At 72.5% G+C, this 57,671-nt stretch carries 34 protein-coding genes and 1 pseudogene (1 of these 35 only partly in view); 24 read left to right on the forward strand and 11 right to left on the reverse strand.

Annotated elements, in window-relative coordinates; genetic code table 11:
* The 9 genes from ABZV77_RS38945 to ABZV77_RS38985 form a co-directional block, all read left to right on the forward strand.
* A protein-coding gene (locus ABZV77_RS38945) for a sugar ABC transporter permease (RefSeq protein WP_356267574.1) crosses the window boundary here: on the forward strand, window positions 1-824 show its 3' portion. 457 nt of this gene lie to the left of the window's left edge; only the last 824 of its 1,281 coding nucleotides appear in the window; its start codon lies beyond the left edge, outside the window; the stop codon is at window positions 822-824.
* Window positions 821-1,702 (forward strand): carbohydrate ABC transporter permease, encoded by an 882-nt coding sequence (locus ABZV77_RS38950; RefSeq protein WP_356267474.1) that lies wholly within the window; start codon window positions 821-823, stop codon window positions 1,700-1,702. Before ABZV77_RS38945 ends, ABZV77_RS38950 begins: the two co-directional genes overlap by 4 nt.
* A gap of 199 nt (window positions 1,703-1,901) precedes the next feature.
* A complete protein-coding gene (locus tag ABZV77_RS38955) occupies window positions 1,902-4,160 on the forward strand; it encodes a bifunctional glycosyltransferase family 2 protein/CDP-glycerol:glycerophosphate glycerophosphotransferase (protein WP_356267476.1) in 2,259 nt (752 codons plus the stop codon).
* A gap of 36 nt (window positions 4,161-4,196) precedes the next feature.
* The gene (locus ABZV77_RS38960; protein WP_356267478.1) at window positions 4,197-6,443 is read left to right on the forward strand and encodes a CDP-glycerol:glycerophosphate glycerophosphotransferase; all 2,247 of its coding nucleotides are present in this window, start codon (window positions 4,197-4,199) and stop codon (window positions 6,441-6,443) included.
* A gap of 57 nt (window positions 6,444-6,500) precedes the next feature.
* Entirely contained in the window at window positions 6,501-8,744 is a 2,244-nt protein-coding gene (locus ABZV77_RS38965) for a bifunctional glycosyltransferase family 2 protein/CDP-glycerol:glycerophosphate glycerophosphotransferase (protein ID WP_356267480.1), read from the forward strand.
* Window positions 8,741-10,501 (forward strand): hypothetical protein, encoded by a 1,761-nt coding sequence (locus ABZV77_RS38970; RefSeq protein WP_356267482.1) that lies wholly within the window; start codon window positions 8,741-8,743, stop codon window positions 10,499-10,501. Before ABZV77_RS38965 ends, ABZV77_RS38970 begins: the two co-directional genes overlap by 4 nt.
* Window positions 10,502-10,514: 13 nt before the next feature.
* A complete protein-coding gene (locus tag ABZV77_RS38975; RefSeq protein ID WP_356267484.1) occupies window positions 10,515-11,465 on the forward strand; it encodes a class I SAM-dependent methyltransferase in 951 nt (316 codons plus the stop codon).
* A 92-nt stretch (window positions 11,466-11,557) separates the two neighbouring features.
* A complete protein-coding gene (locus tag ABZV77_RS38980; RefSeq protein WP_356267485.1) occupies window positions 11,558-12,508 on the forward strand; it encodes a hypothetical protein in 951 nt (316 codons plus the stop codon).
* Window positions 12,505-15,336: a stealth conserved region 3 domain-containing protein gene (locus ABZV77_RS38985; protein ID WP_356267487.1), complete on the forward strand. Its 2,832-nt coding sequence runs from the start codon at window positions 12,505-12,507 to the stop codon at window positions 15,334-15,336. The genes ABZV77_RS38980 and ABZV77_RS38985 overlap by 4 nt, the downstream gene beginning before the upstream one ends.
* On the opposite strand, the gene ABZV77_RS38990 is transcribed toward ABZV77_RS38985, so the two are convergent.
* The gene (locus ABZV77_RS38990) at window positions 15,312-17,423 is read right to left on the reverse strand and encodes a CDP-glycerol:glycerophosphate glycerophosphotransferase (RefSeq protein ID WP_356267489.1); all 2,112 of its coding nucleotides are present in this window, start codon (window positions 17,421-17,423) and stop codon (window positions 15,312-15,314) included. The two genes, ABZV77_RS38985 and ABZV77_RS38990, sit on opposite strands and share 25 nt — an antisense overlap.
* A gap of 148 nt (window positions 17,424-17,571) precedes the next feature.
* On the opposite strand from ABZV77_RS38990, the gene ABZV77_RS38995 reads away from it, so the two are divergent.
* From ABZV77_RS38995 to ABZV77_RS39020, 6 genes are all read left to right on the forward strand, one after another.
* Complete coding sequence (locus ABZV77_RS38995; RefSeq protein ID WP_356267490.1) at window positions 17,572-21,090, forward strand: CDP-glycerol glycerophosphotransferase family protein; 3,519 nt, start codon at window positions 17,572-17,574, stop codon at window positions 21,088-21,090.
* The gene (locus ABZV77_RS39000) at window positions 21,087-22,673 is read left to right on the forward strand and encodes a hypothetical protein (RefSeq protein WP_356267492.1); all 1,587 of its coding nucleotides are present in this window, start codon (window positions 21,087-21,089) and stop codon (window positions 22,671-22,673) included. Before ABZV77_RS38995 ends, ABZV77_RS39000 begins: the two co-directional genes overlap by 4 nt.
* Before the next feature lie 108 nt (window positions 22,674-22,781).
* Window positions 22,782-24,389 carry a glycosyltransferase family A protein gene (locus tag ABZV77_RS39005; protein ID WP_356267576.1) on the forward strand — a complete coding sequence of 536 codons (1,608 nt, stop codon included), beginning with the start codon at window positions 22,782-22,784 and terminating at the stop codon, window positions 24,387-24,389.
* Window positions 24,390-24,462: 73 nt separating this feature from the next.
* Entirely contained in the window at window positions 24,463-25,449 is a 987-nt protein-coding gene (gene galE / locus ABZV77_RS39010) for a UDP-glucose 4-epimerase GalE (RefSeq protein WP_356267494.1), read from the forward strand.
* A 121-nt stretch (window positions 25,450-25,570) separates the two neighbouring features.
* Complete coding sequence (locus ABZV77_RS39015) at window positions 25,571-26,353, forward strand: ABC transporter ATP-binding protein (RefSeq protein WP_356267495.1); 783 nt, start codon at window positions 25,571-25,573, stop codon at window positions 26,351-26,353.
* Window positions 26,350-28,890 carry an ABC transporter permease gene (locus ABZV77_RS39020; protein WP_356267496.1) on the forward strand — a complete coding sequence of 847 codons (2,541 nt, stop codon included), beginning with the start codon at window positions 26,350-26,352 and terminating at the stop codon, window positions 28,888-28,890. The genes ABZV77_RS39015 and ABZV77_RS39020 overlap by 4 nt, the downstream gene beginning before the upstream one ends.
* Window positions 28,891-28,947: 57 nt before the next feature.
* Here the strand turns inward: ABZV77_RS39020 and ABZV77_RS39025 are convergent, their stop codons facing one another.
* Together ABZV77_RS39025 and ABZV77_RS39030 are read right to left on the reverse strand one after the other, a co-directional pair.
* A complete protein-coding gene (locus ABZV77_RS39025; RefSeq protein ID WP_356267498.1) occupies window positions 28,948-29,592 on the reverse strand; it encodes a response regulator transcription factor in 645 nt (214 codons plus the stop codon).
* Complete coding sequence (locus ABZV77_RS39030; RefSeq protein ID WP_356267499.1) at window positions 29,580-30,746, reverse strand: sensor histidine kinase; 1,167 nt, start codon at window positions 30,744-30,746, stop codon at window positions 29,580-29,582. Before ABZV77_RS39030 ends, ABZV77_RS39025 begins: the two co-directional genes overlap by 13 nt.
* Before the next feature lie 181 nt (window positions 30,747-30,927).
* Between ABZV77_RS39030 and ABZV77_RS39035 the strand changes: the two genes are divergently transcribed.
* Entirely contained in the window at window positions 30,928-31,092 is a 165-nt protein-coding gene (locus tag ABZV77_RS39035; protein WP_356267501.1) for a hypothetical protein, read from the forward strand.
* 37 nt (window positions 31,093-31,129) lie between these two features.
* Here ABZV77_RS39035 and ABZV77_RS39040 read toward each other — a convergent pair whose 3' ends face one another.
* A complete protein-coding gene (locus ABZV77_RS39040) occupies window positions 31,130-31,750 on the reverse strand; it encodes a TetR/AcrR family transcriptional regulator (protein ID WP_356267503.1) in 621 nt (206 codons plus the stop codon).
* A gap of 237 nt (window positions 31,751-31,987) precedes the next feature.
* Between ABZV77_RS39040 and ABZV77_RS39045 the strand changes: the two genes are divergently transcribed.
* The 7 genes from ABZV77_RS39045 (at window position 31,988) to ABZV77_RS39075 (ending at window position 43,603) form a co-directional block, all read left to right on the forward strand.
* The gene (locus ABZV77_RS39045; protein WP_356267577.1) at window positions 31,988-32,839 is read left to right on the forward strand and encodes an ABC transporter permease; all 852 of its coding nucleotides are present in this window, start codon (window positions 31,988-31,990) and stop codon (window positions 32,837-32,839) included.
* A complete protein-coding gene (locus ABZV77_RS39050; RefSeq protein WP_356267504.1) occupies window positions 32,832-33,647 on the forward strand; it encodes an ABC transporter ATP-binding protein in 816 nt (271 codons plus the stop codon). Before ABZV77_RS39045 ends, ABZV77_RS39050 begins: the two co-directional genes overlap by 8 nt.
* Window positions 33,648-33,746: 99 nt before the next feature.
* Entirely contained in the window at window positions 33,747-37,439 is a 3,693-nt protein-coding gene (locus ABZV77_RS39055; RefSeq protein WP_356267506.1) for a bifunctional glycosyltransferase family 2 protein/CDP-glycerol:glycerophosphate glycerophosphotransferase, read from the forward strand.
* Between the two features lie 23 nt (window positions 37,440-37,462).
* Complete coding sequence (locus ABZV77_RS39060) at window positions 37,463-39,727, forward strand: CDP-glycerol glycerophosphotransferase family protein (RefSeq protein ID WP_356267579.1); 2,265 nt, start codon at window positions 37,463-37,465, stop codon at window positions 39,725-39,727.
* A complete protein-coding gene (locus ABZV77_RS39065; RefSeq protein ID WP_356267508.1) occupies window positions 39,724-41,400 on the forward strand; it encodes a glycosyltransferase family 2 protein in 1,677 nt (558 codons plus the stop codon). The genes ABZV77_RS39060 and ABZV77_RS39065 overlap by 4 nt, the downstream gene beginning before the upstream one ends.
* Before the next feature lie 160 nt (window positions 41,401-41,560).
* Entirely contained in the window at window positions 41,561-42,964 is a 1,404-nt protein-coding gene (locus ABZV77_RS39070) for a YncE family protein (protein WP_356267510.1), read from the forward strand.
* A gap of 108 nt (window positions 42,965-43,072) precedes the next feature.
* A complete protein-coding gene (locus ABZV77_RS39075; protein ID WP_356267581.1) occupies window positions 43,073-43,603 on the forward strand; it encodes a UTRA domain-containing protein in 531 nt (176 codons plus the stop codon).
* Between the two features lie 45 nt (window positions 43,604-43,648).
* On the opposite strand, the gene ABZV77_RS39080 is transcribed toward ABZV77_RS39075, so the two are convergent.
* From ABZV77_RS39080 to ABZV77_RS39100, 5 genes and pseudogenes are all read right to left on the reverse strand, one after another.
* Window positions 43,649-45,163: a hypothetical protein gene (locus ABZV77_RS39080; RefSeq protein WP_356267511.1), complete on the reverse strand. Its 1,515-nt coding sequence runs from the start codon at window positions 45,161-45,163 to the stop codon at window positions 43,649-43,651.
* Entirely contained in the window at window positions 45,147-45,674 is a 528-nt protein-coding gene (locus ABZV77_RS39085; RefSeq protein ID WP_356267513.1) for a GtrA family protein, read from the reverse strand. The genes ABZV77_RS39080 and ABZV77_RS39085 overlap by 17 nt, the downstream gene beginning before the upstream one ends.
* Window positions 45,671-46,408 (reverse strand): polyprenol monophosphomannose synthase, encoded by a 738-nt coding sequence (locus ABZV77_RS39090; RefSeq protein ID WP_356267583.1) that lies wholly within the window; start codon window positions 46,406-46,408, stop codon window positions 45,671-45,673. The genes ABZV77_RS39085 and ABZV77_RS39090 overlap by 4 nt, the downstream gene beginning before the upstream one ends.
* Before the next feature lie 213 nt (window positions 46,409-46,621).
* Window positions 46,622-47,692 (reverse strand): annotated as a pseudogene (locus ABZV77_RS39095) (NDP-sugar synthase); the annotation flags it as partial.
* Between the two features lie 257 nt (window positions 47,693-47,949).
* A complete protein-coding gene (locus ABZV77_RS39100; RefSeq protein WP_356267515.1) occupies window positions 47,950-52,896 on the reverse strand; it encodes an NAD-glutamate dehydrogenase in 4,947 nt (1,648 codons plus the stop codon).
* 471 nt (window positions 52,897-53,367) lie between these two features.
* Between ABZV77_RS39100 and ABZV77_RS39105 the strand changes: the two genes are divergently transcribed.
* Complete coding sequence (locus ABZV77_RS39105; RefSeq protein WP_356267517.1) at window positions 53,368-53,934, forward strand: DJ-1/PfpI family protein; 567 nt, start codon at window positions 53,368-53,370, stop codon at window positions 53,932-53,934.
* Window positions 53,935-54,398: 464 nt separating this feature from the next.
* Here ABZV77_RS39105 and ABZV77_RS39110 read toward each other — a convergent pair whose 3' ends face one another.
* Window positions 54,399-56,723, reverse strand: a complete 2,325-nt coding sequence (locus ABZV77_RS39110) for a LuxR C-terminal-related transcriptional regulator (RefSeq protein ID WP_356267519.1) — start codon at window positions 56,721-56,723, stop codon at window positions 54,399-54,401.
* A 100-nt stretch (window positions 56,724-56,823) separates the two neighbouring features.
* Window positions 56,824-57,495, reverse strand: a complete 672-nt coding sequence (locus ABZV77_RS39115; protein ID WP_356267521.1) for an HAD family hydrolase — start codon at window positions 57,493-57,495, stop codon at window positions 56,824-56,826.
* Between the last annotated feature and the right edge of the window lie 176 nt (window positions 57,496-57,671).

The following is a 57,671-nucleotide window of genomic DNA, read 5'->3' on the forward strand; positions in this document are numbered from 1 at the left end:
CGTCGCCGCTGAAGAACGCGGGCGGCGGCGCCTTCATCACCAAGGAGCCGGTGAAGGCGGGCACACCCGTGGTGCTCCCGCTGACGGGGGTACCGCCGGAGGACATGCCGGACGGCGCGAAGGCGGCACGGCCCGCGCAGGCCGACCCGGGGAAGGTCACCGGCACGGCCTGGCAGGACTTCACGCGCGGCAAGGGGCGCGGGAAGCCGAACGCCCCCGACAGCATGGAGTTCGGCTATCCCGGCATCAAGATCGAGGCGGTCAGGGGCGGCGAGGTGGTGGCGTCCACCGAGGCGGCGGCCGACGGCACCTTCGCGCTGCCGAAGGAGGCCGACGGGGCCCAACTGCGCTATCCGGCATCGAACTTCCGGGAGGCGTACAACGGCATCGACTGGCTGGGCCCCACCCTGATCACGCCCTCGATCATCGGTTCCTACCTGTGGATGTGGGCGGGCTTCGCGATGGTCCTGATCGCGGCGGGCCTCGCGAGCGTGCCGCGTGAGCTCCTGGAGGCGGCGCGGGTGGACGGCGCCAACGAGTGGCAGGTCTTCCGCCGGGTGACGGTGCCGCTGCTCGCGCCGATCCTCGCGGTGGTCCTGGTCACGCTCATGATCAACGTACTGAAGATCTTCGACCTGGTCTTCGTGATCCCGCCGGGCTCCTCGAAGGACGAGGCGAACGTGCTCGCGGTCCAGCTGTACAACTCGGCGTTCCTCGACAAGGACTCGGGAGTGGCCAGCGCCATCGCGATGCTGCTCTTCCTGCTCGTGATCCCCGTGATGCTGTTCAACATTCGGCGGATGAGGCGGGAGGCGCGACGGTGACCGCTCAGACCGAGGTCGTGAAGGCGAAGCAGTCGCTCGGGGGGCGCATCGCGGGCCTGCTCGGCAGCACCGCGCTGCGCGTGTTCCTCGTGCTGGTGGGCCTGTTCTGGCTGGTGCCGACGATCGGCCTGCTGATCGGCTCGTTCCGCACCCCGGCGGACATGAGCGAGAGCGGCTGGTGGAAGGCGTTCAGCGCGCCTTCGCAGCTGACCTTCGACAACTACACCACGCTCCTCAAGGACGAGACGATCACCGACTCGATCCTGTCGAGCATCATGATCACCGTCCCCGCGACGCTGCTCGTCGTGATCATCGGTTCGCTCGCCGGATACGCGTTCGCGTGGATGGAGTTCCCGGGCCGCGACTGGTGGTTCATCGGCGTGGTCGCACTGCTCGTCGTCCCGGTGCAGGTGGCGCTGGTGCCGATCGCCGATCTCTTCGGCAAGATCGGCATCTTCGAGACCACGATCGGCGTGATCACCTTCCACGTGGCCTTCGGCCTGCCGTTCGCGATCTTCCTGCTGCGGAACTTCTTCGCGGAGATCCCCCGCGAACTCCTGGAGGCGGCGCGGCTCGACGGCGCAGGCGAGCTGCGGCTCTTCCTGCGGGTCGTGATGCCGCTCGGGGCGCCCGCAATCGCCTCGCTCGGCATCTTCCAGTTCCTGTGGGTCTGGAACGACATGCTGATCGCACTGATCTTCGCCGACTCCAAGAACCCGCCGATCACCGTCGCGCTCCAGCAGCAGGTGCGGTTCTTCGGCGACAACGTGCAGATCCTGGCGCCCGGCGCGTTCATCTCGATGGTGATCCCGCTGGCCGTCTTCTTCGCGTTCCAGCGGCAGTTCGTGTCCGGTGTGATGGCGGGCGCGGTGAAGTAGCGGCGCGACACGCGCGATCGAAGGGGAGGCGGTCCGGGCGACTTCACCGGGCCGCCTCCTCCGGCTTCACCGAGTCGCCTTCTCCGACTTCACCGGGCCGCCTCCTCGCGTCCATCCCCCGGATGCCACATCCGGCGTAACTCACTCACCCCTTCAGGCGTTTTCGGGCAGTATGCCCGCGCCGACCCATGGATGTGCCTTGCCCCGGTTCAGTGTCATCGTCCCCGCGTACAAGGTGCAGGCATATCTCCACGAGTGCCTGGAGTCCGTGCTGGAGCAGTCCTTCACCGACCTGGAGCTGATCGCGGTCGACGACTGCTCGCCGGACGCGAGCGGCACGATCATCGACGAGTTCGCCGCCCTGGACGCGCGCGTGACGGCCGTCCACCTGGCGGAGAACGTCGGCCTGGGCAGGGCCCGCAACGCCGGTATGGAGCGCGCCACCGGCGACTATCTGATCTTCCTGGACAGCGACGACACCCTGACCCCCGGCTCCCTGCACGCGATCTCCGACCGCATCAAGGAGACCTCCGAGCCGGACATCCTGATCTACGACTACGCACGCACGTTCTGGTCCGGCGAGGCCGCGCGCAACCAGTTCGCGGCCCACCTCACCGAGGAGGGCGACGCCCCCTTCCGGCTCGCCGACCGGCCCGGCCTCCTGAAGGTCCTGATGGTCGCCTGGAACAAGGCGCACCGCCGCGACTTCATCGAGCGCGAGGGCTTCACCTTCCCGCCCGGCTACTACGAGGACACCCCCTGGACGTACCCGATCCTGATGACGGCGGGCACCCTCGCCTCCCTCGACCGGGTCTGCGTGCACTACCGCCAGCGCCGCCAGGGCAACATCCTGGGCACCACGAGCCGCAAGCACTTCGACATCTTCGACCAGTACGACAGGGTCTTCGCGTTCCTCGACGAGCACCCCGAACTCTCCGCGGCCTGGCGGCCCGTGCTGTTCCGGCGCATGGTCGACCACCTCTCGACGATCTTCACCAAGCGGGGCAGGCTGCCGCGCGGCTCCCGCGCTGAGTTCCTGCGCAAGGCCCGCTCCCACTACCGCCGCCACCGCGCGCCGGGCGCCCACGTGCCCGCCCGCACCCGGCTGCGGCACGGCCTGGTGCGGCTCGGTTCGCACCGCACGTACCGCAGCCTGTGGGCCGCGATGCGCCTGCGGGCGCGCGCCGGGCGGTACGCGGCCCACACGGCCCGCCGCACGAAGGGCGCCCTGCTCCAGCTGCACTACCGCGTCCAGCTGTGGCTGCCCGTGCGCGACCACTGCGCCGTCTTCTCCTCGTACTGGGGGCGGGGCTACGGCTGCAACCCCGGCGCGCTGGAGGCCGCGATGCGCGAGCTCGTGCCGGGGGTCAGCACGGCGTGGATCGCCCATCCGCGGCACCACCACACGATCCCGTCGGGGACGCGCAGACTGCGGCCCGGCACGGCCGCGTACTGGACGGCGCTCGCCCGCTCCAAGTACCTCGTGAACAACGTCAACTTCGACCGGAGACTGGTCAAGCGCCCCGGGCAGGTCCTCGTCCAGACCCAGCACGGCACGCCCCTCAAGCACATGGGCCTCGACCTCCAGGAGCGCCCGGCGGCCGCGCGCGCCACGGACTTCGCCGCCCTGCTGCGGAACGTCGACAAATGGGACTACGTCCTCTCGTCGAACCGGCACTCGACGCTCGTGTGGGAGCGGGTGTTCCCCGCCGGGTACACGACGCTGGAGTACGGCTATCCGCGCAACGACCGCTTCCAGCGGGCGACGTCCGCCGAGGTCGCCCGGTTGCGGGAGTGCCTCGGCATCCCGCACGGCGCGGTCGCCGTCCTGTACGCGCCGACCCACCGGGACTACCGCCGCAGCCAGCTCCGCGCCCTCGACCTGGAGCGGATGCTGCACGCGCTCGGCCCGCGGTTCGTGGTCCTGACCCGCGCGCACCACTTCTACGGGGCGCCGCTGGCCCGCTGCGGCGAGCAGCCTTCCGGGCGGCTCATCGACGTGTCGGACCACCCGAGCGTCGAATCGCTCTGCCTCGCCTCCGACGCGCTGGTCACCGACTACTCGTCGCTGATGTTCGACTACGCCAACCTCGACCGGCCCATCGTGCTGCACGCCGACGACTGGGAGGCCTACGAGGCGGCCCGCGGCACCTACTTCGACGTGCGGGAGTTCCCGCCGGGCGCGGTCGCCCGCAGCGAGGACGAGCTCACCGACATCTTCGCCACCGGGCACTGGGCGGGCTCGCGCTCGGCGCAGCTGCGGCAGGCGTTCCGCGAGCGGTTCTGCGGATACGACGACGGGCGGGCCGCGGAGCGCGTGGTGCGCCACGTGGTGCTCGGCGAGCGGGGCGGGCTGCCGTCCGTGGTGCCCCTGGCGGAGCGGCGCCCGGTGCCGGGGGGTGCTCCACGGCCGGACCGGGTGCCGTTCTCGGGCCTCCAGCGCTCCCCGCACCTGTGATCCGCGTCGTGTGAACCATCATCGAGAGAGGCTGTCTTGTCGCGCTTCAGCATCATCGTCCCCACCCATGACGTACCGGGGCGGCTCGCCGACTGCCTCGCCTCGGTCCTCGGCCAGTCCTTCGCCGACTTCGAACTGATCGCGGTCGTCGACTCCCTCGACGCGGCGGCGGGCCCGAGTCCGGCGATCGCGGCCGAGCACGCCGCGCGCGATCCACGGGTGCGCCGCACGCAGTCCCCGCCCGACGCGGGGCTGCCGGGGGCGCGGAACGCGGGGGCGGACGCGGCGGGCGGCGACTATCTGCTGTTCCTCGACGGCGACGACACCCTCACGCCCGGCACCCTCGCGGCGCTCGACGCCAGGCTCACCGCGTGCGAAGAACCCGACCTGCTGCTCTTCGACCACGAGCGCGTGCACTGGTTCGAGGGCGGTCAGGGCCCGGCCCTCGAACGGCTGTGGGCGGACGCTCCGCCGGGCACCTTCACCGTGGCCGAGCACCCCGCGCTGCCCGACCCGCTGGTCCCGGCCTTCTCCGCCGCCCACCGGCGCGCCTTCGTGGCCGAGCACGGCCTGGCCTTCGCGCCCGGCATGTTCACGGACGCGGAGTGGGGGCTGCGGACCGTGCTGCGGGCCGAGCGGATCGCCGTGCTCGACCGCGTGTGCGTACGTCATCTGCTGCGCCGCAGGGGGGCGCGGCACCGCTCTCCCGGTGACCACCACATGGACCTGCTCGTCCAGTTCGAGCGGGCGATGGCCGGTGCCGCCGAGCTCGACGTGCCCGCGCCCGTCCTCGCGCGGGTCTTCCGCAGGTTCACGCACGAGGTGCTCAAGACGGCGTCCACGCCCTCGCGGCTGCCCTCGGCGCGGCTGCGGCGGCGCTTCTTCCGGCAGGCCACGCGGCTGTACCGGCTGCACAGGCCCGCCGGGTTCCGGCCGCCCGCGGGGAGCCTCGGGATGCAGCACCGGCTGCTGGGGGCGGGGGCGTACGGCGCCTTCTGCGCGCTGCGCGGCGTCAAGTCGCGGGTGGCGAAGGCGCTTTCGCTGCTGCGGGAGGTGTGGGCGAAGGCGGCGCGGCGGCTCCCCGGGCGCAATGCGTACGCCGTCTTCCTGAAGCGGCCCGTCGACGACGACCTGGCCGTGTTCTCCGCGTACTGGGGGCGTGGCTACTCCTGCAACCCGGCCGCGATCCACGCCAAGGCGCAGGAGCTGGCCCCGCACGTCAGGACGGTGTTCCTGGTCTCCGACGCGGCGGCGCGGGCCGGTCTCCCGGCGGGCGTCGAGGGGGTGGAGATCGGCAGCCGCCGCTACTGGGAGGTCATGGCCACGGCGAAGTACACCTTCAACAACGTCAACTTCGAGATGGCCGTCAAGAAGCGCCCGGGCACCGTCCACGTGCAGACCCAGCACGGCACCCCGCTGAAGCGGATGGGCGTGGACCAGGTGGACCATCCGGCCGCCGCCGCTGCCGCGGGGCCGCTGGGCAAGCTCCTGCAGCGCGTGGACCGCTGGGACTTCAACGTGTCCTCCAACCGGCACTCGACGGAGGTGTGGGAGCGCGCGTACCCCGGCGCGTACGAGAGCCTCGACGTCGGCTATCCGCGCAACGACGCCTTCTACCGCGCGTCGGCCGACGACGTGAGCGCGATCCGCAAGCGGCTCGGCATCCCCGAGGGCAGGATCGCCGTGCTGTACGCGCCGACCCACCGCGACTACCGCACGGACTTCGCCGTCCAGCTCGACCTGCCCGCGTTCTGCGACGCGCTGGGCGAGCAGTACGTGGTGCTGATGCGCGCCCACCACTTCTACGAGGGCTCGGCGGGCCTCGAAGAGGTGGTGCGGTCCGGGAAGTTGATCGACGTGACGGAGCACCGCTCCCCCGAGGAGGTGTGCCTGGCCGCGGACGCCCTGATCACGGACTACTCGTCGATCATGTTCGACTACGCCAACCTCGACCGGCCGATCGTCGTGTACGCCGACGACTGGGACGTCTACCGCGAGACCCGCGGCGTCTACTTCGACCTCCTCGCCGAACCGCCGGGCGCGGTGGCCCGCACCCCCGACGAGCTGGTGGCGGCGTTCCGCTCCGGTGCGTGGGACGGCGCGCGGGCGGGCGTGCTGCGGGCGGCGTTCCGCGAGCGGTTCTGCGACCTCGACGACGGTCTTGCGGCGGAGCGGGTGGTGCGGCGGGTGCTGCTCGGCGAGCCCGTGGCGGAACTGCCCCCGGTCGTACCGCTGTGCGAGCGCGTTCCGGCGCCCGCCGCGCGCCGCGTCCCCCAGCACTGACCCGCCTCTCCGTCCCTGCGTCCCCGCGTCCCGTCCCTCCGTCCCGAGGAAGATCCCGTGCCTCGTTTCAGCATCATCGTCCCCGTCTTCAAGGTGCAGGGCTTCCTGCGCGAGTGCCTCGACTCGGTCCTGACGCAGTCGTTCACCGACATCGAGGTCATCGCGGTCGACGACTGCTCGCCCGACCACTGCGGCGCCATCATCGACGAGTACGCCGCGGCCGACCCCCGCGTCCACGCCGTCCACCTGGCCGAGAACGCCGGACTCGGCGGGGCGCGCAACGCCGGTGTCACCCACGCCACCGGCGACTACCTCCTGTTCCTCGACAGCGACGACAGCTACACGCCGGGCGCGCTCGCGGCGATCGACGAGCGGCTGCACGTCACCTCGGACCCCGACGTCCTCGTCTTCGACCACGTCCGCACGCACTGGTGGGGTTCCGGCGGCCGGAGCATGACGGCGGACCTGCTGGTGTCCGCGGGAACGGACACGTTCGACGTCCTGGGCAGCCCGCAGTACCTGCACCTGTTCCTGGTCGCCTGGAACAAGGCCTACCGCCGCGACTTCTTCACCGGCCACGGATTCACGTACCGCAAGGGGCTCTACGAGGACGCCCCCGTCACCTATCAGGCCCTGGTCTCCGCACGCCGCATCGGCTGTCTGGACCGGGTGTGCGTGGAGTACCGCCAGCGCAGGCAGGGCGCGATCACCCGCACCCCGGGGCGCAAGCACTTCGACATCTTTCCGCAGTACGAGGGGCTCTTCACGTTCCTCGACGCGCATCCGGAGCTGGACGCGGCCAGGCCGCTGCTCTTCGAGCGGACGATCAACCACTTCCTGGCGACGCTGCCGAACACCGAGCGCGTCCCCGCCGAGGACCGCGGCGACTTCTACCGCACGACCGTGGACTTCTACCGGCGCCACAAACCGGCCGGGTTCGCCCCGCCCGACGACCGCTACCGCCTCCAGTGGCGGCTCACGGCGAGCAGTCCGTACGCCGTGTTCCGGGCCGTATCGGCGGTCCAGTCGGTGGGCGCGGCCCTGCTGAAGAAGAAGCAGCGGATGCGCAAGGCGGCCACCAGGAAGACGAAGCGGACCTTCACCCGGGTCCAGCGCACCCTGCCGCTCGACCCGGACCTCGCGGTGTACTCGGCCTTCTCGCACCGCGGCCCGCTCGGCGACCCGGCCGCCGTCCACCAGGCCGCGGGCGTCGTCGCCCCGCACGTCAGGCCGGTGTGGGTGGTGCACCCCGGCTTCGCCGACCGGATGCCGGAGGGCGTCGACTTCGTCACTCCCGACTCCCCGGCCTACCACCGGGTGATGAGCCGGGCGACGTACTTCATCAACAACGTCAACTGGGCGCCGGGCCTGGTGAAGCGCGAGGGGCAGATCCACGTGCAGACCCACCGGGGCACGCCGCTCAAGCACATGGGCATCGACCTCCTCGGCCGTCCCGCCGCGCTGCACCACCTCAACGTCCGCGCCCAGCTGTGGCGTTCGGACCGCTGGGACTACAGCCTGGTGTCGGGCCGCCACGCGGAACGCGCCTGGGAGAGCGCCTACCCCTGCCACTTCGCCTCGCTGCCCACCGGCGCCCCGCGCAACGACGTCCTCGTCAAGGGCGACCCACTGCGCGGTGTGGCGGTGCGCCGACGGCTCGGGATCCCCGACGGCCGGACCGTGATCCTCTACGCGCCGACGCCCCGCGACCACCGCAAGTGGTACGACCCGCGCCTCGACTTCGAGCGTCTGGCCCGCGAGGCAGGACCGGGGGTCACCCTCCTGGTGCGGCTGCACCCGCAGTACGCGCGCGCCGCCGTGCGCGGCCTCCAGCTGCGCGACCTGGAGCGGCGCGGGCTCCTCATCGACGTCACCGACGAACCGTCCGTCGAGGACATGATGCTCGCCTCCGACGCGCTGGTGACCGACTACTCGGCCCTGATGTTCGACTACGCGTGCCTGGACCGCCCGATCGTCGTCCACGCCGACGACTGGGAGGTCTTCCAGGTCACCCGCGGCACCTACTTCGACCTGCTCGCGACGCCTCCCGGCCACGTCACCACCGGCACCGCGCAGTTGGCGGACCTCTTCACCTCCGGGACGTGGCGCGACGAACGCTCCGCCGCCCTGCGCGCCGCCTTCCGTGCCCGTTTCTGCGAGTACGACGACGGCAACGCGGCCGCCCGTGTGGTCTCCCTGGTCATGCTCGGCCAGGAGTACCCGCCGCCGCCCATCCCCCAGCAGGACCCCGGCCGCCTCCGGGACACCGCGCCCTCCGGCCTCTCGAAGAGCACGCGATGAGCGGCACGACGACTCCGGTCTCGGAGCTCCCGGACATCCCCGGCCAGTCGGCCCGCGCGGACGACACCGGCACCGGCGCCCCCAGGAGCACCGGCCCGGCCGCCTCCCCCTGGTGGGCCGACGCGGCGGCCGTCGTCGGGGGCGGCGCCCTCATCGCCCTGCACGGGTCGCGCCTGGGCCAGTGGGTGGTCGACGACGCGGCCATCACCTTCGCCTACGCCCGCAGCATCGACGAGGGGCTCGGCCCGGTCCAGCAGGCGGGCGCCGCACCGGTCGAGGGCTACTCCAACCCCGCCTGGCTCGCCCTCCTCGTCGTGGGCCGACGGCTCGGTCTCTTCGACCACCGCGCCCTGTTCGGCGTCCCGGACCTGATCCTCTACCCCAAGGCGCTCGGCCTGCTGTGCGCCCTCGGGGTGCTGGTCGCCGTCGCCTGCGCGGCCCGGTGCCTGGTGGCCCGCTCCTGGCTGGTCACGGCCGCGGCCGGGGTGCTGCTCGGTGCCAACGTCTCCTTCGTGGCCTGGACGTTCTCGGGCCTGGAGAATCCGCTGTACGCCTGTGTCGCCACGGTCCTTGCCGCCGTGCTCGTCCGGGCGGTCACCGCGGGGAACCTGCTCGGCAGGGGACCCGCCGCGGCCTCCGGACTGCTCGCCCTGGTGGCCGCGCTGACCAGGCCGGACGGCGCGGTGCTCGCCGGGGTGTACCCGCTGCTGCTCCTGCTGACGGTGCGGGGCGGTCCTGTGGGTCCGCGGGTGCGGGCCGCGGCCCTCGGCACGGCCGCCTTCGCCGTGCCCTACGCGCTGTTCCTCGGCTGGCGCCTCGCGGTCTTCGGGCGCCTCGTGCCCAACACCGCGGTCGCCAAGGCCCAGGAGGTGCCGGGCGCCGAGCTGTTCACCCGGACCACCGGGGAGCTCCTCACCTTCGCGGGCTGGCCCGCGGTCCTCGTGGCCACCGCGCTCGTCGGCATCGCGCTCACCCGGCACGGGATGCCGCGCACGGCGCTCGCGGCCGTCGTCCTGCCGCTGGTCCTGACGCTCTGCGCGTACGGCGTCCTGGAGCCGGACTGGATGGGGATGCACCGGTTCGCGACCCCGGTGTGGCCGCTGGGCGCGCTGGCGCTCGCCCTCGCCGCCGTGGGCCTGGCCGAGCGCGGCGGGCCGCGCCCCCGGGCCGCCGTCGCGGTGGCGCTGAGTACGACGCTGCTCCTTTCGTGGTCCGCGCAGCGCGATCAGGCGGCCGAGTTCCGCACAGAGCCCACGCTGCCGATGTGCCTCGTCGTCAACCGGGACGGGGTGCTCTTCAACGAGTACGCGGACCGGCTCGGCATCAAGGACGGCTCCGTCCTCCTGCCCAGCCTCGGCGGCACGCTGCTCACCAGCGAACTGAAGGTGTACGACCTCGCGGGACTCACCGAGCCGCGGATCGCGGACGCGCTGGCCGCGGGCGACACCGAAGGGCTGCGGACGTACGCGTTCCGGGAGTTGCGCCCCACCTTCGTGCACGCCGTCGGCGTCTGGGCGCGCAAGACCGGCATGCAGGCACCCCGGCTGACGGCGGAGGGCTACCTGCCGCTGTACCGCACGCCCGACGGCGGAGGCGACTGGGTGCGGGCCGACGCCGTGCGCCACCCCGGGCGTCTCGGGCCGCTGCGCGCCTGGGCCGACCGCGCCGTTCCCGCGGCGTACGAGAGCGGGCGGCAGCACTGCGGTGACGTCCTGCGACCCGGCCAAGCAATCGACCGACCGATCGACCACCCCTGATGGAGGCCCACTCATGACGACGACCAACAGCGAAGCCGCCGCCGGCCAGGACGCCGACGCCGCCGACGAGCTGCCCCGCCCGGCCGGCCTTGAGGACGTGCCGGGCTGGTTCTGGCCCCTGGACCAGCGCCTGTTCGCCTGGTTCCTCGGCGAGGGAGCCGCCGACACCCCGCCGGGCGACCTCCTGGAGATGGGCTGTTACCTCGGCAAGAGCACGGTCGTGATGGGCCAGTTCCTGCGGCCCGAGGAGAAGATGACCGTCTGCGACCTCTTCGGGGCCGACGACGGCTACACCAAGGAGGCCACCAAGGCCTTCTACCAGAAGTCCCTGACCCGGCGCGCCTTCGAGGCCAACTACACGGCCTTCCACGACGTACTGCCCGAACTGGTCGAGGGCCGCACCGACATGCTGCCGGAGCTCATCGACGACGGCTCGTGCCGGTTCATCCACATCGACGCCTCGCACATGTACGACGACGTGCGCGACGACATCCTGACGGCGCGGAACGCGCTGCGCGAGGACGGCATCCTCGTCCTCGACGACTACCGCACCGAGCACACGCCGGGCGTCGCCGCCGCCACCTGGGAAGCCGTGTTCCGCCACGGCCTGCGCCCCGTCATGCTCTCCTCCAACAAGCTGTACGGCACCTGGGGCGACCCGGAGCCGCAGCGCACCGCGCTCCTCGAAGCGCTGCACGCGATGCCGAACTGCGCACCGGAGATCCAGCACATCGACGGGCTCGACGTGCTGCGCGCGTCCCGGGCGAAGATCCCCGCGCCGGACCTGGTCACCTCCCGCCACCCGCGCCCCGCCAAGCGCACGGCCGCCCTCCCGGCCCCCCGGCCCCAGGCCGCCCCGGCAGCGGCACCGGCTCCCGCGCGGAGGCCGTCGGCCGTCCGCAGGCTCGCCGTCGACCTGCTGCCGCCGGTGGTGACCCGGGCGGTGCGCAAGGCCCGCCGCTGAGAGCCTGTGTCATAGCCGGTCGGGAGCGCCAGATGGCGCAGCCACCGAGCCGCCTGCGATGACAATCGGGCAAGTTCCTACAAAGTAGAGAAATGGACCATCTCGCCCAGCGGTTCGCCCCGCCACCCCTCGCCCGGCGGCTGATCGGCACCGCGCGAAGCACACGCTTCCGTCTGGAGCGGACCGCCGCGGGCCGGGTACGCGGCGGCGCCGGGCGGGTCCGGCCGCTCCTGGCCCCCGTCCACCTCTCGCTCCGCGACAGCCGCACCCTCAACCTCGCGGTCGCCGCCCCCCAGGGGACCGGCGACGCCCGGCTGCTCATCACCCGCGGCCACCGCAGGCTCGCCGTCCCCCTCGTGCACGAACCGCACACCGGCGCCGCCCCTCTCCTGACCGCCACCGCGACCCTGCGCGGGATGCGGGACGGCGTGTGGCGGCTCACCGTCGAGACGCGGGACGCCGACGGCCGCGTACGGCGGTACGGGCTCGCGCCCGCCGACAGCGGCGCACCGCCCGCGACACCGACCGCCCCGCACGCCCCCGACCCGCTGACCGGCACCCTCGTCCGGGTCGTGCGGGCCCGCAGCGGGCGGGCGGTGCTCCAGGCGACGCGGTCGCGGCCGCGCGCGGAGCTGGTGCGGTTCGTGCCGTCGGGGGACGGCATCACGGTGCACGGCAGGCTCGTCGCGGGGGGTCTGCCCGGCGGGGCCGAGGCCGTGCGGCGGCGGGACGGGGTCGTGGTGCCCGCCGAAGTGGACTGGCGCGGCGAGGCGTTCACGCTGCGGGTGCCGCTCGGTGCGATGGCCGGGGCGGGGGCCGGGCAGTGGGTGTGGGACTTCCGGGTGGGGCCGCTCCCGGTCGGACGGTGGCTGACCGACGTGCGGGACCCCGCCGCCGCCTACCCCACCCCCTTCCGCGTCCACGCGCTGCCCGGCGGCGCGCTCGTCCGGGCGCACGCCCACTTCACCAGCTCCGGCGCGTTCGCGGTGACGTGCTGGGACATCACCGAAGCCGCACGGGACTCCGCGGAGGAGAGCTCATGAAGATCACGTATCTGCTCGGCTGGGGCGACGAGATGGGCGGCACCGAGCTCGCCACGTACACCCAGGCGCGGCACCTCGCCGAGCGTCCCGGCATCGAGGTCGAGGTCGTCTCCGTCTTCCGGACCCGCGCCGAGCCGTTCTTCGCCGAGGCGCGCGAGCTGCCCGTGCGCCACCTCGTGGACCGCACCGGCACGCCCGAACGCCCGGTGCGGGAATCGGAGCTTGACGACGCCGCCTGCCGGACGCTTGCCGCGCTGCCCAGTGAGCTGATCAGGCCCGCCTGGGAGGACGCCTTCGACCGGCTCTCGGACGTCGAGATGACCGCCGCGCTCGGCTCGCTCGACACCGACGTGCTGGTCACCACGACGCCCGCGCTGCTGGCCGCCGCCGTGGCGCTGGCGCCCGCGCGGGTCGTCACCGTCCACCAGGAGCACCGCCCCACCCAGCGGCGCGGCCCGTCCGGCGAACCGCTGCTGCTGCACGCGCCGCGCCTGGACGCCCTCGTCGCGCTCACCGGCCGCACCCGCGACTGGCTCGCGGAGTCCCTCGGCGCCACCGCCCCCGAGCTCGCCGTCATCCCGAACGCCGTGCCCGACGGCTTCCGGCCGCGCGCGGACGGCGAGAGCAAGGTCATCGTGATGGCGGCCAGGCTGACCGGCGAGAAGCGCGTGGACCACGCCATCAGGGCCTTCGCGCAGGTCGCCGACGCGCACCCGGAGTGGACGCTGCGGATCTTCGGCAGCGGCCACCGCGAACGGCAGCTGCGCCGCCTCGTCGACGGGTTCGGCCTGCACGACCGGGTGGAACTCCTCGGCCCCTGCCAGGACATGGCCGCCGAGTGGGCCAAGGCCGGGCTCAGCCTGATGACCGCGGGACACAACGAGGCGTTCCCGCTGGTGCTCCTCGAAGCGCTCGCCGCGGGGGTGCCTGTCGTGGCGTACGACGTGCTGACCGGGCCCGCGGAGATCGTGCGGCACCGCGTCGACGGGCTGCTCGTACCGCCGGGCGAGGTCGAGGAACTCGCGTTCGCGATGGCCGAGTTGATGGCTGACGACGAGATGCGGCGCCGCTATGCCGCGGCCGCGCGGGAAGGGGTCCACGCCCGCTTCTCCGCTGCGGACGTGACCGCGCGCTGGGAGGAGCTGTACACGCGGCTCGTCGCGGGGCGGGACCGTCCTGAGCGGCTGCGCGGGCGCGCGGACCGGGTGGCGCTCGGCGTCGCGTCCGGCGGCAGCGGCTTCCGGCCCACCGCCCCGCACACCTTCGACGCGGCGGCCGCCGCCGACGAGCACGCCCGCGAGGAGGAGATCCTCGCGGCGGACGGATCGGGCCGCGTCATCCGCTCGGTGGGCCGCCTCGCCGAGCGGCGCGACGACGTCCTCGCCCCGCGGATGACCGAGTGGAACCTACAACTCGTCGCGGACGCACTGGAGTCGCAGGACGTCCCCTACGTCGTCGTGCGCACCCCGCACGGCACCGCCCACACCGTGGCCGTCGCCGACGACGACCGCGGCCGCGCGCTGAAGGCGCTCGCCGGGGCGCTGCGCGGGCAGCCCGTCTACGCCGAGCTGGTCAACCCGCGCGACGCGGCGCCCGGCACGGTCCTTGCCGAACGCCTCGACGGCATCGGCGACCTTGCGGGCGTGAAGGTCTTCAAACCGGTCACCACGACCACGCTTTCGCTGCGGCACGGCGCGGGCCTGGCCTGCACGGTGGGGTTCTGGCCGCGGACGCCCGAGGGCGACTTCCGGGCGCCCTTCGGGGCGACGCTCGCGGGCGCCGAGCTCCCCTCACTGACCGCCACGACGACCCTGGACGTGGCCGGACGCGCGTATCCGACCCTCGACGTGTTCACCCAACTCCTCATCAAGGACGTCGACTTCCCCATCGACGCCGTCTACACCTGGGTCGACGACTCCGACCCCGAGTGGCGCGCCAGCCGTGACGCGACGCTCGGCGGCGGCGACGACACGTCGGCCGACGGCGGCGCGGTGCGGTTCCGCAACCGCGACGAGCTCCGCTTCAGCCTGCGCTCCCTGGCGATGTACGCGCCGTGGATCCGGCACGTGTACCTCGTCACTGCGGGCCAGACCCCGCCCTGGCTCGACCGGGACCACCCGGGCGTGACGGTCGTCGACCACCGCGACCTGTTCGCCGATCCCGACGCGTGCCTGCCGACCTTCAACTCGCACTCCATCGAATCCCAACTGCACCGCATCGAGGGCCTGTCGGAGCACTTCCTCTACTTCAACGACGACATGTTCCTGGGCCGCCCCACCACCCCGGACACCTTCTTCCTCAGCAACGGCCTCGCCCGCTTCTTCTGGTCGTCGGCGTCCGTGCCCGCGCTGCCGGTCGGCCCCGGCGACGAGGGCTATCTGGCGGCGGCGAAGAACAACCGCGAGCTGCTGCGCCGCGCGTTCGGCAGGACGACGACGCACTCGTTCTTCCACGTGCCGTACGCGCTGCGCCGCAGCATCCTGAAGGAGATCACCGAGCGCTTCCCCGAGGAGACGGCGGCCACGGCCCGCAGCCGCGTCCGCTCCCGCGGCGACTTCGCCCTGGTCTCCTCGCTGCACCAGCACTACGCGTACCTCACCGGGCGTGCCGTGCCCGCCGGGATCTCGTACGACTTCGTGGACATCGGCGACCCCGCCGACCACGCGCGGCTCGGGCGGCTGCTGCAGAACCGCGACAGGACCGCGTTCTGCATCGGGGAGTCGCCCGGCGGCGGTGTGGCGGACGAGGAGATGGCGCTCGCCATCCGGTCGTTCCTGACGGCGTACTTCCCGGTGCGCTCGCCCTACGAGGTGCGCGACGGCGCCTGATCGCCGGACAGGAAGAGCCGCCGGACCACGCGTTCGGCGGCCCTGCCGTCGTCGTAGGGGCAGAAGCGCCGCCGGAACGCCGCCCTCAGCGCCGTCGTCTCCGGCGTGTCCCAGCCGCCGTCACCGAACAGCGCGGCGAGCCCGTCCTCGGTGGTGGCCACGGCGCCCGGGGTCTCGCCGGGGCGTCCGGAGAGCAGGTCGAAGTAGGTGCCGCGGGCGAGGCGGTAGGCCTGCCAGTCGGGGGCGTACGTCACGATCGGGCGGTCGAGGCAGGCGTAGTCGAACATCAGTGACGAGTAGTCCGTGACAAGGGCGTCGGCGGCCAGGCAGAGCTCCTCCACGCGCGCGTGCCCGGTGACGTCGACGAGCTGCGGGTGGCTCTCCAGGCCCGCGTCGCCGCCGTAGAAGTAGTGGGCGCGCACGAGCACGACGTACGAAGGGCCGAGCGCGTCGGCGAAGCGCCGCAGGTCCAGGCGGGGCAGGAAGCCCTTCTGGTAGTCGCGGTGGGTGGGCGCGTACAGCAGCACGGTCCGCCCGTCGGCCACGCCCAACTGCGCCCGGACGCGCGCCACTTCCTCCTCGCCCGCGGTGAAGTACACGTCGTTGCGCGGGTAGCCCGCCTCCAGGGCCTGGTAGGCCACGGAGGGGTAGACGCGCTCCCAGATCTCGGTGGAGTGCGGGTTGGCGGAGAGGCTGAAGTCCCACTGGTCGGTGTGGTCGAGGACCTTCTGGAAGCTGATGCCGTGCGTGCCCGCCGGGTAGCGGCGCTGGTCGAGGCCCATCGTCTTGAGCGGGGTGCCGTGGTGGGTCTGGAGGTAGACCTGGCCGGGGCGCTTGGTGAAGCCGCCGGGGAAGCTGGAGTTGTTGACGAGGTAGGTGGCCGTGGCCATCACCTGCCAGTAGCGCCGGGAGCCCTCGATGACGTGGTCGACGCCGGGCGGCACCCGGTGCTTGTTGCGGCTGGAGACGACCCACACGCCCTTGACGTGCGGGGCGAGTTCGCGGGCCTTGGCGTGGATGGCGGCCGGGTTGCAGGAGACGCCGCGGTTCCAGTAGGCGCCGTAGACGGCGAGGTGCGGGTCGAGGGGGCGGCGCAGGTCGGCGCGGTAGGCGGCGCGCATGGCGCGGGCCCGCAGCTTCTTCTTCTGCCGCTTCAGCTGCCGGGTGAGGCGCAGCCGCCGGGTCTCCGCCTTGCGCAGCCCTTCGTAGGCGGCGAACGAGGCGGTGGCCAGGGCCTTTCCCTCGGGGGTGGCGGGTGTGGTGCCGCCGGGCGCGTACTGCTGGTGGAGCCGGGCGGCCTCGCGGAAGAAGTCACGCCGGTCGCCCTGCCTGATCCGCCCGGGGTCGTCGAGGACGGCGAGCAGGTGGGTGGCGGCGTGCGGCAGGAGCCGGGCGCGCTCCTCGGGGCCCGCGGCGGCGAGGAGTTGCTCGTACCGTCCGATCAGGGCGAAGTGCGCCCTGCCCGGCGTCTTGGCGAAGCTGCCAGCGCGCCGCTCGCGCCAGCGCACGCAGGGCCGGTCGAGGACGGCGGTGCGCTCGCCCGCACGCAGGGTCGCGGTGCGGACGGGCACCACGTCCTCGTACGCACCGGAGGAGAAGGCGAGCCGCTGCTCGTGCCAGAAGCCGCGCCGGAAGACACGGTTCCAGGCGGCGGGGGTGGCGGCGAGGGGGTCGCCGGTGAGGTCGTCGCCGCCGGGACGGACGTTCTCCCACCAGTCGACGCGGTCGTGCGCGCAGAGAACAACGTCCGGGCCGCCCGCCGCCGTGAGCGCGGCGTCGACGGCCTCCAGGGCGCCGGGCAGGAGCAGGTCGTCGCCGTCGAGGAAGAGGAGGTGGTCGCCGGTGGCACGGTCGGCGCCGATGTTGCGGGCGGGGCCAGGACCTGCCTGGGCGGGGAGGCGGACGAGTTGCGCGCGCGGGTCGCGCTCCGCATACTCCGCGGCGATCGCGGCGCAGGCGTCGGGGGACGCGTCGTCGACGACGATCAGTTCGAGGTCGCCGAAGGACTGGGTGAGCACCGAGTCCAGGCATGCACGCAGGTAGCCCTGGACGCGGTGGACGGGGACGACAACCGAGAAGCGCGTCATGGACACCGACCGTAGTCAGCCGGACACCGCCTGTCGAAGACCGAACGTCACTCGTTGGGGTGGTCGGGGGCAAGGTAATTGACGAACGGGAGCGGAGAACGGGCAAAGGGGATGAATATGCCGTTATCCCCACGAAAGGCCGGTTCGCGTGCAGCCCCGTCTCAGCGTCGTCGTACCCATCTACAACGTCGAGGAGTTTCTGGAGGAGTGCCTGGAGTCGATCGCCGGGCAGACCATGAACGGCCCCGGCCCGGGCCTGCTGGGCGGCCCGGAGGCGCGCGGCGGCCTGGAGTGCGTCCTCGTCGACGACGGCTCGACGGACGCCAGCCCCCGCATCGCCCGCGAGTTCGCCGCCAAGGACCCCCGCTTCGTCTACGTCCGCCAGCGCAACGCCGGACTGAGCGCCGCCCGCAACACCGGTGTGCGCAAGGCGTCTCCCACCGCTGAGTTCCTGACCTTCGTGGACAGCGACGACGTCGTGCCCCACGACGCGTACGGACGGATGATCGCGAGTCTGGACGCCACCGGCTCCGACTTCGCGAGCGGCAACGTCTGGCGGCTCAACGAACGCGGCCGCTCCCAGGCCTGGCAGTACAAGTGGCTGACCGAACCGCGCACCCGCACCCACATCGGGCGCGACCTGGACCTGCTCTCCGACCGGGTGGCCTGGAACAAGGTGTTCCGCCGCTCCTTCTGGGACCGGCACCGCTTCACCTTCCCCGAGGGCAAGCTCTACGAGGACACCCCCGTGATGATCCCGGCGCACTTCCTCGCCGGATCCGTGGACGTGCTCAGCGACCACGTCTACTACTGGCGGGTCCGCGAGGGATCGATCACCCGGCGCCGCACCGACGTCAAGGGCGTGCGCGACCGGATCGCGGCCTGCGCCCACGTCTCCGGCTTCCTCGCCGAGCACGCGCCGGACATGAAGAAGACGTACGACGCGTCCTGCCTGCGCGACGACTTCGTGTACTTCCTGGAAGGGCTGCCGATGGGCGGCCCCGAGTACCGCACCGCGTTCCTCACCGGCACGGCCGCGTTCCTGCGCCGCGCCGACCCGGCCGTGCTCGCGGAGCTCCCCGTCGACCTGCGCGTCAAGTGGCAGCTCGTCCGCGAGTCGCGCACCGCGGAACTGATCGAACTCCTCGCCTTCGAGCGGGCCAACGGCTCGGCCTTCCACGTGCGCGGGAAGGTGCGCCGCCGCGCCGCCTACCCCGGGGTGGGCGCCGTCCCCGAGAAGGTCGCCCGGATCGGCCGGGGCGAACTGCCCGCGGTGGCCCGGGTGAGCCAGGCCAGGTGGGACGCCGAAGGGAAGCTGCGGATCAGCGGATACGCGTACGTGCGCAACCTGGAGGCGACCCGGCCCGGGCACTCCGTGAAGGCCGGACTCCTCAAGTCGGTCCGCAGCAAGGGGAAGTTCCGCCGCGTGCCGACGCGGACGGTCGCCGCGCCGCAGGCCACCGAGAAGTCCCGGCAGCGGCTGCACTGCTACGACCTGTCCGGCTTCGAGATGACGGTCGACCCCGAGCAGCTGAAGACCGGCGGGCGCTGGCAGCCCGGCAACTGGCTGTTCGGCATGGTCGTCGCGGGCCACGGCACGGTCCGCAGGACCGCGGTGCGGGCCGTGGAGGGAGCCTCCGCGCAGTCCGTGGTGCGCGAGCTCGGCGACGGGCTCCGGCTCGTCCTCGGCTTCAGCAAGGGCCGCCTCGTGCTGCGGATCCAGGAGTACGCGGCGCGCGTGGACACCCACCGGCGCGACGGTGACGACATCGTCCTCGCGGGCTCCCTGCCGGGCCGACTGCGGCCCACCGCCCTGCGCCTCACCCACGCGGCCACCAGGACGGACTTCGACTACCCCGCACGGCTCACCGGCGACCGCTTCGAGGTCCGCGTCCGGCTCGCCGACCTGGAGGGCGTGGCGCCCACCCCGCACCTCGCGCCCAAGGAGGTCGAGCCCCCGCACGGCGACCGCTGGCAGGCCAACCTCGTACTGCCGGGCGGCACCCTGAAGTCCCTGGCCGCCACCCTCGACCTGCCCCCGGGACGGTATGCGTCGTGCGCGGGCCGCGAACTCTGCGCCACCGCCAACGACCAGGGGCAGCTGGTCGTCGAGCTGACCCGGCAGCCGGTCGCCGACCACGTCGCCTGGGGCGCGGACGGCACGCTGACCGTGGCGGGCTCGGTGACCGCGGCCAGCTGGCACGAGCCCGAGCTGGTGCTGCGGCACAGCGGCCGCGACGAGGAGCTGACCGTGCCGGCGGAGCGGGACGGGGACCGCTTCCGCGCGGTGGTCGCACCGGGCGGCGGGGCGCTGCGCGAAGGGCGGTGGTACGCGTTCCTGCGGGACGCCGCGAGACCGGGCGGCCCCGGCGGGGAGGCGGTGCCCGGGCGGGCCGAGGACGGGGTGCCCGTGCGGCTGCTCGCCGCGGCGTCCGCCACGCTGCCCCTGCACCACACCGTCCAGGGGCGGGAGTTCACCGTCGACCGGCGGTTCGGCGACCGGCTGCTCGTCGAGGCCGGTTCGGTGCTCTCCCGGTCCGAGCGCGGCGCGTACCGACGGCACAGACTCCGCACCGTCCATTATCCGAGCCGCCGCCAACTGCCCCTGACCGACGCCGTCCTGTACTTCGACGGGGAGTCGCCGCGCGCCGTCCACGAGGAGCTGGTGCGGCGCGGCACCGACGTCGAGCACCTGTGGGTCACGCACGACCAGCAGACCCACGTCCCTGCGGGCGCGAAGGGCGTCGAGGAGCACAGTGCCGACTGGTACGACGCGCTGGCCCGCTGCCGCCGCATCGTCACGGCGGGCCACCTCCCCGACTTCTTCGAGCGCCGCGAGGGCCAGACCGTCGTCCAGACCTGGCACGGCGCCCCGCTCAAGCGCATCGGCACCGACCTGACCGACACGCTCTACGCCGACCACGGCCACCTCGACGCGCTGCCGAAGCTGTCCCGCCAGTGGGACGTCCTCATCTCGCCGAACCGCTTCTCCACCCCGCACCTGGGGCGTGCCCTCGCCTACGAGGGTGAGGTCCTGGAGGCGGGGTCGCCGCGCAACGACGTGCTGTTCACCGAGGACCGCGACAAGGTCGCCGAGCGGGTCCGCGACGAGCTCGGCATCACCCCGGACAAGCGCGTCGTGCTCTACGCGCCCACCTACCGGGACCATCTCGCGTACTCCCCCGGCCGGTTCCGCTACGAGCCCGCGCTCGACTTCCGCGCCGCCGAGTCCGTGCTCGGCGACGACCACGTGCTGCTCGTGCGCAAGCACCCGCTGACGTCAGGGCGGCTGCCGGGCGCCCGCGCACCCTTCGTGCGCGACGTGTCGGCGCACCCGCGGGCCGCCGAACTCCTGCTGCTCGCCGACGTCCTGGTGACGGACTACTCCTCGCTGATGTTCGACTTCGCGCACACCGGCCGCCCGATGCTGTTCCACGCCTACGACCTGGAGCACTACCGCGACACCGTGCGCGGCTTCTACCTCGACTTCGAGACGCGCGCCCCCGGCCCGCTGCTCGCCTCCACCGGCGAGGTCGTCGAGGCGCTGCGCGACCTGGACGCGATCACGTCCCGGCACGCGGAGGCGTACGCGGCGTTCCGCGAGGCCTACTGCGACCTGGACGACGGGCAGGCCGCGGCCCGCGTGGCGGAGAGGCTGATGCGGTGAGCGGGGCGCTGCTCACCCGCCGGGCGGCACATGGCGCGACGGCGCTGGGCGGCGGCGGGCGCCGCCGTCCTTCGCCGTACCTCGTCCTCGGCGGGCTGTTCTGGCTGGTGATGTCGCTCGCCTACTGGCGGGTGCCGATCTGCTGCGACTTCGGCCAGCACGCGGCCGTCGTCGAGCGCCTGAAGGAGAACCTCCTCCACCCCGGGCACCCGATGGCGGCCCTGCCGGGCGACGGCAGCGCGTACTACTCGCCGTACGCCGTCGTGCAGGGCCTGTTCGCGAAGGCCACGGGTCTCGCGGGCTGGCAGGTCGTGAAGCTCGCCGGGCCGCTGAACCTCTTGGTCCTGCTCACCGGCATCGGCCGCTTCGTCCGCGTCCTGACGCCCCGCCCGTGGGCGCCGGTCCTCGCGCTCTTCGCGATGGTGCTGCTGTGGGGCACCCGGATGGCGTGGTGGAGCGGCTATCTGGGCCTGATGTCGATGACGGGGAACCTCGGCTACCCGTCGACGTTCGCGATCGGCCTGACGTTCTGGGCCTGGGCGTGGGCGGGCGCGCTGGCCCGCGGCATGCGGCGCGATCCATGGCCGTACGCGGGACTCGGCGCCCTGTGCGGGCTGATCCTGCTCGTCCACCCCATCTCGTCGGTGGGGGCGGTGATCGGTGTCGTCGCGTTCGCCGCGTCGGGCCTCCCGGTGCGGCGCGGGGCCTGGCTCCGGGCGTGGCCCTGGGCGGTGACCGCCGTGACCGCGGCGGTCCTCGCCTCGCTCTGGCCGTACTACAGCGTCTTCTCCCTCGTCGGGGACGAGTCCGTCGACTGGATCCACCGCCAGCTCTACACGGAGATGCCCCAGCGCTTCTGGCTGGCCCTGATCGGCCTGCCCGCCCTGTGGCTGCGCTTCCGCAGGGACCGCAGGGACCCCCTGGTCCTGATGTTCGCCCTGGACTGCGCGGTCGTCGCGTACGGCTGGCTCAGCGGGCACTACACCTACGGCCGCATCCTCGGCCTGACGCTGGTGCCCCTCCAGTTCGCGCTGGCCATCGAGCTCGCGGCGCCCCGCGGCTGGGGATGGCGGCGCGGCGCGCTCGCCGGGGCCGCGGCCCTCGGGGCGTGCGTCGGGTTCTTCCAGATCCAGGCGGGCGCCGTCGTGCCCCGCGCCCTGGACCCCATCGGCTTCGACCAGCCGCCGCGCTGGCCGGGCTACGGATGGGCGGTCGGCCACATGCACCGGGGCGACGTCGTCCTGACGAACGGCTACCACGCCACCCACTCCGTGCCCGGCTTCGGCGCCAACCTCGTCGCCCCCGCCTGGCCGGACCCCTCCCTCGACGAGGACGTGCGCAAGCGGCGCCTGGCGACCGTGCGCTCCTACCTCTCCCCCGATTCCACGCGCGCCGAGCGGTCGGCGATCGTCCGCCGGTACGACGTGCGGTGGCTGCTGCTCACCCGTGACCAGCGGGTACCGTCCGAGGCCGTCGTGGTGGGCTGGAGCCCGCGCACGGGTGAGGTGCTCGCGCGGGTGGGCGGGCCGAAAGGTGCACATCCGGGCAGGTCCACGCCCACGAATGCCCCTCTAATCGGATAATTGCCAGCAACCCCTAAAATTTCCACTGTGGACCGCATCCTGCCTCACCCGAGTGCCCAGAACACCCCTGCCACGAACCCGTCCGGCTCCGACGTCTCCGTCGTCTCCGTGGTCTCCGTAGTCGTGATCGGATACAACGACGCGGCCCACGTCGCGGACGCCGTGCGCTCCGCGCTGGCACAGGGCCCCGCCGTCCACGAGGTGATCGCCGTCGACGACTGCTCGACGGACGACAGCGCGGAGATCCTGGCCGCGCTCGCGGCGCACGACCCGCGCGTGCGCGTCGTGCGCCGACAGACCAACAGCGGCGGCTGCGGCACGCCCCGCAACGACGGGATCGACGCCGCCACCGCGCCGTACGTGATGTTCCTCGACAGCGACGACGTGCTGCCGCCCGGCGCGGCCGACGCGCTGCTCGCCGCCGCCCGCAGGCACGGCGCGCAGGTCGCCGCCGGGCTCTGCGTGCGCCGCGAGCTGCCATCGGGCCGCGAGATCCCCTGGCAGCCGGAGATCTACCGCAAGGCGCAACTCGTCGCCCGCCCCGAGCTCCGCCCCCGCCTCGTCCACGACACGCTCTGCGTCAACAAGCTCTACCGCACGGACTTCCTGCGCGAGCACGGCATCCGCTTCCCCGAAGGCCGCTTCGTCTACGAGGACTTCGTCTTCACCGCGCGCATGCTGGCCGCCGCACCGCGCATCGCCCTCGTCCCCGACACGGTCTACGTCTGGCACGTGCGCCGCGCCGCCGCCAAGCTGTCGATCTCCCTGGACCGCTCCGGGATCGCCAACTGGCAGGCCCGCACGGAGGCGCACCGCCAGTCCGTCGAGATCCTGCGGGACGCGCTCGGCACCGGCGGCAAGCAGCTCGCGCGGGCGGCCCGCGCCAAGTTCGTCGACCACAGCCTGCGCATGTACACCCGGGAACTCGCCGCGCGCGGCACGGAGTACCAGCGCGAGTGGTGGGCCCACACCCGCGCCTACCTGGCGACGTTCGACACCGCCGACCTCGACGCGGCGCCCGCGCCCGGCCGGGTCATCGCCCGCGTGATCCTCGCCTCCGAACAGCCGCGCGACCTGACCCGGCTGAAGCAGGTCGCGGCGCGCCCGGCCCGGCTCACGGCGCCGTACCCGAGGGCCGCCGACGCCACGCCCGTCTGGGCCCCTGACCTCCCCCAGGTCACCCTGGAGCACCTGCTCGTGCGGCCCGTGCGGCTGCTGCCCATCGCGGTCGACGGCGAGCTGCGCCCGGCCGCGGGCGGGTCGCGGCTGACGCTGCGGATGCACGAGCTGTACGGACGGGTGGCGGACGCGGGCCCCGCCACGGTCGACGTCGAACTGGTGCACCGGCAGAGCGGGCAGCCCGGTCTGCGCAGGACGGCGGCGTTCGGCACCGAGCGGCCCGGCGAGACCTGGGCCGCCACGGTCCTGCTCGACCTCGGATCGCTGGACAACGCCGTGTGGGACATCCGCCTGCGGCTCCGGTTCGAGGACGGCACGGCGCGCGACACGACCGCGCGCGCCGTCGCCGGGCCCGGACTGCTGCGCCGCACGGTGGTCCCGAGCAGGCGGCGCGGCGTCCTGCTCGTCCAGCCGTACGCCACCCAGGCGGGCAACCTCTCGGTGCGGCTGGCGCCCGGTGTGCGGGGCGTCGCCGGGGTCGCGAAGCGGCGCCTGACCAGGCTGCTGCGCTCCGTGCCTGGCATCGCGGGCCGCTGACACGGACCGGACAGGGGCTCTGCGACACTGCACCTCACGCATCACACTCGCGACAAGACAGGACAAGCCGACCATGACCTGGCTGATCACCGGCGGCGCCGGATACATCGGGGCGCACGTCGTCCGCGCCATGACGGAGGCGGGCGAGCGGGCCGTGGTCTACGACGACCTGTCCACCGGCATCGCCGAGCGCGTGCCCGACGGGGTGCCGCTGGTCGTCGGCTCGGTCCTCGACGGCGACCGGCTCACCCGCACCTTCCGGGAGCACGCCGTCACCGGCATCGTGCACCTGGCGGGCAAGAAGCAGGTCGGCGAGTCCGTGGAGCGGCCGCTGCACTACTACCACGAGAACGTGGAGGGCCTGCGGGTCCTGCTCGACGCCGCGGCCGACTCGGACGCCGTGGCCCACTTCGTCTTCTCCTCGTCCGCCTCCGTGTACGGCATGCCCGACGTCGACCTCGTCACCGAGGAGACGCCGTGCCTGCCGATGAGCCCGTACGGCGAGACGAAGCTGGCCGGTGAGTGGCTGGTGCGCGCGGTGGGCCGCGCGCACGGCCTGACGACGGCGTCCCTGCGCTACTTCAACGTGGCGGGCGCGGCCTCCGCCGACCTCGTCGACACCGGCGTCTTCAATCTCGTCCCGATGGTTTTCGAGAAGCTCACCGCAGGTCGGGCCCCGCGGATCTTCGGCGCGGACTATCCGACCCCCGACGGCACGTGCGTACGCGACTACATCCACGTCGTCGACATCGCAGAGGCCCACGTGGCGGCGGCCCGCAGGCTCGCGTCCGCGGTGCCCGGCACGGACCTCACCCTCAACATCGGCCGCGGCGAGGGCGTTTCGGTCCGCGAGATGACGGACCTCATCAACGAGGTCACCGGCCACGACACCCCCGCCGAGGTCACGGCCCGCCGCCCCGGCGACCCGGCCCGCGTGGTGGCGGCCGCGGACCGCATCGCCACGGAACTCGGCTGGTCCGCGAAGCGCGACGTGCGCGAGATGGTCGCGTCGGCCTGGGCGGGCTGGGTGCGGCTGCATCCGGAGGCGGCGCGCGACTGACGGCTCCCCCGAGGGGGTGTAGCAGGCTCCACCATCGGGTCGGGAGTGCGCTCTCTCGCCCCGCCGACCTGGTGTTCCTAGCGTTCTCAGTGGCAGCAGCGACCACTGGGAGGGCGTACGGATGTTCAGGCGACGGGGTTCCGGAGCAGTATCCGCAGGGAAGCCGGCGGCCGTGCCCGACGCGCTCGCGCTCGACGGGGTCGAAAGGTCCTACCGGCGCGGCGTCCCCGCCCTCGCACCCGTCGACCTCGCCGTGCCGCGCGGCCGGTTCCTGGCCGTCATGGGCCCTTCCGGATCCGGCAAGTCGACGCTCCTGCAGTGCGCGGCGGGCCTCGACAGGCCCACCTCCGGGACCGTGCGCATCGGGGGCGTCGACATCGGCGCGCTCGGTGAGGCCGCGCTGACCCGGCTGCGCCGCGAGCGCGTCGGCTTCGTCTTCCAGGCGCACAATCTCGTACCGTCCCTGAGCGTCCAGGAGAACGTCTCCCTGCCGCTGCTCCTCGCGGGCGCCGCGGACGCGTCCGACGCCGACCGGGCGCTGTGCGCGCTCGCCGCCGTGGGGCTCGACGGGCGTGCGGACGACCGGCCCGCGGAGCTGTCCGGCGGCCAGCAGCAGCGCGTCGCCGTCGCCCGCGCCCTGGTCGCCTCGCCGGACGTCGTCTTCGCCGACGAGCCGACCGGCGCCCTCGACCCGGCCACCGCACAGGACGTCCTTGCGCTGCTGCGGCAGGCGGTCGACCGGGACGGGCACAGCGTCGTGATGGTGACCCACGACCCGGCCGCGGCGGCCTGGGCCGACGAGGCGCTGTTCCTCGCCGAAGGACGTGTCGTCACACGCCTCGACCGTCCCGGAGCGGCCCAAGTGCACGGCATCATGCGGAACCTGTCCCGGCGGGCGGCATGAGCGCCGCCCCCGTCAAGGCGACCCGGCTGCTCGCCGCGCGCGGCGCCCGGACGCACCGCAAGGCCTGGGCCGCCGTGTTCGCCGCCCTCGCCCTCACCTCCCTCCTGCTCGGCTCGTTCACCCTGGCGCTGGCGTCGGCCGGACTGGGGCACGCGCGCGTGGAGCGGTACGCGGACGCGGGCCTCGTCGTCGCCGGGGACCAGCACACCCGCTTCACCGCCAAGCCGTGGGGCAGCGACCCCGAGACGGCGACGGCGGGACTCACCGAGCGCGTCAGGGTTCCCCGGGCCGCGCTGAGCACCCTGCGGGACGTCCCCGGCGTCCGCGCGGTGATCGCGGACGAGGTGTTCGAGCTGGGCATCAAGGTGGGCGGCAAGAACACCCCCGCGACCGGACGCCCCTGGCCCGCGGCCCGGTTGGCCCCCTACGGCCTGCTCCAGGGCCGTGCTCCCCGGCACCCCCACGAAGTCGTCGTCGGCGAGGGAACGGCCCGCGTCGGCGACCGCGTCCCCGTCCGCGTGTCCGGCGCCGAGGCGACGTACCGGGTGACGGGCATCGCCGAAGGCCCGCGCGCGGCCGCCTACTTCACCGCGGACCGGGCCCACCGGCTGGCGGGCCGCCCCGGCTCGGTGGCCGCGATCGGCGTGCTCGCGGATTCCGGTACGAGCACGGCGGCCCTGCGTACGCGCGTGCGGCACGCGGTGGACGAGGCGGGCCTCAGGAGCGTGGGCAGGCGGGCGGACGGGGACGGCGCCCGGCTCCGCGTCCTGACGGGGAACGGGCGCGGCGCCGCCGAGTTCCTCGCGGCGGCGCCCGCCAGGTCCGGCATGCTGGCGCTGCTGGGCTCCGTGACCGCAACGGTCGTGCTGATCGCGCTGCTCGTCGTGGCGTCGACGGTGGTGCAGGCGCTGCGGCAACGCGGGCACGAGCTGGGCCTGTTGCGGGCGGTGGGCGCGACGCCGCGGCAGGTGCGGGGCGCGGTGGGCCGCGAGGTCGGCCGGGTCGCCGCGGTGGCGGGTCTGGTGGGAGCGGTGGCTGCCGTCCCCGCGTTCCTGGGCCTGCGCGCCCTGCTCGACGCGCGGGGCGCCCTGCCCCCGGGGCTCGTCCTCCCCCTGCCGCCCTGGCTGCTGCCCGCCCCTCTCCTGACGGCGGGCCTGACCCTCCTGATCGCCCGCGTCGCCGCGCTGATCGCCTGCGCGCGGACGGGGAAGGTACGCCCCGCGGAAGCGCTGCGCGAACAGGCGCCGGGCAAGGCCCGTCAGATCACCGGGCTCGTCCTGCTGTTCGTCGGCGTGAGCTCGGCGGGTACCGCGACGCTCCAGCACGGGGAGGCGGCGGCCGCGGCGGCCGGTGCGGCGGCGGTGGTCCTGGTGATCGGGTGCGCGCTGCTCGGCCCGTGGATCGCCGAGGGCGCGATGCGGGTCCTTGGAGGGCCGCTGCGCAGGTTCGGCGGCGTGGGCGGCCACCTCGCGGCGGCCAACTGCACGGCGACGGCGACCCGGCTCGGGGCGGCGCTCACCCCGGTCATCCTGGTCACGGCGTTCATCGTGGTGCAGCTGTCCGCGGGCGCGACGATGACGCACGCGGCGGGCGACCAGGCACGGCAGGCGGCGCGCGCGGACTACGCCCTGACCGCGCCCGGCGGCCTGCCCGCCACCGCCCTGTCCCGCATCGACGCGGTCCCGGGGGTGCGGGCGGCCACGGGCATCACCCGCGGCACGGTGGTCCTGGCCCGCCGCGAGACGGGCTCGCCCCGCCTGGATCGCCTCCCGGTGCTCGGGGCGACCACCGGGGGCCTGACCCGGACCCTGGACCCGGGCGTCCGCGAGGGCGACCTCACCGCACTGCGCCCCGGCACGGTGGCGGTCGGCAGGGACCGTGCCCGCTCCCTGGACGCACACCCCGGCTCGACGGTGACGGTGCGGTTCGGCGACGGGGTGGAGGCACGCCTTCGGGTGGTGGCGACGTACGACCGCGAACTGGCCCTGGGTGCCTTCCTGTTCTCCCAGGAGGAGCTGCGCCGCCACACGTCCGCGCCGGGGGCGGACCGGATCCTGGTGGCCGGGGACGCCGAGCCCCGGGCCCTGCGTGCGGCGGCGCCGGGGGCGCGCCTGGAGTCGGACCCCGCCCCCGAGCGGCTCGACCCGGAGGACCGGGCGCTGGGAGAGGTGGTGACCGTGGCGGCGGTCGGCGCGATCGGCGCCTTCACGGCGATCGCCGTCCTGAGCACCCTCGCCCTCATCACGATCGGCCGCCGCCCCGAACTGTCCCTGCTCCGCAGGGCCGGAGCTGACCGGCGCCAACTCCGCCACATGCTCGCCCTGGAAACGGCGGCCACCACCCTGACGGGCCTGGCAGTCGGCACGGTGGTGGCCTCGCTCCCCCTCCTGGCCTTTGCCCTGTCGACGGCCCACTCCCTGCCCCACCTGGCCCCCGCCCAGGCGGCACTGATCGCCCTGACGGTCGCGGCGACGACAACTACGGGCACGCTGTGGCCTGCGCGTCGGGCGCTGAGGGGGCGTTATCCGGGGCGGTGAGGCCGCCACTGACCAGGCACCCGCAGCCGCACCCTAGGGCCTGTCTTCAGACAGGCCCTAGCCCCGGTTCAGATGAGCAAGCACCGCCAGCACCCTCCGGTGCCCGCTGTCGCTCGGTGGCAGGCCCAGCTTGGCGAAGACGTTGCCGATGTGTTTGCTCACCGCGCGGTCGGAGACCACGAGCAGCGACGCGATCGTCGCGTTGTCCCGGCCCTCCGCCATCAGTTGCAGCACCTCGCGCTCCCGCGGGGTCAGTGAGTCCAGGGGGTCGTCCCGGCGGCGCGTAAGGAGTTCCGTGACGACCTCCGGGTCCAGCGCCGTCCCGCCGCCCGCCACCCGCTCCAGCGCGTCGAGGAACTCGTCGACCCGCCCGATCCGGTCCTTCAGCAGATAGCCGACGCCACTCGCGCCCCCGCCCAGCAGCTCGGCGGCGTACGTCTCCTCGACGTACTGGGAGAGGACGAGCACCGGAAGGCCGGGGATCTCCGCCCGCGCCGCGAGCGCCGCCCGCAGGCCCTCGTCGCGGAAGCCCGGCGGCATCCGGACGTCCAGCACGGCGACATCGGGCCGGTGTTCGAGGAGCGCGGGCAGCACCTCGGGGCCGCTTGAGGCGACCGCGACCACCTCGTGCCCCGCGGAGGTGAGCAGCAGCACCACCCCTTCCCGCAGCAAGGCGTTGTCCTCGGCGATCACCACGCGCACGGCAGCTCCACTTCGATCACGGTCGGCCCCCCGGCGGGGCTCGACACTTCCACGGTCCCGTCGAGCGCGGCGACCCGGCGCCGCATGCCGAGCAGCCCGCTGCCGCCCGACTCGTCCACCCCGCCCCGCCCCTCGTCACGGACCACGACCCGCAACACCGCGCCCCTCCGCGAGAGTTCCACGAAGGCCCGCTCCGAGCCACTGTGCTTGGCCGCGTTGGTCAGCGCCTCGGCGACGACGAAGTACGCGGCGGCCTCCACGGCGGCCGGGGCCCGCGCCCCGTCCTCGACGCCGTCCTCCTCCACCGTCACCTGGAGCCCGCTGCCCGCGGCCAGCGCCCGTACCGCGCCCACGAGCCCGCGGTCGGTGAGGATCGGCGGATGGATGCCGCGGACGACGTGGCGCAGTTCGGTGAGCGCCTCCTCGGCCTGGTCCTGCGCGTCGGCGAGGAGCTTCTTCGCGGCCTCCGGGTCCTTGTCGTACGCGCGGCGCGCGAGCCCCACCCGCATGGACAGGGAGACGAGGCGGGCCTGCGTGCCGTCGTGCAGATCCCGTTCGATGCGGCGCAGTTCGGCGCCGTGCGCGGCGACGGCCCCGGCCCGGGTGACGGTGAGCTCCTCGACGCGCTCGGCGAGGTCGGCGCTGCGCTGCGCCTCCGGCGAGGGGAGCAGCAGCATCCGCGACCAGTGCGCGTCGAGGTCGGCGAGCCGGACGACGAGCGGGAGGAGCACGGCCCTGCGGCCGACGATCCCGCACCACACGCCGTCGACGAGCAGCCCGAGGACGACCAGGGGCAGTGCGGCGTACAGGAGGATCAGGCCGTAGACGAAGTGGACGCCGAGCCAGCGCAGGTCGCGCCAGGTGCCGGGGTCGGTGAGGGCGGTGCTCACGCGGGCGCGGACGCCGCCGGTGAGGGGGAGGTAGGCCTCGGGGACCGGGCGGCCCGTCCAGCGGCCGACGAGGCCGCGCTTGAATCCCGCGGTCCTGCGCAGCAGTTGCACCGTTTCGGGCAGCACCGCCGCGCCGACCACCAGGACGGTGACGAACGCGGTGAACAGGATGAGCGCCAGGAACAGATACGAGACGAGTGCGAGCCCGGCTCCCTTGACCAGCTGGGCCATGGCGGCCCCCACCCGCCGCAATGTCTCCTTCATGCAGGTCAGGCTAGGCCACGGGGAAAGGGGCGGGGAGGGAGCGGCCCCCTGGGCGATGGTGTAGCGCGCTACACCATCGGTTCGGGAGAGCACTCCATCGTCGCGTCGCCGCGCGGACGGGAAGATTGACCTCAGGTCGCCGCACGAGGCGTCGGCCGCCCCGCCCGGAAGGCATCACCCCATGAAGGCCCTGCTCTGGTTCGTCCTCGCCGTCGCCCTCGTCGTCAACGTCTCGACCAGCTTCGCCTTCGACGGTGTGCAGCAGGCGCTGATCAGCATCGGCACGGGCGTCACGGCGCTCGGGGCGGGCGTGACGCTTTTCCTGACGCGCAGCCGGGAGGCATAGCCGCCTGCGGGGGGGGGACCCTCGGCACGCAAGAGGCTCAGAGCGCCCGCAGTCCCGCCGCCGTAGCCGCCGCGAGCTTTCCCAGATAGCCCTTGGACAGCTCGGCCCGCACCACCACGGAACGCCAGTAGAGCGGCCCCGACACCAGGTCGAGGGCCAGCTCCTCGTCCGCCTCCGCCCGCAGCTCGCCCCGCTCCACCGCCGCCCGCACGATGCCGCTCGCGACGCCGTGCTGACCTTCGCGGAGCGCCTTCTGCAGCGCCTCCGCGATCTCCGGATTGCGCGCGGCCTCGGCCTGCAGGTCGGGGATGATCTGCGAGGCGACGGGGTGCCGCAGGGCGCGCGAGGTGACCTCGTACAGCAGCCGCAGGTCACCCTCCAGCGAACCGGTGTCCGGCGCCGGAAGCCCCTGTACCGCTATCGCCGACACCAGGTCGAGCACGAGGTGCAGCTTGGACCGCCAGCGGCGGTAGACGGCGGTCTTGCCGACCCCGGCGCGGCGCGCGATGCCCTCGATGGACATGCGCGCGTAGCCGACGGAGGCCAGTTCCCCGAAGACAGCGGCGCGGATCGCCTCGGTCACGTCCTCGCGGAGCACGGCGGCCCCGGCGGGGGCCCTGCGGCGCGGTTGTTCACCCTGTGGCCTGCTCGTCGTCATACGGACAGCATAAAGCGTCACGACGATACGGTTGCGTTCCGACGTACCGACGGCCTACTGTCGGCGTTGCGACGATACGGGTCCGTCCCGACGTCCGCCTCCAGCCTTTCCGCAGGCTCCCCGCAGCCTCCCCGAGCGAAAGCAACGGACGTGAGCCAGGCCCTCGACGCACCGCACCAGACCCAGCCCCAGCCCCATACAGCGAACCCCGCCGACCCGACGCCGACCGCCGCCGAGCTGGCCGCCCGGCACGGCCTGACCGTCAGCGGCGCCCGCCCCTCCCTGCCTGCCTACGTACGGCAGCTGTGGCAGCGCCGTCACTTCATCACCGCCTTCTCGACGGCCAAGCTGACCGCCCAGTACAGCCAGGCCAAGCTCGGCCAGCTCTGGCAGGTGATGACGCCGCTCCTGAACGCGGCGGTCTACTACTTCATCTTCGGCGTGCTGATGAACACCAAGCGCGACGTCGAGGACTACGTCCCGTTCCTGGTCACCGGCGTCTTCGTCTTCACCTTCACCCAGCAGTCGGTGATGGCGGGCACCCGCGCGATCTCCGGCAGCCTCGGCCTGGTGCGCGCCCTGCACTTCCCGCGCGCCTCGCTGCCGATCTCGTACTGCCTGCAACAGCTCCAGCAGCTGCTGTTCTCCATGTGCGCGCTCTTCGTGATCCTGCTCTGCTTCGGCGTCCCGCCCACGGCGTCCTGGCTCCTGGTGGTCCCGGTCCTCGCGCTGCAGTTCACGTTCAACACCGGCCTGGCGCTCGTCATGGCGCGGCTCGGCAGCAAGACGCCGGACATCGCGCAGCTGATGCCGTTCGTGCTGCGCACCTGGATGTACGTGTCCGGGGTGATGTGGAGCATCGAGGCCGTCCTCAAGGACCAGAACCTGCCGCACGTGGTGAAGGTGCTCCTGGAGTCCAACCCGGCGGCCGTCTACATCGACCTGATGCGGTTCGCGCTGATCGACAGCTTCCAGCGGGACCAGCTCCCGCACCACGTCTGGGCCTGGGCCCTGGGCTGGGCACTGCTCGCCGGGGTCGGCGGGTTCATCTACTTCTGGAAAGCAGAGGAGACGTACGGCCGTGGCTGACACTTCCGACAACGCCGGTACTTCCCCGGGCCTCGCCCCCACCGTCATCGTCGACCAGGTCGACATCGTCTACCGCGTGCACGGCACCGGCGCGGGCCGCGGCAGCGCCACCGCCGCGCTCAACCGGATCATCGGCGGCCGCAAGAAGACCGAGACACGGGCGGGCGTGCGCAAGGTGCACGCCGTCAAGAAGGTGTCCTTCACCGCGTACAAGGGCGAGGCCATCGGCCTGATCGGCACGAACGGCTCAGGGAAGTCGACGCTGCTCAAGGCCGTCGCGGGGCTCCTGCCCGTCGAGCGCGGCCGCATCTTCACCCACGGCCAGCCGTCGCTGCTCGGCGTGAACGCGGCGATGATGAACGACCTGACGGGCGAGCGCAACGTACGCCTCGGCGGTCTCGCGATGGGCATGAGCCGCGAGCAGGTCCAGGAGCGCTACGACGACATCGTCGACTTCTCCGGCATCAACGAGAAGGGCGACTTCATCACGCTCCCGATGCGCACCTACTCCTCCGGCATGGCGGCCCGCCTGCGCTTCTCCATCGCGGCCGCCAAGGACCACGACGTCCTGCTCATCGACGAGGCCCTGGCCACCGGCGACCGCTCCTTCCAGAAGCGCTCCGAGGCCCGCATCCGCGAGCTCCGCAAGCACGCGGGCACGGTCTTCCTGGTCAGCCACAACAACAAGTCGATCCGCGACACCTGCGACCGCGTGCTGTGGCTGGAGCGCGGCGAGCTGCGGATGGACGGGCCCACCGGGGACGTCCTGAAGGAGTACGAGCGCTTCACGGGCGGCGGCAAGGACTGATCCCGAGCCGCCGGACCCATCCGCCAGGACCATCCCTTTTGTCGCATCAATACGCAGATCCTTACACTATGGGAGCGTTTAGCAACAGAAGGAGTGCGCGTGCAGCCACGGCTGAGTGTTGTCGTCCCCGTCTACAACGTCGAGCTCTACCTCGACGAGTGCCTGGAGTCCCTGGCCGCCCAGACGTTCCAGGACTTCGAAGTGATCATGGTCGACGACGGGTCGACGGACGGCAGCGCGGCCATCGCCGAGGCCTTCGCGGCGGCCGACCCGCGGTTCCGCCTGATATCCCAGGAGAACAAGGGCCTGGGCGCGGCACGCAACACGGGCGTGCGGGAGATGTCCCCGGACAGCGAGTACCTCGCCTTCGTGGACAGCGACGACACCCTCCCGGCCACGGCGTACGCGCTGATGATCGAGACGCTCGACGAGACGGGCTCCGACTTCGCGGCGGGCAACGTGACCCGCTTCCGCTCCGCGGGACACGTCCAGTCGCCCGTGCACCGCGTGCCCTTCGCCGCGACCCGGCTGCGCACCCACGTGTCGAAGTTCCGGCCGCTGCTCACCGACCGCACCGCGTGGAACAAGGTCTACCGCCGCACCTTCTGGGAGCGGCACCGGCTCGCGTACCCGGAAGCCATGCTCTACGAGGACGCGCCCGTCAGCGTCCCCGCGCACTACCTCGCCGACTCCGTGGACGTCCTGAGCGAGCCGATCTACAACTGGCGCGAGCGCGAGATCGGCGAGCGGTCCATCACACAGAACCGCACCAATCCGCAGGGCCTGATCGACCGCGTGAAGTCGATCCGCATGGTGCGCGAGTTCATGCTCGCCCACGTCGGCGACGACCCGATGTACGCCGAGCACCTGAAGGTCTACGACAACAACGCCCTGGCCGAGGAGATCCCCCTCTTCTGGAAGGTGCTCCCCGGCTCGGACGCCGCCTACCAGGAGGCCTTCCTGGAGCACGTGGGCCTCCTGGTCCGCGAGATCGGCCAGGACGCGGTGCGCGCGCTGCACGTGCCGCACAAGCTGAAGCTGTACCTGACCGTGCACCGGCGCATGGACGAGCTGATCGGCCAGCTGGAGTTCGAGAAGGAGCACCCCGGCTCGATCCCCGTCGCCGGGGCGCTGCACCCCAAGGCCGACTACCCCTTCCTCGACCCGGCCGCCCCCGTCCCGGACGCCGTCCTCCGCCTCGACCAGGAGCTGCGGCTGCGCAGCCGTCTCGACGAGGCCGCCTGGCACGACGACAAGCTGTGGCTGTCCGGCTGGGCGTTCGCCCGCCAGATCGGCGCCGAGTCGCGGACCAAGGCGCTGAAGTCGCTGATCCTCAAGGAGAAGGGCAGCCGCCGCACGGTCCTGGTGCCCGCGCGCAGCCACCTCGATCCCGAGGCGACGGTGGCCTCCGGCGCCGAGTTCCGGCACGCCGACTGGGCGGGCTTCGGCGCGCTGGTGAACCCCTCGCGGCTGCGGCACCGCGGCAAGTGGGTGGACGGCCTCTGGTACGTGCGGATCGCCGTGGCGGGCACGGGCTCGACGCCGCGGCGCGGGCCGCTGCACGGCGCGGGCACGGGGTCGGGGCAGACGCCGCCCGCGCACTGGGTCACCGAGGACGTCCGGGTGGCCCCGCAGATCCAGGACGGCGAGCTGGCCATCCGCGTGGAGACGGCGCACGCGCGCGCCCTCGAGGTCCGCGCCGACGGCCCCCGCCTCCTCGTCCGCGGCATCCTGCGCACCGCCCCCGAGGGCACGCCCCGGCTGCGCATGCGCCACCGCGAGTCCGGCACGATCCTCACCGTCCCGCTGGACCTCGACGCCCCGCACGAGGGCCGCGTCCCGTTCACGGCACACGTGGACACGACGGCCCTGACGGACGTCCGCGAGAACCACGAGCGCCTACGCCCGACCCAGGCCGAGCGCTCGATCGCCCGCTGGGACATGTCGGTGGAGATCATCGACGCGGCCGCTCCCGCCACGGACGACCACCAGGCCGCTCCCACTGTGGGCAGTCGTGCCGCAGGGCGGCACGGGTGGGCACAGCCCACGGTGCCGGGCACGGAAACCGAGGCTCCAGTCAAGACGACCCGTCTTGCCCTGATTCTGGACGACCGGGAGGGCTACTCAGGCGCCCAGTTCGCGCAGGCGGACACCAGCAGAACCGTCTACGCCCGGCGCAGCCCGGGAGGCTACCTCCAGCTCTGCGACCAGCCCGTCCAGCCCCTGGTGAACCACGTCTCCGCGGCCCCCGACGGCACCGTCACCCTCACCGGCAGCTACCCCGCGCCCGGCACCCACGACCTGGAGCTCGTGCTCCGCCAGACCTGGTCGGGCCACGAGTACACGTTCCCTGCGAAGGCCGCCGACGGCCGGTTCGAAGCGAGCTTCGTGCCCGCCCCCACCCACCGCTACGCCGGGGCGACCCCGCTCCGCGCCGGTTTCTGGTGGCCCTCCGTACAGAAGCCGGACGGCTCCCGCACCGCCGTCCAGCTCGCCCCGCCCGTCCACGCCGACCTCCCCCTGGAGGTGGCGGCGCACGGCAAGCGCGTCGAGCTGCAGGCCCGCCAGTACGACCAGCTCGCGCTGATGGCCCACTCCGAGCTGCGCCCCGACGAGCGCAGCCGCCACCGCCAGACCCGGCTGCGCACCGAGGCCTACCCGGCCGCCCGCCACGAGCCGCTGCGCGAGGCCGTCCTGTACGACGTCTTCGGCGGCCGCATGTACGGCGACTCGCCGCGCGCCATCCACGAGGAGATGGTCCGCCGCGCCCTGCCGGTCGACCACCTGTGGGTCGTCAAGGACGGCCAGTGCGAGGTCCCGGCCACCGCGAAGGCGGTCCGCGTGCACAGCCCCGAGTACTACGAGGCGATGGCCCGCTCCCGCTACATCGTCGGCAACACGCACTTCCCGCGCTGGCTGGAGCGGCGCGAGGGCCAGCAGATCGTCCAGACCTGGCACGGCACCCCGCTCAAGCGCATCGGCTTCGACTTCGACAACGACCACTTCGCGAGCACCCAGTACCTCCAGGACCTGGACCGCGAGCGCCACCAGTGGACGATGCTGCTCTCCCCGAACAAGTTCAGCACCCCGATCATGCGAAGCGCCTTCCGGTTCGGCGGCGACGTGGACGGCGAGCTCCTGGAGGCGGGCTACCCCCGCAACGACGTGCTGCTCGCCCCCGACCGCGCCAAGCGCGCCGAGAAGGTGCGCCGCGCCCTCGGCCTGCCCGAGGGCAAGAAGGTCGTCCTGTACGCGCCGACGTGGCGCGAGGACAAGCAGCGCCACCGCGGCGGCTTCCTGCTCGACCTGCGCATCGACCTGGCGAAGGCGCGCGCGGAGCTGGGCGAGGACCACGTGCTGCTCGTCCGGCCGCACGCGCACATCGTGGAGCCGGTGCCGGGCGCGGGCGACGGCTTCGTGTGGGACGTGGCGGGCTACCCGGACATCATGGACCTGCTCCTGATCGCCGACGTCCTCGTCACCGACTACTCCTCGGTGATGTTCGACTTCGCCGTGACGGGCCGTCCGATGCTGTTCTTCACGTACGACCTGGAGCATTACCGCGACCGCCTGCGCGGCTTCTACTTCGACTTCGAGAAGCGCGCGCCGGGGCCGCTGGTGCCCACCTCCGACGGGCTGATCGCCGCGCTCAAGGACATCGACGCGACGAGCGCGTCGTACACCGAGGCGTACGACGCGTTCCGCGCCGAGTTCTGCGACCTGGACGACGGCGGGGCCGCGGGCCGGGTCGTCGACCGGATGCTCGCCCACCGAGGGACGGCCACCGCATGAGCACACGGAAGGGGGGCACCGCCATGCCCGAGCAAGGCGAGAGCGCAGGGCCCGAGCGGGACGGGAGCGCCGGACCCGAGCTGAGCGTCGTCGTCCACGGGCGGAATGTCCAGGGGCACCTCGGCGCCTGTCTGGACGCCCTCGCCGCGCAGGCGTCGCCCGGCGTCGAGGTGATCGTCGCCGCGGTCGGCGCGTCCGCGCAGGCCGCCGCCGCGGACCGGACCGGCGTCACCGTCGTCCCGCTGCCCGACGGCACGGGCGACGGCGCGGCCCGCGCCGCGGGCGCCGAGCGGGCGGGCGGCCGGTGGCTGCACTTCGTGCCGAGCAAGGACGGCGTGCCGACGGGGGCGCCGCGCGCGGTCGCCGACCGGACGGCCGACCTGGACGGCGGGGACGGGGACAGGGTCGACATCCTGGTCGTCGACCACCTCCGCTCGACGTGGCGGCACCAGGGCATGCCGAGCCCCGACGGGAAGCACCTCGCCAAGCAGGGCCGCCGCGCCCTGCCGCTCGCGGACTGCCCGAACCTCCTGAAGGTCACGCCGCTGCTCGGCAACCGCGTGCTGCGCGCCGACTTCTGGCGGGCGCACCTCGCCGAACTCGCCGTCGATGACGAGACGTTCGCCGCGTACGCCGCGCTGCTCCTCGCCGACCGCGTCGCAACGCTCGACCAAGTCGCCCTGAACGTAAGGGAGTTGCGCGTCGAGAGCATCCCGAAGGGAGACCCCGAGGAGCGGTACGAGGTCATCGGCCGCTACGAGTCGCTCCTGGGCCTCGCCGCCGACCGCGGCCTGCCCACGGCGCCGCGCGCCGCGCTCTACGACGTGATGGTCGGCGACTGCCTGCGCATCGTCGCCCGCGAGCAGCTGCCGGACCCGGTCCGCAGGGAGTTCTTCCACCGCGCGTCGAAGGCCGCCGTCGCCTGGCGCCCCGAGGGCCACCAGCACCCCGGCGGCCTGGAGGGTGTGCGGCGCCGCCTCCTCGAAGAGGACGCGTACACGAAGTACCGCACGTTCCAGACGGCGAACCAGCAGCGGCGCAAGCTGCGGTCCGCGGTCGTCGCGCGCAAGCACAAGGTGGGCGTGAAGGTCCGCGACCTGCGCTACCGCAGGGCCCTGGAGCGCCCGGTCGACCCGCACCTCGCGGTGTTCACGGCCTACTGGGACCGGGGCGTGGCCTGCAACCCGGCGGCGATCGCGGCGAAGCTCGCCGAACTCGCCCCGCACATCCACCCGGTGTGGGTCGTCTCGGCCGCGAACGTACCGCTGCTGCCGCCCGGCACCGACCACGTCGTGCCCGGCACGCGCCGCTACTGGGAGGTCATGGCGCGCGCCAAGTACCTGGTGAACAACGCCAACTTCCCCAACGCGATCGTGAAGCGCCCGGACTCGGTCCACCTCCAGACGCACCACGGCACACCGCTGAAGCGCATGGGCCTGGACCAGCTGGACTACCCGGCCGCCGCCAAGGGCCTCAACTTCCACGACCTCCTTGCCCGCGTCGACCGCTGGGACTACAGCGTCTCCGCGAACGGCCACTCCACGGAGATGTGGGAGCGCGCCTACCCCTCGCACTACACGTCCCTGGACTACGGCTACCCGCGCAACGACGTCTACTACGGCGCGACGGCCGCCGACGTCCGCGCGATCCGCGAGAAGCTCGGCATCGCGCCGGGCAAGCGGGCGATCCTGTACGCGCCCACCCACCGCGACTACGAGGCGGCCTGGACCCCGCGCCTGGACCTCGCGACCCTCGCCGAACAGCTCGGCGAGGACACGGTCCTCCTGGTCCGCGGCCACTACTTCTACGGCGGCGCGGCATCCCCGCTGGCCGGGCTCCGCAAGAGCGGCCGGGTCATCGACGTGTCGTCGTACGACCCCGTGGAGGAGCTGGCGCTCGCCGCCGACGCACTGATCACGGACTACTCCTCGATCATGTTCGACTACGCCAACCTCGACCGCCCGATCGTCATCTACGCCGACGACTGGGAGACGTACGCGACGACGCGCGGCGTCTACTTCGACCTGATGGCAGAGGCGCCGGGCAAGGTGGCGCGCACGCAGGAGGAGCTGACGGCGCTGTTCACCTCGGACGCATGGCGCGACGAGTCCGCTGCCAAGGCACGCCGCGCCTTCCGCCACCGCTTCTGCGAGTACGACGACGGGCGGGCGGCCGAGCGGGTCGTGCGCCGCGTCTTCCTCGGCGAGAGCGAGGACTCCCTGCCGCCCGTCACCCCGGTCGACGAGCGCACTCCGGCACCGACGCCCGAGGAGGCGACCCAGCGATGACCACCACTCCCGATGTCACCGTGACGGTCATCGTCTACAACGACGCGGAACGCCTGCCGCGCGCGGTCGCGTCCCTGCGCCGCCAGACGCACGCGAACATCGAGATCGTCATCAGCGACGACCACTCGACGGACAACACGCCCGAGGTGGCACGGCAGTTGGCGGCCGAGGACGACCGCGTCACGTACCTGCGCCTGCCGGAGAACAGCGGCGGCTGCAGCGCACCGCGCAACCGGTCCCTGGACATCGCGCGCGCCCCGTACGTGATGTTCCTGGACAGCGACGACGAACTCCCGGAGCGGGCGGTGGAGTTGCTCCTCGCCGCGCACCGCGAACGGGATGTCGACTTCGTGATGGGAGCGGTGGAGCGGGTCCGCGTCGACACGGGCCGCACCTCCACCTGGATGCCGCACCTGGTGGCGGAGCGCCGCACGGTGGACGGCATCGCGGCGGAACCCGCCCTGTTCTTCGAGCACCTGTCGACGAGCAAGATGTACAAGAAGTCCTTCCTGGACCGGAACGACCTGCGCTTCCCCGAGGGCATCCACTACGAGGACCAGCTGTTCTCGGCGCAGGCGTACTGCCTGGCGAAGTCCTTCACGGTGCTCCCCGACCCCGTCTACCGCTGGTACATCGCCCCCTACGAGGCGGCGGAGTCCGCGTCGATCTCCAACCAGCGCCACAAGCTGACGAACGTACGCGACCGCATCCACGTCCAGGGCCTCATAGACGAGTTCCTGGTGTCGAGCGGCCACACGGACGTCCGGGAGGCCAAGGACTACAAGTTCCTCAAGCACGACTTCCGGATGTACGCGGGTGACCTGCCGTTCCGCGACGAGGAGTGGCTGACGGGCTTCGCGGACATCGTGAACCCGTACCTGGCTGAGCTCGCCCCCGGCGCGTACGCGCGCCTGCCCCGGGCCGAACGCGTCGTGCTCCGCCTGGTCCAGGACGGCCGCCTCGCCGAGGCCCAACTGGCGGCCCGCGGCCTCGGCCACGGGGTGGCGCCGCGCGAAACGACGATGGACTCCGCGGGCCGCGTCTACTGGGGCCCGTACGTCCCCGACTCCCCCGCCTCCCGCACGGAACTCGACCTGACCGACCTGGGTCTGGACTCCCGCCCGTTCCCGAGCGCGCAGTTCCGCCACGAGATCACGAGCGTGGAACGGGGCCAAGGCGCCTCGGTCGTCCTCTCCGTCCGCACGTACGACCCCGGCCTGCGCCTCCCGGTGGGCCCCCAGGTGGCAACCCTCCTGATCGCCCCCGGCCGCCGCCGCATGAAGGCGCCCTTCCGCCTCGACCCGGTCCGCCCCGGCGTCTTCGAGGGCACGGTCCGCCTGGACCTGGCAGCGGCCCCGCTCCCCCTCAACGGCTTCGCAGGCACCCGCCACCCGGTCCTCCAGCTCACGCAGGGCGCACTCCGCAACACGTCCCTGTTGTTGGCCCCCCTGACCTTCCCCACGCTCAGGGCCCGCGTCGACTACCGCGGCGGCGCACTCCCCCACGAGGTCACGGTGGAACCGGAGGGCCGCGCCTCGGGCCGCCTCCAGCTCCGCTGGACCCCGGTGGGCGTGACGTCCCGCGTCATACGGCCACTGGCCCGCAAGGCGGGCGCGAAGGCGGGGTCCCGGGTCCGCAGGGCGGCGCGGCTGGCCGGGGCGCTGGCCCGCTGAGGCCGCTTCCCACGGGGTGGCCGTCCGGCGTCAAGTCGTAGGACGGCCACCCTTATCGCCGTATTCGGACAACGGTGGGGATTCGGCCCCTGAGGGGTGGGAGTGGCGGGAAGATGCCGGTGACGTGACGTCACAGGGCGTCACCGAAGGGGGAAGTCCCATGACCCATGCACTCTCCAGACCCTCCGCCTGGGGAAACCGACTGGTTTCCGTCACCGCGGGCACCGCGCTGGCCCTGGCGGGCCTGGTGGCACTCCCCGCGCCCGCGCAGGCGGCCGCCGGTCCTTCGGCCTACGTGGCCAACTTCCACGGTGACACGGTCTCAGTGGTCGACACGAGCACGAAGACCGTCACCGACACCATCACGGTCGGGAACAGCCCCGTGGGAGTGGCGATCGCGCCCGCCAAGGAGCGGGCCTACGTCACGAACTTCGACGAGGCCACGGTCTCGGTGATCGACACGGCCACCGACGCGGTCACGGCGACCATCCCGGTCGGCAGCAACCCCCTGAACGTGGCCGTGACCCCGTCGGGATCCCGCGCGTACGTGGCGAACAGCGGCGGGACGACGGTCTCGGTCATCGACACGGCGACGAACACGGTGACGGCGACGATCCCGGTGGGGGAGTCCCCGAACGGCGTGGCGATCACCTCCTCGGGAGCCTCCGCCTACGTCACGAACAACAACGACAACTCGGTCTCGGTACTGGACACCGCGACGAACACCGTCACGGCGACGGTCCCGGTGGGCGCCGCCCCGGCCGGAGTGGCGGTCAGCCCCTCCGGAGCCTCGGCCTACGTCACGAACAACAACGGCAACTCGGTCTCGGTACTGAACACCGCGACGAACACGGTCACCGACACCATCCCTGTCGGGGGCGCCCCGAACAGCGTCACGTTCGCCCCGTCGGGCAGCCGGGCGTACGTCGCGGACCGCGGCAGCGGCGACGTGAAGGTGATCGACACGGCGACCCGTACGGTGACGGCGACCGTCCCGGTCGGCGACGGCCCGGTCAGGGTCGAGGCGGACCCGTCCGGTACGGCGGTCTACGCGGCCAACCTCGCGGACGACACGGTCTCGGTGATCGCCCCCGGAACGGACACGGTCACCGACACGATCGGCGGCTTCACGGGCCCGTACGGCATGGCCTTCACCGCAACGCCACCCGCCGCGCAGGCGGACATAGCCGTCAACCTGACGGCCAAGCCGTACCTGAGCATCCTGGTCCCGTACCTCACCTACACCCTGACGGCCCACAACACGGGCCCCGCGACAGCCACTTCAACAACCCTCACGGCCAAGCTCCCGCCGGGCGCGAGGGCCACGAACCTGTCCCCCGGATGCACGGCATCGGGCACGACGGTGACGTGCACGTACGCCCCCATCCCGGCGAACGCATCCACACCCAAAACCTTCCGGGTCCCCCTGCACCTGCTGACCCTGGGCCCGGTCAAGGTAACGGCTGAACGCACAGCCTCAACCCCCACCGACCCCACCCCCACGAACGACAAGGCATCGGCAACCTGCACAGCAGTCTCCATCCTCCTGGCCACCTGCCCCTGACCCGCCCCCACTCCGCAGCAACCACCCCGCATGCTTCGCTTACCGTGCAATGCGGCAAGGCCCCCGCCACCGGCCACACAGGAGGACACCGTGAGCGGCAGCGACAGCATGTGGGTCAGCACATCGATGCCGTACCTGAAGCCCCGGGCGAAAGGGCAACCCGACGCCTGGGGCGAAGAGGCAGCCGCCCGCGGAGGCGCGGGCACCCAACGCATCGCCCACGCAGGCGAGATCCCCGCCCCTGACGACGTCGCGGCCCTCCTCCGCATCACCCCCGGAGACCCCGTCGTCGTACGCCGCCGCATCATCGAACTCGACGGCGCACCCTGCGAGTTGACGGACACGTACTACCCCGCCCCCATCGCCCGCGGCACCCCTCTCGCCGAGACGGGCAAGATCCGCGGCGGCGCCGTCACACTCCTCGCCGGACTCGGCCACATCGGCGTACGCGTCCGAGAGGACGTGACCGCCCGCATGCCCGACGCCGACGAACGCACGGCCCTCCGCCTGGGCCCGGCCGAGCCGGTCCTGCATCTGCACCGGGTGACGTTCGACGCCGAAGACCGCCCCATCCAGGCCGACCTGATGGTCATGCCCGCCCACCGCCAGCAGCTCCGTTACGAGATCGACGTCGGATGACAGGCTGACGACGGGACGGACCCCGCCGCCAGAGCGGCAAACCCCTCAGCCCCGCACCTCATAAAGAACCTGCCCCTTGGGCCCCGTACCCGCCCGCCGCAACGCAGAGTCATCGGCCCGCAGCCCCCCGTCCCCCGGATACTCCACGACCCACCGCACCCCGTACCGCCGCAGGATGTCCAGCCGTTCCACCCGCGGCGTCCCCGGCGCGAAATAGTCGCGCACCGCGGCGACCCGCTCCGCCTGGTCCGGCAGGAAGAAGTCCGGGTAGCCGGGGGCCACCGTGTAGGGGCCGTACGCCGGGATCTGGCGGGACGGGAACGTCTTCGCCATCACCACGTCGCCGTACTCCACCTCCTGGGCCAGCCAGTTGTAACCCGGCCACGGAGGCTTGTACTTGGCGGCGACCCGCGCCGGCAGCGCATCGCGCGGCACCGCGTAGCCGAGCGTGCCCGCCTGCGTCCACGCGCCGACGAGCAGCGCCGCGCCCAGCAGGCCCGCGAACGCGCGGCGCACCCCCGCACGGCCCGCCTCGAAAACCTCGAGGGCCGCCGCAAGCTGAGCCGGGATCAGGGCCGCGGGCAGCACCCTGCCCCACGAGTAGTGGCCGGTCAGGCCGCCCGCCGCGAACATCGCCGCGCCGAGGAGGAAGAAGAGGACCAGCGGGTCCCGGCGGTCCCTGCGCCAGCGCAGCGCCAGGGCCACCACGCCCAGCAGGGCCAGGCCGAAGTGCGGGAGCAGGTGCCGGTAGAGCGAGCGGTGGATCTGCTCCAGGCTCCCCGCTCCGAGGAGGTCGAAGAAGGAGTAGTAGGGCCAGACCGCCAGCACGGCGAGGCCAAGTACCAGCCCTCCGCCCAGCCGTACCAGCACCGCCCGCGACGGCCACGGTCGCGCCCCGAGCACCATCGCGAGGCCGCCGCACGACGCGACGACCCCCGTGAACTGGTGGCTGAGGAGGATGACCGACCAGAGCAGGCCCAGGCCCAGGCCCGACCAGATACCCCACCACGTTCCGCTCCCCCGCAACGCCTTCCGCAGCAGCGCCCAGAAGTGGAAGGAGAGCCCGAGCGCGAACGTACTCGGGTAAGAGATCGTCAGGGCGAGCGAGTTGAGGCCGAGGAAGCCGCTCCACTTGAACAGCGCCGGGCCCCAGAGCAGGAGCAGGCAGAGCAGCGCAAGGGGCGGCGCGGCCCGCCTCGCGCTGAAGGTGCGGACGAAGTGGACGACACCCGTCGCCAGCAGGCCGAGGCCCACCAGCGCGGCCACCCGCAGCACCACGAACGTGCCGAGCCCGGTCGCCTTCGCCAGGCAGCCGAGCAGCAGCATCCACGGGGAGTAGTACGGGCTCGGGGTGTCCGCGTCGACCAGCGGGTTGCCCGGGTCGGCGAGATGGTGGCGCAGGCGCTCGATCGTCGCCGCGTGGATGCCGAGGTCGCCCGCCCAGGGCAGGCGGACGATCACGAGGAGGAGCAGGACGAGGAGGAGCAGGGCGATCACGAGGACGAGGGCCGCCGCCGTCCGGGCGGACCGGCGTATGACGGGTTTAGTGGCGACGCGCATCGTGCTGGAAGACCCACGTCCGGTAGACCAGGAAACGGAACGCCGAGGCGAGGACGATCGAGAGGGCCTTGGCGATGTTCGAGCCGAGCGGGCCGCTCATGCCCGCGCCGTGGTACGCCCCGTAGAACAGGAGACTCTCCATCGCCACGCCGATCCCGCTGAAGGCGAAGAAGAGCGCGATCTGCCGCTTCGTACGGGAGGCGCGGTCCCGGTATGCGAAGAAGCGGAAGCCCAGGTAGTTCGTGCCCATGGCGACACAGCTGGCCAGCACCGTCGCCGTCATCGGGCCCGAGGAGGCGCCGTGCAGCAGGAGGTTGAAGACGACGAGGTTCACGGCCACGCCGCTGCCGCCGACGACGCCGAACTTCACGACCTCCAGGAACAGCCTGCGCAGCCGGGCGAGGGTGAGTCGGCCCCCGGGCGGCGCGGGTGCGGCGGGAGGAGCAGGGGGAGTGGGGGGAACAGCGGCCGGAGTTGCCGACCGCGGCTCGTGCAGGGTGGGCGTACTCATCCACGTACCCCCGCACCGCGCCCGCGCCCCCGCGCTCTCCCGTCCAGCCGCAGCTTCCACGGCATGACGACGGACTCCAGCTGCACCATCAGGTTCATCTTCGACTCGCCGACCGTGCGGTCCTCGAAGTGGATCGGCACCTCCATGACGCCGAAGCCGCGGCGCAGCGCGCGGTACTTCATCTCGACCTGGAAGCTGTAGCCCGCGCTGTCCACGGAGGCGAGGTCGATCGCGCGCAGCGCGTCGGCGCGCCACAGGTTGAAGCCGCCGGTGATGTCGCGGACGCGGGTGCCGAGGATGGTGCCCGCGTAGGCGTTGGCCCAGCGGGAGAGCAGTTTGCGGTGGGCGCCCCACGCGTCGGAGAGCGTGCCGCCCTGGACGTACCGGCTGCCGATGACGACGCCCGCGTCCGTGGCGAGGGCGACGCCGAGCAGCTCGGCGGCCTTCGCCACGGGGTGGCTGCCGTCGGCGTCCATCTGCAGGACGTAGTGCGCGCCCTCGGCGACGGCCTGCGCCATGCCCGCCGCGTAGGCGCGGCCGAGGCCGTCCTTCTCGGTGCGGTGCAGGACGCTCATGCGGGCGCTGCCGTACCGCTCGGCGAAGCGTTCGGCGATCTGTCCGGTGCCGTCGGGGCTGGAGTCGTCGACGACGAGGAGGCGCAGGCCGGGCAGGGGGAGCGCCATGAGGGCCTCGGCCATGCCGGGCAGGCTGCCCGCTTCGTTGTACGTGGGCATGACGACGGTCAGCGGGGTCGCGGCCCACGCCTCGGGCAGCCGGGCGGCGAGACTCTCGGCGAGGTCGTTCTGGGAGCTCTGCGAGCTCTGCGAGCTCTGGGGGAAGTTCACGGTTACTGCTCACAGCCCTTCGGTGGTACGGGAACCGGTCGGCACACCGGCACGGGAACCGGTCGGCACACCGGCAGAGGAAGAACCGTCCGGCACGTCGGGCGAGAACCGCAGCGCCGCATCGGGCAGCACCACCTCGCACCACACCCGCACCCCGGTCCGCAGTTCGTTGTCGGCCCCCACCTGCGCCCCGTCCCCCACGACCGCGCCGTGCAGGACGGTACGACGGCCGATGCGGGCGCCCGCCCCGACCAGGCTCAGCCGGACGTCGGCACCCGCCCCGACCTCCGCGCCGTCCAGCACGACCGAGCCGTGCACGAGCGCCCCCGCCCCGATCCGGGCACCCGCGCCCACGACGGTCCCCGCGGCGAGGCTGGCGTCCGGCGCGACCTCGGCGCCGGGCAGGACCAGGGACTCGCCCCGCTCCCCCGGCAGCGCGGGCGAGTCGACGACACCGCGTACGAGATCGGCCGAGGCCTGGACGAGCGCCTCGGGACGGCCGAGGTCCAACCAGTAGGTGTTCTCGACCTGCCCGTGCAGATGCGCGCCCCGGGCGAGCAGCGCCGGGAAGGTCTCCCGCTCCACCGACACGGCACGCCCCTGCGGAATCGCGTCGATCACGGACCGGCGGAAGACGTACGCCCCCGCGTTGATCTGGTCCGTGACGATCTCCTCGGGCGCCGTCGGCTTCTCGGTGAACGCGAGGACGCGGCCGTCGGCGTCGGTCGGGACGAGCCCGAAGGCGCGGGGGTCGTCGACGCGGGCGAGGTGGAGCGTGACGTCGGCGTCGCGCCGCGTGTGCGTGGCGACCAGGCCACGGACGTCGAGGCCGCTGAGGATGTCTCCGTTGAACACGAGGACGGGCTCGTCGCCCCCGCACCGCAGCCGTGCCGCGGCATTGCGGATGGCGCCGCCGGTCCCCAGGGGCTCGTCCTCGACGACGTACTCCAGTTCCAGGCCGTACGCCGATCCGTCGCCGAAGTGCGGTTCGAAGACCTCGGCGAGGTAGCAGGTGGCCATCACGACGTGGTCGACGCCTGCGGCCGCGAGGCGGGCGAGCTGGTGCGCGAGGAAGGGGACACCGGCCGCCGGGACCATCGGCTTCGGCGTGTGGACCGTGACCGGCCGCAGCCGGGTGCCCTGCCCGCCGACCAGCAGAATGGCTTCCGTCATCGCCTTACCGCGACCTTCCCTGCGCTTCGTGTCCAGCACCGTCAGCAGGCACCGCCATCCGGCACCGTCATCAGACAATCTCACCCACCTTAGACCAAATGTCTGAATTGATGGGTTATGGCGAATCTCATCACCCGTTCCGCGCCGCGGAGGCAACCATTCCGCCCATCTCGTACTCGGGGACGCACAAGGGGGCGCCCCGAGCCGAAAGGCCCGGGGCGCCCCCTTACACGTACCGCCGAAGAACCGCCTGAGAACTACGAGTGCGTGCGCAGCAACGTACGCATCGTCCGCATCGCCACCGAAAGGTTCGCCAGGTCGAACGCGTCCGAGCTCTGGATCTCCTCCAGCGTCGTCCGCGCCCGGCTCAGGATCGGGGCGTTCTTCTCCTCCCACGCCTTGAAGCGCTGCTCCGGCGTGGCCGCGCCGTCACCGGCGGCGAGGATGTCCGCCGTCAGTGCGGCGTGCGCCGCGTAGAGGTCCTCGCGGATGGAGGCGCGCGCCATGGACTGCCAGCGGTCGGCCCGCGGCAGCTCGATGATGCGGTCCATGAGCTGGGTGATGTGCAGCCGGTCGGCGAGGTCGTAGTAGACCTCGGCGACGTCCATCGGCTCCTTGCCCGTGCGGTCGGCGATCGCGACGATGTCGAGCGCGGGGAAGGCGGACGAGAATCCGGCGACCCGCTGGGCGAGCTCGTCGGGGACGCCCACGCCGGTCAGCTCGTCGCGGATGCTCTGGTACCACTCCTGGTCGGAGCCGCGGAGCAGCTTCGGCAGCTCGGCCCAGACCTCGGTGACGCCCTCGCTGAAGAAGGCGATGGTCTCGGCGAGCTGCAAGGGCTGCGGCCGGTTGTTGAGCAGCCAGCGCGAGCCGCGCTCGACGAGGCGGCGCGAGTGCAGCCGGATCCGGGTCTGGACGTCGGCGGCGACGACATTGTCGAGCGCCTCGACCGCGTCCCACACCTCACCGAGGCCGAAGATCTCCCGGGCGGCCGTCTGGGCCCGCACGATCTCCTCCAGCGAGGCGCCCGTCTCCTCCCGCAGCCGGTGCAGGAAGGTCGAGCCGCCGCTGTTCACCGTGTCGTTGACGAGGACGGTGGTGACGATCTCGCGGCGCAGCGCGTGCCCGTCGACCTGCTCGGGGAACTTCTCGTGCAGCGCCTTCGGGAAGTACGCGTGCAGCAGGCGCTGCAGGTACGGGTCGTCGGGCAGCGTCGTCTGGATCAGCTCGTCCGCGGCCGTGATCTTCGTGTAGGCGAGGAGCACGGCGAGCTCGGGCTGGGAGAGGCCGCGGCTGGAGTTGAGCAGCTCGCGGATCTGCCGGTCGTTGGGCAGGAACTCCAGGCCCCGGTCGAGGTGGCCCTGCTTGCCGAGCCTGCGCATGAAGCGCTGGTGGGCGTGGAGCAGGGACGGCGACTGGAAGACGGCGTTGGCCAGCGCGGTGTTCTGCGCGTAGTTGTTGCGCAGGACCAGGTGGCCGACCTCGTCGGTCATCTCGGCGAGCAGCTTGTTGCGCTGCTTGACCGTCATGTCGCCGTTGGCGACGACCGCGTTGAGCAGGATCTTGATGTTCACCTCGTGGTCGGAGGTGTCCACGCCCGCGCTGTTGTCGATCGCGTCGGTGTTGATGCGGCCGCCGGAGCGCGCGAACTCGATGCGGCCCAGCTGGGTCAGACCGAGGTTGCCGCCCTCGCCGACGACCTTGACGCGCAGGTCCTGGCCGTCCACGCGGATCGCGTCGTTGGCCTTGTCGCCGACGTCCGCGTTCGACTCGGCGGACGACTTCACGTACGTACCGATGCCGCCGTTCCACAGCAGGTCGACCGGCGCCTGGAGGATGGCCTTCATCAGGTCGGCCGGGGTCATCTTGGCGACGCCGGTCTCGATGCCGAGGGCCTCGCGGATGTGGGCGTTGAGCTGGATCGCCTTGGCGCTGCGCGGGAAGATCCCGCCGCCCGCGGAGAGCAGCTCCTTGTTGTAGTCGGCCCAGGACGAGCGCGGCAGCTCGAAGAGGCGGCGGCGCTCGGCGTACGAGGTCTCGGCGTCCGGCCGCGGGTCGATGAAGATGTGCCGGTGGTCGAAGGCGGCGACGAGGCGGATGTGCTCGGAGAGCAGCATGCCGTTGCCGAACACGTCACCGGACATGTCACCGACGCCGACGACCGTGAAGTCCTCGGACTGGGTGTCGGTGCCCAGCTCCCTGAAGTGCCGCTTGACGGACTCCCAGGCGCCGCGGGCGGTGATGCCCATGCCCTTGTGGTCGTACCCGGCGGAGCCGCCGGAGGCGAAGGCGTCGCCCAGCCAGAAGTTGTACGACTCGGCGACCTGGTTGGCGATGTCGGAGAACGTCGCCGTGCCCTTGTCGGCGGCGACCACCAGATAGGTGTCGTCCTCGTCGTGCCGGACGACGTCCGCCGGGGGCACGACCTCTCCGGCCACCAGGTTGTCGGTGATGTCGAGCAGCGCCGAGATGAACGTCTTGTAGCAGGCGACGCCCTCCGCCAGCCACGCGTCGCGGTCCTCCGCCGGGTCGGGCAGCTGCTTGGCGACGAAGCCGCCCTTGGCGCCGACGGGCACGATGACGGTGTTCTTCACCATCTGCGCCTTCACGAGGCCCAGGATCTCGGTCCGGAAGTCTTCCTTCCGGTCGGACCAGCGCAGACCGCCGCGCGCGACCTTGCCGAAGCGCAGGTGGACGCCCTCGACGCGGGGCGAGTACACCCAGATCTCGTACGCGGGACGGGGCGCGGGCAGGTCGGGGATGGCCTGCGGGTCGAACTTCATGGAGACGTAATTGTGCGACCTGCCGCCCTCCGCCTCCTGGAAGAAGTTGGTCCGCAGCGTCGCCTTGATGACGGTGAGGAAGGACCGCAGGATCCGGTCCTCGTCCAGCGAGGCAACCTGGTCGAGGGCCCCGTCCAGCTCCTCCAGGAGCCCGTCGGTCAGCTCGGTCCCGGCGCGCTGGCGGTCCGGCGACATCCGCGCCTCGAAGAGCGAGACGAGCAGCCGGGTGGTGTGGACGTTGTTGCGGAGGGTGTCCTCCATGTACTCCTGGCTGAACGTCGCACCGGCCTGGCGCAGGTACTTCGCGTAGGCCCGCAGCACCATCGCCTGACGCCAGTTGAGACCGGCCCCGAGCACCAGCGAGTTGAACCCGTCGACCTCGGCGGCACCGGTCCAGGCGGCGGCGAAGGCCTCCTGGAAGCGCTCGCGGCCGTCGTCGCCGAGGTAGTCGCCGTTGCCGTTCTGCGCCTTGGGCAGGCGCAGCCCGAAGTCGTAGATCCACGCGTTCGTACGGTCCGTGCAGCGCAGTTCGTACGGACGCTCGTCGGTGACCTCGACGCCCAGGCGCTGCAGCACCGGCAGGACGGCGGAGAGCGAGACCTGGCCGCCCGCGCGGTAGATCTTGAAACGGCGCTCGCCGGGGGCGGCGCCCACCGGCTCGTACAGGGAGAGCGCGAAGTCCTTGTCGCCCTGGGTGAGCTGCTCCAGGTGCTGGAGGTCGGCGACGGCGGCGCGCGGCGTGTGGTCGGCCTTGTACCCCTCGGGGAAGGCGCCCCCGTACTGGCGGAGCAGCTCGGCGGCGCGCTCCTCGCCGCACTCGGCGGTCAGCGCCTCCGCGAAGCCGTCGGCCCAGGAGCGGGCGGCCTCGACGAGGCGTGCCTCGATGCGCTCGACATCGGCGTCGGACAGATCGGGAACCTCACCGCCCTTGGGCACCCTGACCACGAAGTGGATACGGGAGAGGATCGACTCCGTGTTCCAGGCGGTGAAGTCGACGCTGGCGCCGTTCAGCTCCTCCTTGAGGATGTCGATGATCCGCAGCCGGACGCCGGTGGTGTAGCGGTCGCGCGGCAGGTAGACGAGGGCGGAGTAGTAGCGCCCGTACTCGTCCTTGCGCAGGTACAGCCGCAGCCGACGGCGCTCCTGTAGATAGAGAACGCTCGTCACGATGGACCGCAGCTCATCGGCGGGCGTCTGGAAGAGCTCGTCGCGCGGGTAGGTCTCCAGGATCTGGAGCAGGTCGCGCCCGTCGTGGCTGTTGGCGGAGAACCCGGCGCCCTTCAGCACCTCGGCGACCTTGCGGCGGATGACGGGCACGCGCCGCACGGACTCGGTGTACGCGGCGGACGAGAAGAGCCCGAGGAAGCGCCGCTCCCCCACCACGTTGCCCTCGGCGTCGAACTTCTTCACGCCGACGTAGTCGAGGTAGCTGGGGCGGTGCACGGTGGCCCGGCTGTTCGCCTTGGTGAGGACCAGGAGCCGGTGCTCACGGGCCTTGGCGCGCGCGTCGGCGGGCAGCCGGTTGAAGGACGGGCTCACCGGGTGGTGGTCGTCGCCGTCGTGCTGCGGGTCGGCGCGCAGGATGCCGAGGCCGGTGCCGGGGACGGCGGCGAGGGAGTCCTCGTCCGTGAGGGTGTACTCGCGGAAGCCCAGGAAGGTGAAGTGGTTGTCGGCCAGCCAGCGCAGCAGCTCGCGGGCCTCCCCGACCTCCTGGTCGGGCAGATCGCCCGCGGTGGGCTCGGCGGGCAGCTCGTCGGCGATGCGCAGCGCGGCGTCGCGCATCTTGTCCCAGTCCTCGACGGTCTCCCGGACGTCGCTGAGGATCCGCAGCAGATCGGCGGTGATCTGCTTCAGGTCCGCGCGGTCGGTCTCGCGGTCCATCTCGACGTGGATCCACGACTCGACGAACGCGTCGTGCGGCAGCTCGGCACCGGCCTCGGGGCTCAGCACCTCCAGGAGCTTTCCGGTCACGTCACGGCGCACCACGACCTGCGGGTGGATCACGACGTGGATGCCGCGCCCCTGCCGGGACAGCTCATTGGTGACGGAGTCGACGAGGAAGGGCATGTCGTCGGTGACCACCTCGACGACGGAGTGGCTGCAGGTCCAGCCGTTCTCCTCGACCGTCGGGGTGTGGACCCGCACGTTGGCCGTCCCCTGGGGGCGGTTCTCGGCGAGCCGGTAGTGGGAGAAGGCGGCTCCGAAGACGTCGACCGGGTCGCGGTCCGCAAGATCCTCGGGGGCGGTGTGCAGGTAGTACCGCTGGAGGAACGCGAGAGCCATGTCCTGATCCGGCGTGGCCTCGCTCGTCGACCCAGTCGGTGCACCGCTCGGTAGGCGCCCTCCGGCCGGGCTGTTCTCAGCTACCCGGGCGGCCCGCGCGAGCAGCTCGGTCTTGGCTTCGTCCAGCTTGGTCTGCATTGTCCTCTGACTCCTGTCGCGCGCCGTTGCGTGACGTAGAAGGAAGTGATGTGCCGTAACGCCGCGGCACGGGGTCTCCGGCCGGGTTCGACGTTATGCCGCGGTGATGTGCGAGCGGACAGCTTTCCGCCATTTTCAGCGATTCCACTGACGGATGGCTTGCTCGGCCGGGTCGGCCGCACCGCGAAGAAGCGTCAGCGAGGTCCCGGGCACGGTTGTCCACCGTGTTCCCCGGGCGCAGGGCGGGGGCATCCATGCCCCCGCGGGATATCGCGCTGATCACGGGTCCAGGCTATCGCCCCCCACCGGGCAGCCGTCATGAGCCGTATGTGTACAAAAGCAGGCTCCGAACTTTGACAGTCTGCACAGTCCGCCCGGTCACCACTCCCTCTTGGCAAAGAGCCACCGCACGGGCACGTTGGGCCCTGAGGGTCCGCGCAGGCGGCACCCGTCCGAGGGGAGCGCAGCGAAATGGCAGCGAAAATCCTGATCGTGACCGGCGACGCAGCCGAGTCACTCGAAGTCCTCTACCCCTTCCAGCGGCTGCGCGAGGAGGGGTACGACGTCCACATCGCGGCCCCGGCCCGCAAGAAGCTGCAGTTCGTGGTGCACGATTTCGAGCCGGGCTTCGACACGTACACGGAGAAGCCCGGCTACACCTGGCCCGCGGATCTCGCCTTCGCCGAGGTCGATCCCGGCCAGTACGCCGCCCTGGTGATCCCGGGCGGCCGGGCCCCCGAATACCTGCGCAACGACCCGGAACTCCGCAAGATCCTGAAATCCTTCTTCGACGCGGACAAGCCGGTGGCCCAGATCTGCCACGGCCCGCTCCTCACCGCAGCCATCGGCGGCCTCAGCGGCCGCAGGGTCACGGCGTACCCGGCCCTAGAGATGGACATGCAGACCGCAGGCGCAACGTTCCAGGACGCGGAGGTAGTGGTAGACGGAACCCTGGTGTCGTCCCGCGCATGGCCGGACCACTCGGGCTGGATGCGGGAATTCCTCACGGTCCTGCGCGCGAAGGCCCCGGTGACATAACCGGACCGACACCCTCCGCATAGGTATACGGAGCCGACGCCACCGCACCACACATCGGTATGCGGATCCTCACGCATACCGATGCCGGAACACCCACCCGACGGGCAGGCTCTCTCCTGCGCCACCACTCGGGCGGGGGCCGACCACTGTCATGGCAAGGCCCCCACACCCCGGTGACAGGCCCCAGCAGGGGCCTGCCCTTGTCGGCGAGGGCAGGCCCCACCCCGGCCCCGGACCCCGGCCGGGAGAGGCTCCCACCGGGCCGCAGCCGCGCGCGAAACGCGAGGGGCCGCGGGGGTATGTGCGCACGGAGCACCGAGCACACGTCGGCGCCCGGAAGAACGTGGCGGGGCCGCAGGGATGGCGAGTACGTACATACCCCCGCGGCCCCGCCCCAAGACGCCCGCACCCGCACCCGCACCCACCAGCAGACCCCAGGCACCCCCGCCCTACGCACCCCCGCCCTACACGCCCCCACCCCAAGGCGCCCCGCCAGACCCCGCAACCTCCACGGCCCCCGCAACCTCCGTACGCGACCCCACCCCCAACTTCGCCAAGATGTGCTCGACATGCGCATCCGCAGTCCGCTTGGAGATGACGAGCCGCTCGGCAATCTCCCGGTTCGACAGCCCCTGCGCAACGAGCACAGCCACTTCCCGCTCCCGCCGGGTCAACGCATCACGCCCGCCCCGACGCCCAACCCCACCCCCAGATGCGACCCCCCGCCCAGGCGTATCCACATCCCCCCGCACCGCATCAAGAACCTGCCGCCCGGACAACCGCGCCCCCACCGCATGCCACCGATCGAACTGCTTGCCGCCCAACGCCTCCCGCACCGACTTTCGCGCAGCCTCCTGCTGCTCCAGGAGCGAGGGCAGCATCCCGATCGGATCCCCGCCCAACCGCCGCGCGTTCTCCGCGTACCCGAACAGCCAGGCGGCCCGCACCTGCCGCCCTTCATGCGCCGCCGCCCAGGCGAGCCCGTGGCAGCACATCGCGGCCACGAGGATCTCGTCGACCTCGCCCGCCGCCTCCATCCCCCGGCACAGCGAGACGACCCCCGCCTCCCGCTCCCCCGCGAGCCACCGCACGAGCCCCTGCGCCATCAGCGTGGACCCGTAGACCTGCCGCTCCCCCGTGCCCTCCAGCAGACTCAGCCCCTGCTCGCACAGCTCAAGAGCCCCACTCGTGTCCCCGAGGACGGCCCGCAGCAGAGCGGCCTCGTAGCCCATGACGACCAGCCCGAGCCGGTTGTCGCTCTCGACCATCCGCCGCCGCACGTCCACGAGCCGCTCAAGCCCCGCCGCGTCACCGCACAGCGCCGCGAGCCCGTGGGCGTACGCCTCGGCGAACTGCGCGACCTGCTCGTCGCCCGCGCGCTCCGCGGACTCCTGGGCCAGCGCCATCCGCTCGACGGCGGTCGGGAGATCCGCGGTCCAGACACCGAACGCGCCGGTCGCCAGCAGCCCCCAGGCCCGCGCCGAACAGTCCTCGGGAACGCGCTCAAGACCCTTCTCGATCCAGTACCCGCCCTCCGAGAGCGTCCCGGAGGCCCGCCAGTGCGGCCAGAGCCTGGCGGCGAGCCGGAGTCCTTCCCGCGCCCGCCCATCGGTCTCGTACGCGTACTCCAGAGCAGCCCGCAACCCGGCCATCTCCGCGCGGACGGCACGGTGCAGCGCGGGCTGCGTGGCACCGAGCAGCCCGTCCTCGAAGCGCCGCCCCAGGTCCCGGTAGTAAGCGAAGTGCCGCGCACGAAGCGCGACACCCCCATCGGCCTCCACCGCACCGAGCCGTTCGGCCCCGTACTCCCGCAGCGTGTCGAGGAGCCGATACCGGTTCCCGGACTCTCCCAGCCGCTGCACCACGGACTTGTCGACGAGCCCGATGAGCTGCCCCAGGACCTCCCCCACGGGCAGGCTCTCGTCCCCGCAGACCTGCTCGGCGGCCGCCAGCTCGAAGGACCCGGCGAAGACGGACAGCCGCGCCCACAGCACCTGCTCGTCCGGGGTGCACAGGTCGTGCGACCAGTCGATGGCCGTACGCAAGGTCTGGTGCCGCGACAGGGCGGTACGCCGCCCCCCGGTCAGCACCTGGAACCGATCGTCGAGCCGAGCCACCAGCTCCTCGATCGACACAGCCCGCAATCGCACAGCGGCGAGCTCCAGAGCCAGGGGAATGCAGTCGAGCCGATGCACCAGCGCGGCCAGCCGCTCCCGGTTCTCGACGCTCACGCGGAACCCGGGCACGACGGCGGCGGCCCGCTGCGCGAACAGCTCCACCGCGTCGTCCGGCGCGAGCGGCGGGACGGGACAGCAGTGCTCCCCCGGCACGTCCAGCGGCTGCCGACTGGTGGCGAGCACACACACGTCGACGGCCTCGCGCAGCAGGATGTCGGAGAGCATCGCGCACGCGTCGACCAGATGCTCACAGGTGTCGAGCACGATGAGCAGCCGCCGCCCCTGCAGATGCGCCACCACCGCGTCGAGCGGCGCCATGCCCGACTGCTCCGGCAGTTCGAGGACCGCGGCCAGCGTGGCGGGAATCAGCTCCGGATCCCGCAACGCGGACAGCTCGGCCAGCCACACCCCATCAGGAAACCGCTCCCCGAGCCCCGCGGCGGCCCGCAGCGCGGTGCGGCTCTTGCCCACCCCGCCCGGCCCCACCAACGTCACCAGCCGTGCGTACGCGAACGCCGCGCGCACCTGCGCCAGTTCATCCACCCGTCCGACGAACGAGGTCAACTCGGCAGGGAGTTGCCCACCCCGCCGCTGCCCGAAGCCGAAACCCATCGCGTAACCGCCCCCGTCACGTCGTCCCGCCAGGCCGAGGTTCCCACCTCAGCGTACGCAGAACGGCGCGGAGCGTAAGCGGAAACCCCCGCAACCACCCTCAGGCGACGAGCCGTTCGGCCTGCTCGACGGCCTCATCGAGACTGTCGACGACGGGCACCCCGGCAAGCTCCAGACTCGCCCGACTGTGTGACCCCCCGGTGTACAGAACGGCCTGCGCCCCCACATGAGCAGCGGCAACGGCATCGTCAACGGCATCCCCGATGACAACGACCCTCCCCACATCGAGAGGCTCGTCAAAGGCCTCCAGGTGCCGCACCATCCGCGCGGCCTTACCGGCATGCGACGTGTCGGTCCGCCCGTCGATCCGTACGAAGTACTCGTGGATCCCGTGCCTGCGCACGATCGGAATCAGCCGCTCGTGCGGGGCGAGCGACAGCAACGACTGCGTACGCCCGTCGGCCCGCCGCGCGGCCAACAGCTCGGACGCCCCCTCGGCCAGCCCGCAGGCATCCGCACGTGCCCAGTAGTGCTTGTGGAAGACGGTGTCCATGACCTGCCACTCGGCATCGGTGGGCAGCCGCCCCATCAGCCGCTCATAGAACCGAGGAATCGGCACGCAGTACAGATCGCGATACCGCTCCAACGTGATCGCCTCGAGCCCGAGCTCCGCGAAGGAGGCATTGGTCGCCTCGATCACCGCATGAATGTCATGCAGCAAGGTCCCGTTCCAGTCCCACACGATATGCGCCCCGCGCAGCAGCTTCCCCATCCCAAAAACCTACCCGCAGTCACAAACACCCACCGCCCCACAGCCGCGCACGACGGAAGGGAGCACGACAACACCCACCGGCCCGCAGCCGCGTACGAAACGGGAGGGGCCGCGGGGGTATGTGCGCACGGAGCACCGAGCACACGCTGACCTGCGGAGACATCGGACGCGGCGCA

Source organism: Streptomyces sp. NPDC004732 (genome assembly GCF_040609235.1).
GTDB lineage: Bacteria > Actinomycetota > Actinomycetes > Streptomycetales > Streptomycetaceae > Streptomyces.

Coding starts and splice junctions, on each gene's coding strand:
- ABZV77_RS39030 (WP_356267499.1), bottom strand. CDS start 30,746: ATGAAGGAGACATTGCGGCGGGTGGGGGCCGCCATGGCCCAGCTGGTC.
- ABZV77_RS38975 (WP_356267484.1), top strand. CDS start 10,515: ATGACGACGACCAACAGCGAAGCCGCCGCCGGCCAGGACGCCGACGCC.
- ABZV77_RS39115 (WP_356267521.1), bottom strand. CDS start 57,495: ATGGGGAAGCTGCTGCGCGGGGCGCATATCGTGTGGGACTGGAACGGG.
- ABZV77_RS39070 (WP_356267510.1), top strand. CDS start 41,561: ATGACCCATGCACTCTCCAGACCCTCCGCCTGGGGAAACCGACTGGTT.
- ABZV77_RS39105 (WP_356267517.1), top strand. CDS start 53,368: ATGGCAGCGAAAATCCTGATCGTGACCGGCGACGCAGCCGAGTCACTC.
- ABZV77_RS39035 (WP_356267501.1), top strand. CDS start 30,928: ATGAAGGCCCTGCTCTGGTTCGTCCTCGCCGTCGCCCTCGTCGTCAAC.
- ABZV77_RS39110 (WP_356267519.1), bottom strand. CDS start 56,723: ATGGGTTTCGGCTTCGGGCAGCGGCGGGGTGGGCAACTCCCTGCCGAG.
- ABZV77_RS39020 (WP_356267496.1), top strand. CDS start 26,350: ATGAGCGCCGCCCCCGTCAAGGCGACCCGGCTGCTCGCCGCGCGCGGC.
- ABZV77_RS38980 (WP_356267485.1), top strand. CDS start 11,558: ATGGACCATCTCGCCCAGCGGTTCGCCCCGCCACCCCTCGCCCGGCGG.
- ABZV77_RS39085 (WP_356267513.1), bottom strand. CDS start 45,674: ATGAGTACGCCCACCCTGCACGAGCCGCGGTCGGCAACTCCGGCCGCT.
- ABZV77_RS39075 (WP_356267581.1), top strand. CDS start 43,073: ATGTGGGTCAGCACATCGATGCCGTACCTGAAGCCCCGGGCGAAAGGG.
- ABZV77_RS39080 (WP_356267511.1), bottom strand. CDS start 45,163: ATGCGCGTCGCCACTAAACCCGTCATACGCCGGTCCGCCCGGACGGCG.
- ABZV77_RS39015 (WP_356267495.1), top strand. CDS start 25,571: ATGTTCAGGCGACGGGGTTCCGGAGCAGTATCCGCAGGGAAGCCGGCG.
- ABZV77_RS38970 (WP_356267482.1), top strand. CDS start 8,741: ATGAGCGGCACGACGACTCCGGTCTCGGAGCTCCCGGACATCCCCGGC.
- ABZV77_RS39040 (WP_356267503.1), bottom strand. CDS start 31,750: ATGACGACGAGCAGGCCACAGGGTGAACAACCGCGCCGCAGGGCCCCC.
- ABZV77_RS38990 (WP_356267489.1), bottom strand. CDS start 17,423: ATGACGCGCTTCTCGGTTGTCGTCCCCGTCCACCGCGTCCAGGGCTAC.
- ABZV77_RS39090 (WP_356267583.1), bottom strand. CDS start 46,408: ATGCCCACGTACAACGAAGCGGGCAGCCTGCCCGGCATGGCCGAGGCC.
- ABZV77_RS39100 (WP_356267515.1), bottom strand. CDS start 52,896: ATGCAGACCAAGCTGGACGAAGCCAAGACCGAGCTGCTCGCGCGGGCC.
- ABZV77_RS39065 (WP_356267508.1), top strand. CDS start 39,724: ATGACCACCACTCCCGATGTCACCGTGACGGTCATCGTCTACAACGAC.
- ABZV77_RS39060 (WP_356267579.1), top strand. CDS start 37,463: ATGCCCGAGCAAGGCGAGAGCGCAGGGCCCGAGCGGGACGGGAGCGCC.
- galE (WP_356267494.1), top strand. CDS start 24,463: ATGACCTGGCTGATCACCGGCGGCGCCGGATACATCGGGGCGCACGTC.
- ABZV77_RS38985 (WP_356267487.1), top strand. CDS start 12,505: ATGAAGATCACGTATCTGCTCGGCTGGGGCGACGAGATGGGCGGCACC.